Below are 57,671 nucleotides of genomic sequence, written 5' to 3'. Positions count from 1 at the left end.
AGGCAGTTGGCCGACCGCCTCGGTCTTGGTCACGACGTCGCGAGACCAAAGCTGCCCACCGAATCCCCGGCGAACCACCCAGGTCCACCGATTCCCCCGCAAGCATGAGGAACACCCGATAAACCTCCCGCCCGCCCCCAAAGCCCCAGCTCACACCCCCGGCACGCACTCCGGCACCGCGCGATCCCGCGCACCCCAAGAGGAAAAGCGTTTCGGCACATTTTCCACCCGCGCGATCCGGCCCGACCGGTCCACAGCAACCGATCCGGCCGCGCCCTCCACCGTCACCCCCACCCCTCACCACCTCTTCCTTTCTTCGAACAGTTGTACGAACATAGAGCTATGGCCATCACCGACCGGCAGACCGCCACCCTGGCCCTCGCCCACGCGCTCTCCGCCGCCGAGCACGGGCTCCCCGTCATCCCGCTGTCCGCCACCAAGCTGCCCGCCCTGCGCTCTCCCCACCACGACGAGGACCGGCCGGTCACCTGCCGAGGCGCCTGCGGTCTCCCCGGACACGGCGTCCACGACGCCACCACGAACCCTGCCGCAGTACGCGCCCTCTTCGCCGCCGCCCCCTGGGCCACCGGCTACGGAATCGCCTGCGGCCGGGCCCCGCACCGCCTCATCGGCGTCGACCTCGACATCGACACCACCGGACGGAACGACTCCGTGGTGGCCCTCCAGCAGCTGGCCCTGCACCATCTGTTCACCATCCCGCCGACGGTCACGGTGATCACTCCCAGCGGCGGCCGCCACATCTGGCTCACCGGCCCGCCCGGCGTATCCGTACCGAATTCCGCAAGCCGCCTCGCCCCCGGCATCGACATCCGCGGTACCGGCGGCTACTTGGTCGGTCCGGGCTCGGTCACCACCCGCGGCACCTACCGACTCGCCCCCGGCGCCGCCGATCTCTCCCCGGCCCCCTGCCCCCGCGCGCTCCTCCGTCTGCTCACACCCCCCGCACGTCCTCACCACCCCTCCGGCCGCCCCCACCACGGCCAGGGCTTGGTCCAGTTCGTTCTCGCGGCACACGAAGGACAGCGCAACACCCGTCTCTTCTGGGCTGCTTGCCGTGCGTACGAACACGGCTTCGGCGACGCCCTGGCGGACGCCCTCACCAACGCCGCCGTCCGCACCGGCCTCACCGAACGCGAGGCCCGGGCCACCATCGCCTCGGCCGCCCGGCTCACCTCCGGCCGCCCCATGGGCCCGGAGGACGCCGACCGCCCCAACCGATTCCCCTGAGCCCGCACCACCGAGCGGTCCCGACACCGCCGGCCGCGCACGCAGAAGGGGCGTCCTCTCGTCAGTCAGCCAGGGCGGCGAGCCCGGCGGTCCCGACGTGTCGGAAGATCTTGCGCAGGTTATGGCAGGCGACCAGTAGTCGCCACGATGCCGGGGTCGCCCCTGTCGAGGTGGCCCGACGTGCCGGCCACGGCATCGCCGTGCTGTTCCGGTTCTACGCGAAGATCCTGCGTCGCCAGCAGGATCGGGCCAACCAGCTCATCGACAAGGGGCTGACCAGCGAGGATGACGGGTGATCCTGGCCCACAGATGGCCCCCACGCACTGATCCGCGCTGGGATCGAAGCGTTCGGGGTGAGACAAGGTGGAACGCAGAAGGGGTGCTCCTCGCTGAGGAGCACCCCTTCTGACCAGCACCTACGCTGACCTGCGCGGTGGGTGTGGGATTTGAACCCACGGTGACATCGCTGCCACGACGGTTTTCAAGACCGTTCCCTTAGGCCGCTCGGGCAACCCACCCCACGTCATCGGTCATGGACCGGCCTTGACGCGAGGACAGCCTAGCCGGTCAGCTGTCGCCCTTGCGCTCCCCCAGGGTGACTTCGGCCGTCGACACCTTGCCGTCTCGCTTGTAGGTCAGCGTGACCTTGTCGCCCGGCTTGTGGGTCCAGATCTCGCCGATCAGGGTCGGGCCGCTGTCGATCACCGTCTCGTTGAACTTGGTGATGACGTCGCCCGCCTTGAGACCGGCCTTGGCGGCGGGACCGTCCGGGCTGACGGGCGGCGTACCGCCCGAGCCCTGTTCCGAGATGACGGCGCCGCCGGTCTTCTCGTCCATGGTGACCGTGGCACCGATCACCGGGTAGACCGGCTGACCGGTCTTGATCAGCTGCTGGGCGACGTTCTCCGCCTGGTTGATCGGGATCGCGAAGCCGAGGCCGATGGATCCCGCCTGGGCCTGGCCGCTGCTGCCGGTCGACTGGATGGCCGAGTTGATACCGATGACCGCGCCGCGCGCATCGAGCAGCGGGCCACCGGAGTTGCCCGGGTTGATCGAGGCGTCGGTCTGCAGTGCGCTCATGTACGAGTTGCTGCCGCCGGAGCCGTCACCGGAGGCGACCGGGCGGTTCTTCGCGCTGATGATGCCGGTCGTGACCGTGTTGGACAGGCCGAACGGCGCGCCGATCGCGATCGTCGAATCACCGACCGCGACCTGGTCCGAGTTGCCGAGGGCCAGCGGTGCGAGCCCCGACGGCGCGTTCTTGAGCTTCAGTACGGCGACGTCGTAACCCTCCGCGCGGCCGACCACCTCGGCGTCGTACTTCTTCCCGTCGGAGAACGTCGCCGTGAGCTGGCCACTGTTCGCGGCGGAAGCCACCACGTGGTTGTTGGTGAGGATGTGGCCTTCCTTGTCGTACACGAAGCCGGTGCCCGTGCCGCCCTCGCCGTCGCCGTTCTGTGCGTCGATGGTGACCACGCTGGGCAGCGCCCTGGCCGCGACGCCTGCGACCGTGCCGGGGTCGCGCTTGAGGGCCTGCGGATTGGTCGACGCCGTGACCGTGGTCGACCCGGAGGAGTTGCCGCTGTCGTTCCGGTCGGCGGCCCAGTAGCCGAGGGCGCCGCCGACGCCGCCCGCCACGAGCGCCGCGACGGCCACCGCGGCCACCAGACCGCTGCCACGCCGCTTGCGCGGGGCCTCCGGCGCCGGCAGCTGATTGGCCGCCCCCCACACGGGACCACCACCACCGCCCGCGCCCTGCGCGTACGCGGGAACGGCAGGCGGGGGAGGCGGCCAGGCGCCAGCCGACTGCGGCTGCGCGGACGGCGCGTGCTGCGGCCCGGGGGAGTGCGGCGGCGGCCAGCCCATCGCCTGCGCCTGCCCCGACTGCTGCGTCGCTGCCGCGTCCGACGAATCCGGGCCCGCGGGCGCCGGCGGGGGCGCAGGCGTGCCCTCAGGAGCAGCGGCCGGCACGGGAGGTGCGGACGGAACGGACGGAACGGCCTGAGCCGCAGTGCCCTCGTTGCCCTCGTTCTCTGTGCTCACAGCTCTTTACTCCTCGGTTCCTCATCAATTTTCGGCAAGAGATCCGCTGTGTACGTGTCCGGAGCCAGCTTTTCCCATGACCCGTCAGGCCACTGTAAGCAGGACCTGTGCGTCCGTACACCAATCTTTATATCCGGCAAAACGGTCCCCCGTCGCAAGGTACGCACCCCCGCCGCCACTCGGTGGCACCATGACGCGGTGACCCACGCACGGCAGCACACCATGCAACATCCCATCCAGGTCATCGCACACCGCGGGGCGTCCGACGACGCTCCCGAGCACACCCTGGCCGCCTACCGGAAGGCCATTGAGGACGGCGCGGACGCGCTGGAATGCGATGTACGGCTCACCTCCGACGGCCACCTCGTCTGCGTGCACGACCGACGGGTGAACCGTACGTCCAACGGCCGCGGCGCCGTCTCCGCCCTGGAACTCGCCGAACTCGCCGCCCTCGACTTCGGCTCCTGGAAGGACCGCGAGGAGTCCCCGGACTGGGATCCCGTGCCGGGCGAGCTCACCTCCGTACTCACTCTTGAGCGACTGCTCGAGCTGGTCGTCGAGACACGTGCTGCCGGGCGCCCCATCCAGCTGGCCATCGAGACCAAACACCCCACTCGCTGGGCGGGCCAGGTGGAGGAACGGCTGCTGCATCTGCTGAAGCGCTTCGAGCTCGACACTCCGCCGGACGAGGGCCCCTCGCCGGTCCGGATCATGAGCTTCTCGGCACGCTCCCTGCACCGCATTCAGGCCGCCTCGCCCACCCTGCCGACCGTCTATCTGATGCAGTTCGTCTCGCCGCGGCTGCGCGACGGGCGGCTGCCGGCCGGTGCCCGGATCGCCGGTCCGGGGCTGCGGATCGTACGTAGCCACCCGGGCTACATCGAGCGGCTGCACCGCGCCGGCCACCGTGTGCACGTCTGGACAGTCAATGAACCCGAGGACGTGGAGCTCTGCGCACACCTTGGCGTCGAGGCAATCATCACTAATCGCCCAAAACAGGTCCTATCCCAACTGGGTCGCTTTTAACATCAGTTACAGGTTGTACACCGGCGCATTCAGCCTGTATTCGATCGTTACGAGTGCGTCACTGGCAGGCCATTGGCCGGTTTCCGGTCCAGTCCAGGAGGGCATCCACTCCGTGGCGTGGGGCAAAGGAGGTCTCGGGGGTGGCGTTGGTGGTGGCACAGGAAGTGCCCACGTCGTCGAGCATGGCCGTACCCCATGGCCCTGCGGGCGTGGGGCAGGCGCGGCACCGGATGCGCGAGCAATTGCGCAGCTACGGGGTGTCGGATTCGGTCGTCGACGATGCTGTATTGATCCTTTCCGAACTTCTCAGCAATGCCTGCCGACACGGCAGGCCGCTGGGGCGACACACAGATGTGGGTGACGGCGACGTACGTGCCGCCTGGCGCGTCGACGGAACAGGCGGGCTGACCGTCGAGGTGACGGACGGAGGCGGTCCGACCCGACCGATTCCGGCCACACCGTCCGTGACGGCGCGCGGTGGCCGCGGGCTCAACATCATCAACGCGCTCGCCGAGGAGTGGGGCGTGCGCGACAGCTCGTCCGGCGAGGTCACGGTGTGGGTGCTGGTCAGCGAGGGCCCCGGGCACGACCACGGGAACGGGCACCTGCCGGGGCTCGACGGGCTGGACTTCGCCGACGCCTTCGACGACGCGGGCTGACGTGGCCTGAGGCCGATGCACCGGTTCGGCGTACGCACGGACCGGTGAACCGACGGGCTTGCGAACCATGTGTACGGATGAGCCTGTGCACCGAGCGTCCGGATGGGCCTGGGGGCCTCTGAACGGATCGCGACACACCGGCGCTCCCGCGTACGCACCCCATGCGCCCCGGACGGCTGTGCCCCGGACCCGGCACGGGCGGCTAGGCTCGCGGCCCAGACCGCACTGTCGCAATCGGGAGAAAGCCCACCATGGCCAAGAAGCGCCCTCAGACCAAGGCCGGGAAGCAGCAGCTCAAGGACAGCGAGATCCCGGTGGTCGGGGCTCGCGAGCCCTGCCCGTGCGGTTCGGGCCGCCGCTACAAGGCCTGTCACGGCCGCGCCGCCGCCCAGGCCGTGACCGAGCTGGTCCAGCGTCCGTTCGAGGGCCTGGCGGGTGAGTGCGACTGGGTCGCCCTGCGCGAGCTGGTACCCGCCGCAACGGTCGAACTGACCCTGAAGGGCGGACTGCCCGAGGGCGTGCCGTCCGTGACGCTCGCGACCGTGCTGCCGATGGCGTGGCCGGCGCTGCGCCGCGACGACGGCTCCGTCCTGCTCGCCCTGCAGAACGACACCTCCTCCGGCGACCTCAGCCGCGACCTCGCGGACACCTTGCAACGCGCGCTGGAAACCGAGCCCGGCTCACCCGTCGCCGCCAGGCGCGTACCGGCCGACGGGCCGCGCCTGCAGGACCTTCTCGACCCGGACGCCGCGTTCGAGCCGGTCGTCCACTCCGGCTTCGAGTTCTGGGTCCCTGGCGCGGAGAACGCCACGCCCGAGGTGTCCGCATCCCTGGAGCGTGCGAACGAGGCGGCGATCCCGACCACCATGCTCTCCGGCGTGGACGCTGCGTACTGGTGCGAGACCCCGGAGAAGAACCACCTGCGCTGGGTCATGCCGCACCCCGAGGAGCAGCTCCTCGACGCGCTCGCCCGGCTGCACGCCGCCGGCACCTCCTCGCTCGGTGAGGGGACGCGGCTGGTCGGCTCCTTCCGGGCGCACGGACTGATGGTCCCGGTCTGGGATCTGCCGAGCGCGATGGGGGCAGAGGAGTGCGAGAAGCCCGCGGCCGAGCTCGCGGAGCGGCTGGCGCAGGCGCTCGCCTCGGACGCTCCGCTCACCGCGGACGAGCGGCGTGCCCGCGGCGGTCTCACCAACCGCCAGGTGACGCTCAGCTGACCGTGACCGCGCGACGGCAGCGGCGGGCCGATCGGTGACTCACGTCACAACTCGCAGTACCCGCAAGTGAATAGCTGTCCGAATAAGCGAGATCGAATTTGCGAACGGCAGATCTCTTGTTACCGTTCTAGAAGCCCGGTCGCTGGTGCATCCCCCGTCGCCAGCGACCGGGCGTTCTCATGCCCGGACACGGCGCACGGAGCGACACACGGGACCGGGCAGAGCGACTGCGGAACCGGTGTCGACCCGCCGCGGAAGGCGCCGGATCGGATCCGGACCTCAGCAGCAGCGGAGCCGCCTCGGCCGCCCATCCGCCGCCCATCCGCCGCCCGCATGGTCGGCCATCGCCATGTACTCCTCGGGACCTCCGTATGACGAGCGGTGCGGCGTCTCGCAGTCGCCCGGCGCACCCTGTGACTCCACCCTGCAGTGCGTTTCGACGCTCCGGCCTCCGGGCCCCATCAGCATGAGTACGGACCGGAGTTCGTCACCCGTCGTATTGCGGTAGTAGCTGCGCGCCCATGGCACGCCCGTCGGTCATGACACAGGTCTGCCCTTCGACGCCCTCGGGGGAGGTCAGCTCGGGGCCGCACCGGGCGACGGTCCGCAGCGCGGAACCGGCCGATCCGGTGAAGGCGGAGCCGCTCCCTCCGCTGGGCCCGCCGACTTCCCCGCGCCCGCCCGGCAGGTCGATATCGGACAGAGGTCCGGGCCAGGAACTCCCCTGCGAAGATCCCTTTGAAGCCGCCCCCGAAGACTCCTTCGAAGGAGTCTTCGGGGGCGGTTCCGGAAGGCTCGTCAGAAAGCCTGCCATCGCCGGACTTTGCATCGGCAGACTTTGCATTAAGCAGTACGGGACCGAGGCCGCCCCCGCATTCCGCAGAAGCCGTGAGCGGAAGCACGACGGCGGAGACCACCACACCCGCCATTACGATCATGCAGAGATTCATGGCGGCCCCGCCTGTCGACTGCGCGGAAATTCCTGACGGCGCGCCGAAGATATCGACGAAAATGCAGGCACCGGGGTGGAGCGCACTCATCTGACGCAGAAACTCGGACGGCTCACACCCGAACGAGTGAGCCGAGCAGCCCGTACGACCGCCCGGAAGCCCCGCCGGTCGCCACCGACGCCGACCGGTCCCTCTCAGTACGCAAGCTCAGTACGCAAGCCGGCTGCCACCGTCGGGAGCGCTGTTGCTCGCTTCGACCAGCGCGTCCAGGACCGCTTCCACACCCGGCAGCCAAGGCGTCACAGGGCCGGGCAGTGGAGCCCGTTCCCAGCGCACGTGCCCCGTTCCCACCTCGGAGGGGGGAAGGACGAGATAGCCCCCCTCGCCGTGGAAACGCAGCGAACTGGGCACCCGGTCCTTGGCGTGCAACAACTCGCCGAGCTGTTCGAGGGTGTAGGGAGCGACCAGCAGCGACCACCGTGTCGGTGTCGCCACGACAGGACCGAGTCGCATCCCCATCCGGTCGAGCTCGGTCAGCGCCCGGGCGCCGGCCATGGCGGGCAGGCTGAGCGCGCATGGCGCGCGGCCGCCGGTTGCCAGCATGATCGGCGCGGTGGGCCGATTGGTCCACCACCAGCGCACCATGCGCTCGTCGGTGGTCGCCGCGAGGAGACCGGGATCGAAGGGGTGTGCGCCGGGTACGGCGCACTCGGGATCGGGGCAGGCGCAGCCACGGCCGCGGTCACCGCGACCACCGCCTGCGCTCAGCCCCACTCCGGGAAGCACGGGCCACTGCCATGCGGTGGCACAGGTCAGGGCCGCGTCGAGCTGGGCGGGCCGTGCCTTGCGCCGGAGCCGGAGCCTGCGTCGCCTTCCGAGGATCTCGCGCATGAGCGCTCGTTCCTTTCCGTTGAACGCCGAGGGCCACATCACAACACGCGTGCGTCACACCACGTGTGTATTACTTCACCGTGCGTACATGTTCTCTAAGTCTGCGGTACGGGTAACCCGTCGGTACCGAGCGTGAGCCGAGTCGAGCTGAGCCGGTCCAGCCAAAACATGGCGAGGGGCAGCGCGCGTCGCGCCTGCCGTCCCATGGTGCACAACCCCGCCACTCGGGGGTGGGGCGCGGCCGTCACATGTGAGGACGTCCGGGCTCGCCGCCAGGTTCCGGGGCGATCAGAACTGCCCCTGGTTCATCACCGATTACGTACCCAGCATGCCTGGAATGACGCTCCCCCGGGACTTCACCCCGAGGGAACCCCCTGTCGAACCAGACCCAGTCGACAGCAAATAGCACCCATAGGGTGCATTTTTTGGCCAACTTAGTAGTCACGCAGACACCACGATTCCCGCAGGGACAATGCTGGACATCGGCTTACTTGTGCGTGTACATGTGGATGCACTGATAGCGGCGCAGAATGACATGGGGGTTTGCGATGCTATTCGACGAAACGCACTGGTCGGAAAGCCGGTTGCCATGAGCGCCCCTCACCTGCCGAAAGTGGCTGGAATCGATCCCGCAGTTCCTGTTTCAGCGCACACTGCCGGGCCTCTGGATGGTGTGCCGGCCGCGCCAGGAGCCTTTCTTCAAGACCGTCTGGCCGGTTGGGTCTCCGACCTCACCACGCTGCACGAGCTCACCGAGCGCCTGGCCGGAACCAACACCCTCGACGATGCGTTGCACGAGCTGCTCGGTGCCGGTGCGGCCCTGGTCGGCGCCCGCCGCGGGCTGATCGTCTTCGAACCCTCCGACCGCCGCGGCCCGGTCTCCACCATCGGTCTCGGACTCGCCCACGCCGAGCTCGGCCACATCGAGACGGTGCCTCGCAGCGCGACCTCGTACGGCAGGATCCTGGACGGCCTTCCGGGTGCCGAAGGACCCCAGAGCAGCCCCGATCTGCTCGGCGACGCAGGACTGGACCCCCGCCACCGCGAAGTCGCCGCCCGGCTCGGATACGCCGCCAGCTTCGCCCTGCCCCTGACCACCGCCGCGACCGGTCGGCTCGGCGCGGCCGTCTGGCTCTACGACGAGCCCGCCGAACCCCTGGAACGCCAGCGCCACCTCGTCGGCCTCTACGCCCGTTACGCGGCCGCACACCTGGCTCGGCTGCTGGAGCTGTATCGGGCCAGGGCAGAAGTGGCTGCCCTCACCGAGGAGCTGCGGCCCGGCCGACTGCCCCGGGTCCCCGGCGTCCAGCTGGCCGCCCGCCATCGCGCCGCACCGCACGGCGGCGGTGACTGGTACGACGCGATGGCCCTGCCGGAGGGTGCGCTCGGTCTCGCCGTCGGTTCGGTGGGCGGCTCCGGGCCCAGCGCGCTGACCGCCATGGGACGGCTGCGGGCGGGCCTGCGGGCGTACGCGGTGATGGAGGGCGAGGATCCGGTTGCCGTGCTCTCCGATCTGGAACTGCTGCTGCGGCTGACCGAACCCGCACGGTCCGCCACTGCGCTCTTCGCCTACTGCGAGCCCCTCGCACGCAAGATCGTGCTGGCCGGTGCCGGGCACACCCCACCTCTGGTGATCGGCGACCGGCGCACGGAGTTCGTCGAGACCACCCTGTCCGCGCCGCTGGGCATGCTCGCCTGCTGGGAGGCGCCGAGCGTGGAGTTCGCTCCGGCGCCCGGCGAGATCGTGCTGCTGTACACCGATGGGCTGCTGCGCCGCACCGGCGACTCGATGGACCGGGCGTTCGCGCGGCTCCACTCGGCGGCCGCGAGCGTACCGAAGGCGTTGCGCCGGGACGCCGGATCGGTGCTCGACCATGTGCTGCGAACCGTCCTGCCGAACGGGCTCGACCAGGTCGACAGCGCCGAGGACATCGTCATTCTGGCCGCGCGCTTCGACTGAGCCGCGTCATCAGCGGAGCTTCGCGATCCGGCCGAGCGGTGTCGATCGGCCGGTCTCTCTGCTCGGTCTCTGTAATCGGTCTTTCGGATCAGTCTCTGCGACAGGTCTCGGCGGCCGGTCTCTGTAAGAGGTCTTCCGGCCCTGGGCCCCTTCCGTACGCCCGTACGATGGACGGGGTCCAGTGTCGTATCAAGGAGAGACAAATCGTGTCTGAGGAGCCCACCCCGGAGACCCCGGAGACCGAAGAGACAGAGCCGGTCAAGCAGCGGAAGAACGGCCTGTACCCGGGCGTCTCCGATGAGCTCGCCGCCAACATGAAGTCGGGCTGGGCCGACACCGAGCTGCACGGCCTCGAGCCGATCGCCCAGGCCGAGCACACTGCGGCCCGTCGCGCCGCACTGTCCGCGCGCTTCCCCGGCGAGCGTCTGGTCATTCCCGCGGGCAACCTGAAGACCCGCTCCAATGACACCGAGTACGCCTTCCGCGCCTCCACCGAGTACGCGTACCTCACCGGCGACCAGACCCAGGACGGCGTGCTCGTCCTGGAGCCGAAGGACGACGGGCACGGGGCGACCATCTACCTGCTGCCGCGCTCCGACCGCGAGAACGGCGAGTTCTGGCTCGACGGCCAGGGCGAGCTGTGGGTCGGCCGCCGCCACTCCCTGGCCGAGGCCGAGCAGTTGCTGGGCATCCCGGCGAAGGACGTTCGTCAGCTCTCGTCCGCGCTGAAGGAGGCCACCGGAGCGGTCCGTAACGTCCGGGGCCACGACGCGGGCATCGAGTCCGCGCTGACCGACAAGGTCACCGCGGAACGCGACGAGGAACTGCGGGTCTTCCTCTCCGAAGCGCGCCTGGTCAAGGATGCCTTCGAGATCGCCGAGCTGGAGAAGGCCTGCGACGCCACGGCGCGCGGCTTCGAGGACGTCGTGAAGGTCCTCGACAAGGCCGAGGCGACCAGCGAGCGCTACATCGAGGGCACGTTCTTCCTGCGCGCCCGCATCGAGGGCAACGACATCGGCTACGGCTCGATCTGCGCCGCGGGCCCGCACGCAACCACCCTGCACTGGGTGCGCAACGACGGCCCCGTACGCTCCGGCGAGCTGCTGCTGCTCGACGCCGGTGTGGAGACCAATGACCTCTACACCGCCGATGTGACGCGGACCCTTCCCATCAACGGCACGTTCACGCCGCTGCAGCGGAAGATCTACGACGCGGTGTACGAGGCCCAGGAGGCGGGAATCGCGGCCGTCAAGCCCGGCGCGGACTACCGCGACTTCCACGACGCCGCGCAGCGCGTGCTCACCGAGAAGCTCGTCGAGTGGGGTCTGCTGGGCGATCTGTCGGTGGACAAGGTCCTGGAGCTGGGTCTGCAGCGCCGCTGGACCCTGCACGGCACCGGCCACATGCTCGGCATGGACGTCCACGACTGCGCCGCCGCACGCACCGATACGTACGTCAACGGGACGCTGGAGCCCGGCGTCTGCCTCACCGTCGAGCCCGGTCTGTACTTCCAGGCCGACGACCTGACCGTGCCGGAGGAGTACCGCGGCATCGGCGTCCGGATCGAGGACGACATCCTCGTCACCGAGGCCGGCAACCGGAACCTCTCCGACAAGCTGCCGCGCCAGGCCGACGAGGTCGAGGCCTGGATGGCTCAGCTCAAGGGCTGACTCAAGAGTTGATCAAGTGCTGATCACGGACGGCCGGGACCGGTCGTGGACGGTCGGCACCGAGCGTCGGAGGGCGCCCCGCTCAGGACACCATGAGCAGGGCGCCCTCCCGCCATTTCAGGACCTTGTCGAAGCTCACCACCGCACCACGGCCCGGTCGGTTGGCGAAGTGGACGTGATCGGCGAGCTGTTCGATGAGGCAGAGCCCTCGGCCGTCCTCGGCACTGAGTGGCGGAAGCTGCTGCGGTTGGTGCACGGGCGGTTGATGCGCGTGCGGCTGTTCGGCAGTGCGAAGCACACGCCGGCTGGGGAAGCCGGGACCCGAGTCGGCGACTTCGATACGGCACTTCTCGCCGTCCAGATACGCGGTGACCCAGTACTGCCCGGAGGTCGTACCGGACTGCTCGCTCCAGGAGTCCCACGCGTCCCATGGGTCGCAGTCCCCGGGGGCGACGAGGTCGTTGGCGTTCCTCTGCTCCCCGCCGTGCTCGACGGCGTTCGCACAGGCTTCGCTGAGCGCGAGCGACAGATCGAAAGAGATGTCCGGATCCACGCCCGCGGACTCCATGGTGCCGAGCAGGAAGCGACGGGCGAGCGGAACGCTCGCAGCTTCGCGCCGCAAATGGAGTGACCACCAGATGCTCATGCTCCAGCCTCCTGGCTGCGGCTCGACATACCGATACGTATTGCCGCAGTGGGCGGTTCGTAAGCACAGTTCTGATGTGAGACCGCTCATTCGGCGGATACCAGTACTCCGTACACCCGTGTATGCCGGACCCGTCCAGCTCACGCGCCTCATGTCCAACCGGTCTGAAGACGACCTTCCGGACCTGACGCACGGAGGCCGGGGGCACAGTGCGATGATGACCCCGCCATGTCTACGCCTGTCGCACGCGCCGGAGCCGGTCTGCGGCTACTGAGGGCCGCGGTGTTCACCGCGGCCTGCGTCGCGCTGTCCGCGGCAGGGCACACACTGGCCTCCTGCGCGACCGTTCCTTGGTGGACGCTGCTCGCAGGCTTCCTCGGGGTCTTCGCGGTGGTGGCGCCGCTCGCCGGACGCGAGCGTTCCATGCCGTCCATCGCGACCGCCCTGGCCGGCGGGCAGATCGCCCTGCACACGCTCTTCGGCCTGGGCTCGCACGGCGTCCCCAGCACGTCGACGGCCGACGCGGCGGGCGACGCCTCACTGATCCGGTTCGCGGCAGGCCTCGTCTGCGGGGCGGGACCGGAGCAACTGAACGCCGCCGCCGCCCACCGCATCGTCACCGACGCAGGCATCGATCCGGCGACGGTGACGGCGATGGACCAGGGCCATCAGCACATGGCCACCGCGACGGGAGCGGCGGTCACCGCCGTGACCGACCCGGCCGCGCTCGCCGGTCTGCTGCCCAGCCTGCCCATGCTGCTCGGCCACCTGCTGGCAGCGCTGGCCACCGGCTGGCTGCTGCGGCGCGGCGAAATCGCACTGTTCCGGCTGGTCCGGCTGTCGGCGCACGGCGCCAAGCAGCTCGTGGCCAGGGCCCGGTTGCGTGCGCTGCGGGCCGCGCTCGCTCTTCTACGGGCACTGTGCGCCGGTCTCCCGGGCGAACCGGCGACCGGGCCGCACATCCCCCGTACCGCAGTCGACGCCCCGGCTCTCGCCACCGGCGATCCATTGCAGCACCTGGTGATCAGGCGCGGGCCTCCGCCCGTATTCACCCTCGCAGCCTGACGCGACACCCTCCGCTCGTTGCACGCACGACTCGACCGCAGTCACCGCTCGGCGCCCGCCATGCGGTGGCCGCCGAGCTCGGTGCGGGCACGCCGCACGTGAGGAAGAGGTGTCGCGATGCCGTCGCGCATCCGCGCGTCGGACCACCTTTCCTTCGTGCTTCAGTGGAGTGATTCCTGACATGAACGTTTCCCGCATCGCCATCGTCGGCGGCGTCGCCGCGTCCACCGTGCTGATCCTTGCCGGTACGGCCTCCGCGCACGTCAGCGTGCAGCCGCAGGGCGAGGCTGCCAAGGGCGGCTACGCCACGATCAACTTCAAGGTCCCCAACGAGCGCGACGACGCCTCGACGACCAAGCTCGAGGTCAACTTCCCCACCGACCACCCGCTCGCTTCCGTAATGCCGCAGCCGGTGCCTGGCTGGAAGATCGTCGTCACCAAGAGCAAGCTCGCCAAGCCGCTCGAGGTCCACGGCAACAAGATCAACGAGGCCGTTTCCAAGGTGACCTGGTCCGCCGAGGGCAGCAAGAACGACCTCGGTATCCGCCCGGGCCAGTTCCAGCAGTTCCCGCTCTCCGTCGGCCAGCTCCCCGAGGACGCCGACCAGCTGGTGTTCAAGGCCATCCAGACGTACGACAACAAGGATGTCGTCCGCTGGATCGAGGAGCAGAAGGACGGCGCCGAGGAGCCCGAGAGCCCGGCGCCGGTTCTCAAGCTGACCGCCGCAACCACCGACGAGCACGGCGGCGCCGCCGACAAGGCCGGTGCGGCCGGCGCCGACCAGACGAAGGACGAACACACCGAGGCGTCGTCCGCGTCGTCCTCCTCCAGTGACACCACGGCCCGAGTCCTCGGCATCGTCGGCATCCTCGTCGGCGCCGCCGGGGTGGCCTTCGGCGTCCTGGCCGGCCGTCGACGCACCGCCTGACCCTCCGGCCCCACCGAATCACCGACCCACCAGGAATCAGCAATCCATGCGTAAGAAAACGGTGCTGGCCGCGGCGTTCGTCGCCGCGGCCGCACTCACCCTCTCGGCCTGCGGCAGCAGCGACGACGCCGACAAGCCCCTCGCGGACGTCTCCGCCCAGGCGAAGACCAAGGCCGCGACGGTGCTCGACCAGCCGTTCACCAAGCCCGACCTCGTCCTGACCGACACCCACGGCAAGAAGTACGACCTGCGCGAGCGGACCAAGGGCAAGCCGACGCTCATCTACTTCGGCTACACCAACTGCCCCGACGTCTGCCCACTCATCATGAGCAACATCGCCATCGCCAAGAAGTCCCTGCCCAAGGCCGACCAGGACAAGCTCCAGGTCGTCTTCGTCACCACCGACCCCGAGCGGGACACCCCGTCCTCGCTGGGCAGCTGGCTCAGGGCCCAGGACGCCTCCTTCATCGGTCTCACCGGCGACTTCCCGACCATCCAGGCGGGCGCACGCCAGATCGGCATCGGCATCGACCCTCCGAAGAAGGAGAAGGACGGCACGGTCGTCTCGATGCACGGGTCGCAGGTCATCGCGTTCTCCCCGAAGACCGACAAGGGGTATGTGCTGTACAGCGAGGACACCACTCCCGACGACTACACCAAGGACCTCCCCAAGATCATCAAGGGGGAGAACCCGTGAACCGCCGCACCGTCCTCGCCGGCGTCGTCGCCCTCACCACCGGGCTGACGCTGGCAGGGTGCTCGTCCTCGGGCGGCAAGCCCGAACTGAAGGTGACCGGTGCGTTCATGCCGCAGCCCGTCAACGACATGGCGGCCGGCTTCCTCGTCGTACAGAACAGCGGCGACAGCTCCGACCGGCTCACTTCGGTCACCAGCCCGCTCTCCGACGACGTCACGATCCACCGGACGACGAACCAGACGATGCGCATGGTGACGTCCTTCGAGGTGCCCGCGGGCGGCGAACTGGACCTGGAGCGCGGCGGCAACCACATCATGTTCATGAAACTGAAACAGCGGCCAAGGCAGGGCGAGAGGGTGTCCGTCGAGCTGCACTTCGAGAAGGCCGACCCCATAAAGGTCGACCTTCCCGTGAAGGAGACCACCCACAACCCGAAGAAGCAGTGAGGGACTGACACTCCATGACAGCCACCGCCCCGCACTTCGGGCCGACCCCGTCCGTGTCCCCGACGCGCCGCCGACTCGCCGCTGCCGCACTCCTCGCCGTATTCGTCGGCACGGTTTTCGGCCTGCTGCTGGGCGGCGCTGGACCGGCGTCCGCGCATGCCGCGCTCACCGGGAGCGATCCGCAGGACGGGGCGGTGGTCGCCACCGCCCCCAAGGAGGTCACGCTCACCTTCTCCGAACAGGTCGCCATGGGTGACGGCTCCGTCCGGGTCCTGGACCCGAGCGGCAAACGCGCCGATACCGGTGCGGAACCACGCAATCTACCAAGCGACTCCACCGTCAAATACAGCGTCCCGCTGCACGCGGGGCTGCCCGACGGCACGTACACCGTGGCCTGGCAGGCAGTCTCCGCGGACAGCCACCCGGTCTCCGGCGCCTTCACCTTCTCCATCGGCGCCCCGTCCAACACGACCGTCGCCCTGCCGACGGACCAGGCCGGAGGCGGCCTGGTCGGCACGCTCTACGGCATCGCGCGCTACGCCGCGTACGCCGGCTTCATCCTGCTGGCCGGTGGCTCCGCCTTCGTACTGGCCTGCTGGCAACGCGGGGCGAGCGCCCGCCCCTTGCAGCGCCTGGTCGTACGCGGCTGGATGACGCTCACCACGGCCACCCTGGCCATGCTTCTGCTGCGCAACCCGTACACCGGCTCCGGAAAACTCGCGGACATCTTCGACCTGGACGGCCTGAAGGCCGTACTCGACACCAAGCCGGGGGCCGCGCTGGTCTCCCGGCTGCTGCTGCTCGGCGCCTCCGCGCTCTTCATCGCCGTGCTGTTCGGGGCGTACGCGAAGCGCGAGGACGAGCGGGAGAAGAAGGACCTCACCTTCGGGCTGGCCATCGGTGGCGCGGTCATCGCCGCCGGGATCGCCGGGACATGGGCGCTGGCCGAACACGCCTCGACCGGGATCCAGCCCGGCATCGCGATGCCGGTCGACGTTCTGCACCTGCTGGCCGTCGCCGCCTGGTTGGGCGGCCTCGCCGCGCTGCTGGTCGCGCTCTACCGGACGCCGGACATCGAAGTCACGGCGGTACGCCGCTTCTCCCGTATCGCGTTCGGCAGTGTGCTGGTGCTGACGGCGACCGGGCTCTACCAGTCCTGGCGGCAGGTCGGCTCCTGGTCCGCGCTGACCGGCACCCGGTACGGGCAGCTGCTGCTCGTGAAGGTGGGGCTCGTCGCCGTCCTGGTCGGGGTCGCCTGGATCTCGCGGCGGTGGACGGCTCGCCTGACTGCGGGCACGACAAAGGCGCAGGACACGGGCGCCGGCACCGCTGACGCCGACACCGGGACCGCTGTGGAGACCGAGCCGGCGACTGTGCCCGAGGATCCCGCACGGGCCGCCCAACTCACCCGGCAGAAGGCCGCCGTGGCGACCGCCACGAAGAAGCGGATCCGCGACGCCGACCCCGATCGGTCCGGGCTACGCCGCTCGGTACTGGCGGAAGTCGGGGTCGCGGTGGCGCTGTTGGCGGTGACCACCGTGCTGACCTCGACCGAGCCCGGACGTACCGAGGAGGAAGCGGCCCGCACCTCGACGGCCGCATCCGTGCCCACGACCGCGGGCCCCGTCGCGGTGAACATGCCGTTCGACACCGGCGGCAGGAACGGCAAGGGGGCTGTCCGGATGGACATCGACCCCGGTCGTACCGGCGCCAACGGGCTCCACATCTGGATCGACGGCCCCGACGGACAGCCCATGGACGTCCCTGAGGTGAAGCTCGCCTTCACCCTCGCGTCCAAGGACATCGGTCCGCTGCCCGTCGTCCCCGACCGGCTCGCCGAGGGGCACTGGACGGCGAGCGGCGTCCAGATCCCGATGGCGGGCAGCTGGAAGCTGGCGGTGACCGTGCGTACGTCGGACATCGATCAGACCACCATCGCCAAGAACGTGAAGATCGGCTGAGCGGGATCATGAGCGGAACCAGCATGAGCAGCGCGAACAGCAAGCGCGGCTCCGACAGCAAGAACGGCACGGGCAGCGCGAACAGCAAGCACGGCACGGACGCCGGAGCCGAGACCGCAACGGGGGACCTCTCCCGGCGGCGATTGCTCGGCGGTGTCGGCGCGGCCGGTGCGGCCGGACTGGTGCTGGGCGCAGCGGGTGGCGCGACCGGTTACGCCGCGACCCGCTCCGACGAACCGACCGCGCTGACGACGATCGGCACGACCCGGGCAATGTTTCACGGGAAACATCAACCCGGGATCACCACTCCGCTTCAGGCGCGCGGCCATCTCGTCGCGTTCGATCTGGCACCCGGCGCGGGACGGAAGGAAGCCGCCGCCCTGATGCGCCGATGGTCCGCCGTGACCCAGCGGCTGATGGCCGGCGAACCCACCGCCGGCGGCAGTGCGGACGGCACGACGCACGACACCGGGATCGCGCTGGACGCCGGACCGTCCTCGCTGACCGTCACCTTCGGCTTCGGGCACACCTTCTTCGAACGTACGGGCCTGGTGGCCCATCGGCCGCCGGGGCTGGACCCGCTGCCGCCGTTCTCCTCCGACCGGCTCGACCCCAAGCGCTCGGGGGGCGATCTCTGGGTGCAGATCGGCGCCGACGACGCTCTCGTCGCCTTCCACGCACTGCGCTCCATCCAGAAGGAGGCCGCCACGACGGCCAGGGTGCGCTGGCAGATGAACGGCTTCAACCGCACCCCCGGCACCACGGCCAAGCCGATGACCGCCCGCAATCTGATGGGCCAGATCGACGGCACCGGCAACCCGAAGCCGTCGGAGAGCGACTTCGACCAGCGCATCTTCGTCCCGTCGCACACGACGGAGGGCGACGACGCGAAATACGCCTGGCTGGCCGGCGGCTCGTACGCAGTCGTGCGACGGATCAGGATGCTGCTCGACGACTGGGAGAAGCTCCCGCTGGACCGGCAGGAGCGGGTCATAGGGCGGCGCAAGGCGGACGGTGCGCCGCTGAGCGGCGGCACCGAGACCACCGAGATGGACCTCGACAAGGCGGGGCCCGACGGCAAGCTGCTGATCCCGGACAACGCCCACGCCCGGATCTCCTCCCCCGAGAGGAACAGCGGCGCGGCGATGCTGCGGCGCCCCTTCTCGTACCACGACGGCATCGCGGCGGACGGCACTCCCGACGCCGGGCTGCTCTTCATCTGCTGGCAGGCGGATCCGCTGAAGGGGTTCGTGCCGGTGCAGCGCAAGCTCGACCGGGGAGACGCGCTGTCGCCGTTCATCCGGCACGAGGCGAGCGGCCTGTTCGCGGTGCCGGGCGGCGCGGCGGACGGGGAGTACGTGGGTCAGCGGCTGCTGGAGTCGTGAGCCACCGCGGCGCATTAGGGTGACGGTATGTCCGCCACGCGCTACGCCTATCTCGGTCCCGAAGGCACCTTCACCGAGGTCGCCCTCCGTACGCTCCCGGAAGCAGCCACTCGGGAACTTGTCCCGATGGTCTCCGTACCGGCGGCTCTGGACGCGGTACGGAGCGGGACTGCCGCGGCAGCACTCGTACCGATCGAGAACTCCGTCGAGGGCGGCATCACCGCGACCCTCGACGAACTGACGACCGGCGAACCGCTGATGATCTACCGCGAGGTGCTGCTCTCCATCACCTTTGCGCTGCTCGTGCGACCCGGCACCAAGCTGTCCGACGTCAAGACGGTCACCGCGCACCCGGCCGCGCAGCCGCAGGTACGCAACTGGATGGCGGCCCATCTGCCGGCGGCCGTGTGGGAGTCGGCCGCGTCCAACGCGGACGGTGCGCGGTTGGTGCAGGAGGGGCGGTACGACGCCGCCTTCGCCGGTGAGTTCGCGGCGGCGACGTACGGTCTCGAACCGCTGGTGACGGAGATCCACGACGCGGAGAACGCCCAGACTCGCTTCGTCCTGGTGGGCCGCCCGGCCCGGCCGGCGGCGCCGACCGGTGCGGACAAGACGTCAGTGGTCATCTGGCTGGGCGACGACCACCCCGGTGCGCTGCTCGAACTCCTCCAGGAGTTCATGGTGCGCGGGGTGAACCTGATGCTGATCCAGTCGCGGCCGACGGGTGCCGGCATCGGGAACTACTGCTTCGCAGTGGACGCCGAGGGGCACATCGCGGACCGCAGGGTCGGCGAGGCCTTGATGGGTCTGAAGCGGATCTGCCCGAAGGTGCGGTTCCTCGGTTCGTATCCGCGGGCCGGAGTGGCGCCGGAGGACGTACGGCCGCTGCGTGCGGGGACATCGGACACGGACTTCACGGACGCCTCGGACTGGCTGGCCCGGAATCAGGACGGCCGGGCCTGACGGTCGGGACCAGGGGCCGCGATTGACGGTCGGGTCCGAGAGTCGGGATCGAAGGTCGGGATCGAGGGCCGGGACTGGTCCTCGTGCCGCGGTGGCGTGCGCCCATCACAGGTACTATCACCTGATTTTCACAACCCACAGAGTTATCCACAGGGATGGTTCTCGACCTGGGGACAAGTCGACACCTCAATACGACATGGTCGACAAATCGCTCCAGTCACCCCACACCCCTCCACAGAGCCGCAGGTCGGCCCGTGTCACCTCAATTCCATTGATCAACTCTTTAGGACGAGGAATTCCCACCCGAATGAGTGTGTGAAGCGAGTTTGAACAGGGAATCCATGAGCCTTCATGTGGCTTTCGGAATGATCTCTTCCTGTGTCCACAGATCTTCTTCACAGCCTGTGGATAACTTCGGAGGGTCACCACCCCCTGTGGACAAGCGACCTCCAACTCCCGCCCCACGCAAGGTCTGTACGTCAAGAACGGAAGCCCCTTAATGCCCCATTCAGGGGAATAGGAGCTCTTTATTTGACGACCAAGATCGGCTGCGGCCATCGACCGTTCCCAGCATTGCCAATTCCGGCAATTCGGGCAAAGCGACACACTCGGCAATATCGGTTCGAGCTATGGAAGCGCACACCGGTAGCCTGGAGCCGTGATTGACCTTCGCCTGCTCCGTGAGGACCCCGACCGTGTTCGCGCCTCCCAGCGCGCCCGTGGAGAGGACGTCGCGCTCGTCGACGCTCTTCTCTCCGCCGACGAGCGGCGCAGGTCGTCCGGTGTCCGCTTCGACGAACTCCGCTCCGAGCAGAAAGCGCTCGGCAAGCTCATCCCCAAGGCTTCGCCCGAGGAGCGCACCGAGCTGCTCAAGAAGGCCGAGCAGCTGAAGGCCGACGTCAAGGCCGCCGACGCGGAACAGGACGAGGCGGACGCGGAGGCCAAGAACCTGCTGCTGCAGCTCGGCAACATCGTCCACGAGGACGTGCCGGTCGGCGGCGAGGAGGACTTCGTCGTTCTCGAGACGCACGGCACCATTCGCGACTTCGGCGCCGAGGGCTTCGAGCCCAAGGACCACCTGGAGCTCGGCGAGGCACTCGGCGCCATCGACGTGGAGCGCGGCGCCAAGGTGTCCGGCTCGCGCTTCTACTACCTGACAGGTGTCGGCGCGCTGCTGGAGCTCGCCCTCGTCAACGCTGCGATCGCGCAGGCCACCGAGGCCGGATTCATCCCGATGCTGACGCCGGCGCTGGTTCGCCCGCGCGCCATGGAGGGCACCGGCTTCCTCGGCCAGGCCGCGGAGAACGTGTACCACCTGGAGAAGGACGACTACTACCTGGTCGGAACCTCCGAGGTCCCGCTCGCCGCGTACCACATGGACGAAATCATCGACGCGGACAAGCTGCCGCTGCGCTACGCCGGCTTTTCGCCGTGCTTCCGCCGCGAGGCCGGTACGTACGGCAAGGACACCCGAGGCATCTTCCGGGTCCACCAGTTCGACAAGGTCGAGATGTTCTCGTACGTCGACCCGGCGGACGCCGAGGCCGAGCACCGGCGTCTCCTCGACTGGGAGAAGCAGTGGCTCACCGGTCTCGAGCTGCCGTTCCAGGTGATCGATGTGGCCACCGGCGACCTGGGGTCCTCGGCCTCCCGGAAGTTCGACTGCGAGGCGTGGATCCCGACCCAGGGCAAGTACCGCGAGCTGACGTCCGCGTCGAACTGCAACGGTTTCCAGGCGCGTCGCCTCTCCGTCCGGATGCGCGAGGGCAAGAAGGTTCAGCCGCTCGCCACCCTGAACGGCACGCTCTGCGCCGTACCGCGCACCATTGTGGCGATCCTGGAGAACCACCAGCTGGCCGACGGTTCGGTGCGGGTGCCCGAGGTGCTCCGTCCGTACCTGGGCGGGCGTGAGGTTCTGGAGCCGGTCGCCAAGTGACCTTCCCCTACAAGCTCGTCGCGACCGACCTCGACGGCACGCTGCTGCGTGACGACGACACGGTCTCCGAGCGCACCCGCGAGGCACTGGCCGCCGTGACGGCGGCCGGTGCCGCGCACATCATCGTCACCGGACGGGCCGTCCCGTGGACCCGCCACATCCTGGACGACCTTGGCTACAACGGCATCGCGGTCTGCGGTCAGGGCGCGCAGGTCTATCACGCGGGCGAGCACAAGCTGCTGACCTCGCTGACGCTGGACCGGCAGCTAGCCGGTCTCGCGCTGTCCAAGATCGAGGCAGAGGTCGGCCCGCTGGCGCTGGCGGCGAGCCGCGACGGACTCGACGGCGAGGTGCTGGTCGGCCCTGGCTACCAGGTGCAGGAAGGGCCGCTTCCGGCCGTCTTCGTGGAGGATGCGACCGAGATGTGGTCCGCGCCGCTGAACAAGGTCTACATCCAGCATCCGGCACTCGACGACGACGCACTGGCGAAGGCCGCGCGTGGAGCCGTCGGCAGCTTGGTGGACGTGGTCATGGCAGGGCCCGGCGTGGTGGAGATCCTGCCGCTGGGGCTGAGCAAGGCGACCGGGCTCTCGCTGGCAGCGCGCCGACTGGGCGTGAAGGCGGCGGACACGCTCGCCTTCGGTGACATGCCGAACGACATCCCGATGTTCGCCTGGGCGCAGCACGGTGTGGCGATGGCCAACGCGCACGACGACCTGAAGGCCGTGGCACACGAGATCACCGCGTCGAACGAGGACGACGGCATCGCAGTGGTGCTGGAACAGCTGCTCTAGGCATCTGCGGCGGTCGTACAGTTGCACCGACGCACCGATGCGCAGATGAGTTGGCTGTTCCGACTGGGCTGACGTAACTGTGCGGAGGATGCGCGGAACTGTGCGGAGGATGCGCGGATCGAACGCGCGCGGGGTCCAGGCCCCGACGACGGCTTAGCAAGCCGCTGCCTTACCACTCGGCCAATCCTCCGGGAGGGCGGCCGCGCGATGCGCGCAGAAGGGCCGCCCCGGGCTTCCCGCTGCGAGCGGCTCGGCGGAGTGAGGTGATGGTTACTCCGGCGCCTGCTCCGGGCCGCCCCGATGGGAACTCGACGGACTCGGACTCTCGGTCATCGTCGCGCTCCTCTCCCGGTCTGTGGAATTCGCTGTCGGCCTGTGCCGCACCGACAACTCTGCCTGGGGCGGACTTTGGGTGCCACCCATTTTCCGGGCGGTACCGAAAGTCCGCGATCAGCAGTCGGATCGACGCTGCCTGTCGCGGCGGCTCAGATCCTTCAGGTTGCGGGCGAGATCATCCATCCGGCCGTCGACGCGGACGATGTCCCCGGACATGTGGCCCAGCCGTACGCTCATGGCGCCGACGACCTGATGCGTGGCATCCAGCCGACGGTCGGGGCTGTCGAGCCGGTGCGACATCCGGTTGAGAGCCGGCCCGAGCTCCTGGAGAGCGCTGCCGACTCCGGCGAGGCGACTCTCGACCCGGGTGACGCGATGTTCCAGTGAGGCGTACCCCGCACGCAGGTCCTGCTCGGCGTCGAGAAGGTAGGTACGGACGCAGCGGGCGATGTCGCGGTCACGAAGAAGCATCGCGACGTTGAGCACGGTCCTGCGGGTGTACCGCCGGAGCCGAGTGGCTGCCTGTGGATAACTTTCCGGCTTGCCCCTCCCCTCCCTCTTCCGTAGCGACAGGATGTCGCTATGGAAAGGAGCGCAGCTCAGCGCCGCGCAGCACCCGTATGCCGTTGTCCGCGAGCTCGCCCTGATGCCGGTCGGTGAGCCTTCAGACGGCGGTTGTGGATACTTCGAAGTAACGAGCCAGCTCCTCTGTGCGAAGGTGCATTCCGTCCGGGAGCATGACAAGGCTCTTCACCCTGTCGAGGACGCCGACGCGCCCCATCTGCTCGACGCGCAGCGCGCGCGACTCGAACAGGGCGACTTCCGTGGGCATGGACATGCCTTCCGATGATGAAAACCGACGATGGACAGCCCTGTCCCCCGAGCTTCGGAGGCGGAGGACGCTCACGGTTGCCACTCACCCAATGACCGACCCGGCGGGTGTTCCCTCACCGGCATCGGCAATCCCCGATTTCACGAACGCTACGACGCCACGGATTCCAGTTGCCTCCACGCGCCCTGAACAACGAGCCGATAAACGGACAGTTACGCGTACGACTGTCCGCTCATGCGGCAACCCCCGCCCACCGGACAGGGGTTGCCGCATATGAGGTGCGAAGAGATTCCGAGGGGCTGCCGCTCACTCCTCGCCGGCGAGCTTCAGCGTGCGCAGCTTCTGGCCCGCGTACCAGGTGGCGAGCACCGTGACCGCCGCCAGCAGAACCGTCGCGAGCGGCAGTCCGACCTCGGAGGTGATCGCCCCTTCCCCGCCGACCTTCTCGGCAAGCGCGAGCGACCACTGCTGCACGCTGAGCGTGCGCGCCCCGGGCACGAAGCTGCCGAAGAGGGCCTCCCAGACCAGCGCGTAGACCAGACCGAGGACAACTGCGTGCCTGCTGACCGTGCCGAGCAGCAGGAACAGCGCGCTGTACGCGATCGAGGCGACCAGCGCCGCGATCGTGTACGCCACCGCGATCTGCTGGCCGTTGCCATTGAGGATCAGGCCCGCGACGAATGTCGGCAGGGCGGAGAAGACCATGGTCACGGCGATCGCCACGATCAGCTTGGTGAAGATGATCGTCGGCCGTTTCACCGGCTTGGCCAGCAGATAGACGATCGATCCGTCGTCGATCTCCGGGCCGATGGCCCCCGTGCCTGCGATCACACCGATCAGCGGCACCATCGTGGCGATGGCGAAACCGCCCAGCACATTGGCGGCGACCTGGTCATCGGCCCCGGCGAACATCCGTACCGCCACGGCGATGACGATCAGCAGCGCGGGCAGGACGAAGAGGATCGCGGCCCGGCGCCGGCCGAGCAGGGCCCGGTAGGTGAGCCGGGCGACTGTGGGGTTGTACATGACGCTTCACAGCTCCTTTCAGGCCGCTACTCAGGCCGCTACGAGATAGGAAAAGACCGATTCGAGGGACTCGTCGGACGGCGAGACCGTCAGCAGACGGATGCCGTGTTCACGCGCGACCTTCGGGAGCAGTGTGGTGAATCGTCCGAAGTCGACTGCCTGGATGCGCAGGGCCTGTTCGCCCAGGTCGACTTCGATCCCGGCCGTCGACGGGTCGGCGATGAGCGCGGCAGCGAGTGCGCGGTCGTCGCTGGACCGTACGAGATAGCGGTGCGGGCGGTCCGTCATCAGCCGGCGGATCTTCCGGAAGTCACCGGACGCCGCATGCCGTCCGGCCACGATCACCTCGATGTGCGACGCGAGTTGTTCGACCTCTTCGAGGATGTGGGAGGAGAACAGGACCGTGCGGCCCTCGGCGCCCATCCGCCGCAGCAGTTCCATCAGCTGCATCCGCTGCCGCGGGTCCATCCCGTTGAACGGCTCGTCGAGGAGCAGCACCGACGGCTCGTGGACCAGCGCGGACGCCATCTTCACGCGCTGGCGCATGCCCTTGCTGTACGTGGAGATCTTGCGGTCCTGCGCGTACTCCATCTCGACCGTGGCGAGCGCCTTGCGCGCCGCCGCATCACCGAGTCCGTGCAGTTCCGCATTGGCGACGACGAATTCGCGACCGGTGAGGAAGTCGTACATCCCCTCCCGCTCCGGCACGATGCCGATCTGCCGGTACACCGCCTCGTTGCGCCAGATCAGCGCGCCGTCGAGCGTGACCTTGCCCGTCGACGGCGCAAGGAACCCGGCCATCATGTTGATCAGCGTGGACTTCCCCGCGCCGTTGGGGCCGAGCAGCCCGGTCACACCGGGGCCCACGGTCATGCTGACGTCGTTGACGGCGACCACATTGCCGAACCAGCGTGAGGTGTGGTCGATCTCGATGGTGGTCACAGCCCGACCCTCCGGTAGCGGCGCATCAGTACGGCGTACGAGCCGGCGACAAGCGCGAGAACAACGATCAGATACACCACACCTGCCCCGGCGCCCGGTCCTTCCCCTCCGGGGAAGGCGGAGGTGGCGCCGAGGAACGCGGTCTGGACGCCGCCGATCAGCGTGATGGGCGAGAAGAGTCCCAGCCACTGCACCGCGCCCGCCGAGCCCGTCTCCCAAGCGATGGCCTGGACCGTGGAGACCGCTCCGTACGAGATGGTCAGCACGGCGATCACCGCCGCGACGCCGAAGCCGCGGCGCGGTGTCAGTGCGGCGACGACCAGACCGAGCCCGGCGAAGAGCACGGAGAGCAGCGCCACCGACGCCACCCCCTGCCCGAACCACTTGGTCTGGTCGGCGAAGTCGAACTTCGCCAGCAGGGCGCCCACATACATCACCAGCAGCGGCGTCACGGTGAGGATGAACAGGGCGGATGCCATGGCGGCGTACTTGGCGACGACGTAGTCGGCCCGCTCGATGGGACGCGAGAAGTAGAGGGGGACACTCTTGAAACGGAGATCCCGGGAGACGGACTGCGGTGCCTGAGAAGCGATGAACAGGCCGATGACGGCCTGCAGGTAGATCGCAAAGTCCGTGTACTTCATCATGAGCTTCGTCGCGTCGGGCGCGGCCATCGCGACGGCCACGGTGATCAGCGCGACCAGGCACATCACACCGAAGAGCAGCATTGGCAGCACCTTGGACTTGACCGAACGCCCCAGTCCGAAGGAGCCCCGCAGGGACTGCGAGTAGAGCGAGCGGCGGGCATAGCCACGGCCCAGCCGAGGGCCGTCGTAGGAGCGGTACCCGATGTTGTGGATCCGGGTGTTGTCACTCCCGGTCACGGCCCCGGTCTCAGTGCTCATCGTGACCGCTCCCCTTCTGCTGTACGGCGCCGGCCAGGGCTGTCTCCGCGGCCTCTGTGGTGTCTTCGGTACGGAAGACCTCGGCGATGTGGTGGCGTCGCTGTTCCATACGTACGAGTCCGAGCCCGAGCCCGGCGACGCTGTCGCGGACGACGTCGTACGTCTCCTCGCCGGTGGCCTCGATCAGCAGGATGTGACCGGCGCCGGGCAGGCTGTCGGCCTCGATCCCGTCGCGGCCCACGAGCCTGACCCCCGCCGCGGTCAGCGCCCGGCGCAGCGCGTCCGTGCCGTCCGGGTGGGTGTCGCTGTCGGTGACCTCGACCGCGAGGGTCGTGGTGGTCTGGGTGAAATCGCTGGTGGAGCTGGAGCGCAGCAGCGCGCCGCCGTCGATGACGACGACATGGTCGCAGGTGCGCTCCAGCTCGCCCAGGAGGTGCGAGGTCACCAGGACCGAGATGCCGAAGTCGGTGTGGATGCGGCGGATCAGGCCGAGCATCTCGTCCCGACCGACCGGGTCCAGCCCGTTGGTCGGCTCGTCGAGGAGGACCAGCTGCGGGTCGTGGACCAGCGCCTGAGCCAGCTTCACACGCTGCTTCATACCGGTCGAGTAGCCACCGATGGGGCGGTAGCGCTCCTCGTACAGCCCCACATGACGCAGGGTGTCGGCGGTGCGCTCGCGTGCCGCCGTCGGCGGCAGCCCGGACATCCGCGCCATGTGGACGACGAACTCGGTGGCCGAGACGTCCGGCGGCAGGCAGTCGTGCTCGGGCATGTAGCCGACCCGCTCCCGGATGGCGGCGCCACTGGTGGCGACGTCCAGCCCGAGCACCGCGGCCCGGCCTTCGGTGGCGGGGGACAGACCCAGCAGGATCTTGATCAGTGTGGACTTGCCGGCTCCATTGGCACCCACCAGGCCGGTTACACCGGGCCCGATGTCCAGGGTGAGCCGGTCAAGAGCGGTCACCCGGGGGAACCGCTTGCTCAGGCTTTCGGTTGCGATCACAGTCACGTACTCGAAGGTAGTGGCGCGGGCCACACCGGTCGTCAGACCAGGCGGTTGGATCCGCATCAGACTCCAGTCGTACGGACCCGTAGGGGGACCCCACGAAGGAGGACGGCTGAGCGCTACGAAAACAGGGGGACGAGGGAGAACAGAGGGACGAAAGCCGGGGGCTGGAGCCGGAGGCGGGCTGGTACGGGGTGCTCATGGAGTTGTCCACAGGTCTGCGCACGCCCCTTGACGTAGCCGCCGAGCATTGTCACATTCATCAATGTCACGTTACGAGCACGTACCGCACACGGCATGGGACGGACGGTGGCATGGCCTCACCGGTGAAGGATGCAACGACCCCGGAACTCCAGAGGTTCAGAGAGGTGCAGCGCCTCGCGTACGCATGCGCGGAGGCGGTCGCCGCCCGGCTCGAACCGGGCGTGACGGAGCGCGAGGCGGCCCGGATGCAGCGGGAGTGGCTGCGTGAGCGCGGGGTGCGGGACTGGTTCCATCTCCCGTTCGCCTGGTTCGGGGACCGTACGGCGTTCGCCGGTTTCAAGGTGCCGCTGCAGTTCTTCCCGACCAACCGGAAGCTGGAGCCAGGGATGCCGTTCATCCTCGACATGGCTCCGGTGTACAAGGGGTTCACGGCGGACATCGGATACTCCGGCTGCCTCGGGCTCAACCCGCTGCACGACAAGCTCCTCGCCGATCTTGAGGCCCACCGCGCGCTGATTCTGGGCGAGGTGCGCGAGCGGCGTTCGCTGCGCGAGATCTATGAGGACGTCGAGCGCCTGATGATCAGGCAGGGGTATGCCAACAGGCATCGCGCGTACCCCTTCGGAGTCATCGCTCACAAGATCGACCGGGTCGCCGAACGCCGTTGGTCCCCGCGTGTGTTCGGGTTCGGTACGCAGTCGCTCAAAGGGCTGGTCAGCGATGCACTGCACGGGCACCGGGAGGGCTGGTCGCCGCTGTGGAGCCCGTACAGCTTCTCCGACCATCCGCCGCAGCCGGGGCTGTGGGCGGTCGAGCCCCATCTCGGATTCCGGGGCACAGGCGCCAAGTTCGAGGAGATCCTGGTCATCACCGACTCCAAGGACCCCGAGCAGAGCGCCTTCTGGCTGGACGACGATCTGCCGCATGTGCGGCGCTGGGCCGAGGAGAGGGTGGCGGCGTGAGTCTTCAGGATGTGCCGGGGATCCGCGAACGCCGGGTGAGTACCGGCGGGATCGACTTGTGCGTTGCCGAGCTGGGCGACGAGACGCGTCCCACGGTCGTGCTCGTCCACGGCTACCCGGACAGCAAGGAAGTCTGGACGGAGGTCGCGGAGCAGCTGGCCGAGCAGTGGCATGTCGTGCTGTACGACGTGCGCGGACACGGCCGGTCGACGGCTCCGACGCCGCTGCGCGGCGGGTTCACGCTGGAGAAACTGACCGACGACTTCCTGGCCGTGGCCGACGCGGTGAGCCCGGACCGGGCGGTGCATCTGGTCGGGCACGACTGGGGTTCGGTCCAGTCGTGGGAGTTCGCGACGGTCAAGCGCACCGAGGGCCGGATCGCCTCCTTCACTTCGATGTCGGGTCCGTCTCTGGACCACTTCGGGCACTGGATCAAGCAGCGGATGTCCCGGCCCACTCCGCGCCGGGTCGGCCAGCTGCTCGGCCAGGGCGCCAAGTCCTGGTACGTGTACATGCTGCACGCTCCGGTGCTGCCGGAGCTTGCCTGGCGCGGCCCCCTCGGCAGACGGTGGCCCCGGATACTGCAGCGGCTGGAGAGCGTGCCCGCGGGCGACTACCCGACGCCGTCCCTGCCGAACGACGCGGCGCACGGCGCCTGGCTCTACCGCGACAACGTCCGGGTCCGGCTGCGAAGGCCGCGTGAGGACGCTTTCGCACATGTGCCGGTCCAGCTGGTCACACCGACCGGTGACATTTTCCTTTCGGAGCGGCTCTACGACGAACTGGAGCTGTGGGCCCCGCAATTGGTGCGGCGCACCCTGCCGGCCAAGCACTGGGTGCCACGCACCAGGCCGGACCAGCTGGCTTCCTGGATCAGCGAGTTCGTGGCCGGCATCGAGTCGGCCCAGGAGGACGGGCGGCCGCTCCAGGACCCTGCACCGACCGGGGCGCACGCGGACCGGTTCGGCGGGCAGTTGGTGCTGGTGACGGGTGCGGCCGGCGGTATCGGGCGGGCCACCGCGTTCGCCTTCGCCGAGGCCGGCGCCCGGGTGGTGGCCGTGGACCGGGACGCGGAAGGGGCGGCCAGAACGGCCGAGATGGCCCGTCTGATCGGGTCCCCCGCGGCCTGGGGCGAGGTGGTCGACGTCAGCGACGAGCAGGCGATGGAGAAGCTTGCCGAGAAGGTCGCCGCCGAGTACGGCATCGTCGACGTCCTGGTCAACAACGCCGGGATCGGCCTGTCGGGCTCCTTCCTGGAGACCACGAGCGAGGACTGGAAGAACGTCCTCGACGTCAATCTGTGGGGAGTCATCCACGGCTGCCGGATCTTCGGTAAGCAGATGGCCGAGCGTGGCCAGGGCGGCCATATCGTCAACACCGCGTCCGCCGCCGCGTATCAGCCGTCCCGGGCGCTGCCCGCGTACAGCACCTCCAAGGCGGCCGTGCTGATGCTCAGCGAGTGCCTGCGGGCCGAACTGGCCGAGCGCTCGATCGGGGTCAGCGCGATCTGCCCCGGTGTCGTGAACACCAACATCACTGCGACGACGCGCTTCGCCGGGGCCGACGCCGCCGAGGAGAAACGGCTGCAGAAGCGGACCGGCCGGCTGTACGGGCTGCGCAACTACCCTCCGGAGAAGGTCGCCGACGCGATCATCGAGGCCGTGGTGCACAACCGGGCCGTGGTGCCGGTGACACCGGAGGCCCGCACCGCCCGGTTCCTGTCCAGGTTCAGCCCCGGCGCGCTGCGCGCGATCGCCCGGCTGAAGCCGCCGCTGTGAGCGGGCAGGGAACGTCGGCGGTGACGAGCCGGTCCGCCGCCGAGTACCGGATCGAGGACCTGGCGCATGCGAGCGGCGCCACGGTCCGCACGATCCGGGCCTACCAGGACCGGGGACTGCTGCCGACACCGGAGCGGCGCGGCCGGGCCAATGTGTACGGGGACACGCATCTCGCCCGGCTCCGGCAGATCGCCGACCTGCTGGACCGCGGTTACACGCTGGCCAGCATCAAGGAACTGCTGGAGGCGTGGGACGCGGGCCGCGGACTCGGCGGAGTGCTCGGGCTCGTCGCCGAGGTGCATGGGCCCTGGACGGACGAGCAGGCCGACCGGATCACCCGGGACGAGCTGCACAGGAGGTTCGGCGGTGCGCAGGACGACCAGGCGGTCGCCGAGGCGGTCGAGCTCGGTGTGCTCGAGCCGATTCCGGGTCGACCCGACGAATTTCTGGTGCCGAGTCCACAAGAGCTGGCGGTAGCTGTCGAGTTGCACGGAGCCGGTGTACCGCTGACCGCAATCTCCGGTCACCTGAGGGAACTTCGCGGTCAGGTCGAACACATCGCGTCCCGATTCCTGGAGTTCACCACGGAGCATGTGTTCGCGCGTTACCTCGGTCATCGTCCACCGACGGACGCGGATGCGGCCGAAGCCGCAGAGCTCGTGCGGCGACTCCGCCCGCTCGCCCAGCAGACGGTCGATGCGGAACTGGCGCGCGCCATGCGGATGTTCGCCACCCGTCATCTACAGCATCACCTCGGCGCGGACGCGCCGATCGGCTCGTCTCCCGCTGTGGGGGAGCCCCGTCCTGTACTGCTGCCGCCGGACACAATTGGAGCTGTCCAACAGCTTGTTGGGCCGCAGAATGTCGCGGCTTTCGTCGCGGCTGCCACCGAACGGGAGGTCCAGGCGCGGACATTGGACGCACTTGCCACATCACATCTAAAATCAAGGTAAGTTGACCAAATGGGCTGATCGCACCGCCACTTGTCCACAGAATCGCCAAATCGCCTGTGGATAACTCAAGTTGACTGTGGATCAAACCTGTGGACGAAAATCACTGGTGTGGATCCTGAGCAAATCCGGATGCGCCGACGAGATCGTCACGGGCACTCTTGCGGGATGAATGAAAGACGCACCGTCAAGGTGTCCAAATACCTTTCGAAACACCTGCGGCATCAACCGGAGCGGATCGGCATCACTCTCGATGCGAACGGCTGGGTGTCGATCGACGAGCTGCTCCGCGCCACTGCCCGGCACAACTTCCCCATCACCCGGGCCGAGCTCGACCATGTCGTCGCGGTCAACGACAAACGGCGTTACGCCATCGACGGCGACCGCATCCGGGCGAGCCAGGGCCATACCGTCCCGGTGGACCTCGATCTGCCGCCGGTCGAGCCGCCCGCGTATCTCTACCACGGCACGGTGGGCCGCACCCTGGACGCGATCCGTGCCGAGGGGCTGCGCCCCATGAACCGACGCCACGTCCACCTCTCGTCCGACCGCGAGACGGCGACCCGTGTCGGCGCCCGGCGCGGCCGGCCTGTCGTCCTCTCCTTGGACGCGGCCGCGATGCACCGAGCGGGTCACGTCTTCTACGTCAGCGCGAACGGGGTCTGGCTCACGGAGGCGGTACCGCCCGAGTTCCTGCGCTTCCCCGGCTGAACCCGAACGGACCCGACCGGGTCCGATCGCCCCCGCCACCCACCATGCCGACCCACCGCAACGAGCCGACGCACCGCCATGATCGTGAGCATGGACCGTCCCCACTTCGCCGGCATGGAAGCCGTAGTCGTTGCGATCCGCGAGGTCGCCCGCGAATTCGGCCTGAAGGTGCGGACCACCGATGACATCGGCGCCGACCAGGTCTCCCGGCGTACTTCCGCCGGCGCCTTCTCGGTCATCGATCCGGACGGCTCGCTGCCGCACGAGGCCTTCGTCGAGCTGAGCGGCTTCCCGGCCGTCACCATCCAGGCCTTCCCTGACGATGACGCGAAGATCACTGGCGACGGCATCGAGTTCCCCGACGTCCCGCGCGACTCCGTGCCTGCCTTCCTGTGGTCGGTCCACACCGGGATGACCCATGTGAAAGGCACAGTCTTTCCGCCCGGATGGTGGCTGATCGTGCCGCTGCCCGGCGACGAGACCTACAAGGAGCTCGTGCCGCGCGGAGCTCTGTCGCCCTGGCTCAGCCGCAGCGTCCGTCGTTAGGGGCTGTCATGTGTTTTTTGTCCGCAGCACGTCCACCGTATGGTCGTGGGTATGCGTCTGAGCACTGTAATTCTGCCGATCCACCGCTGGAGCGACGGCCGGAAGATCTGGCGGCGCGCCGAGGAGCTGGGGTTCCACGCCGCGTACACGTATGACCATCTGGCCTGGCGGACCTTCCGCGACGGACCGTGGTTCGGTGCGGTGCCGACCCTGACCGCCGCGGCCGCCGTCACCGAGCGGCTGCGTCTGGGCACCCTTGTCACGTCCCCCAACTTCCGGCACCCGGTGACCTTGGCCAAGGACCTCATCACGCTGGACGACGTCTCCGACGGACGCATCACCCTCGGTATCGGCGCAGGCGGCAACGGTTTCGACGCCACGACGCTGCGCAGGAGCGACGAAGAGCCGTGGACCCCGCGCGAACGGGCGGACCACTTCGCCGAGTTCGTGCCGCTGCTCGACCGGCTGCTGCGGGAGCCGTCGGTCACGCACGAGGGCGAGCTCTACGTGGCGAACGAGGCGCGGAACATCCCCGGTTGTGTGCAGCGGCCGCGGCTGCCCTTCGCAGTGGCCGCCACCGGGCCGCGCGGGCTGAAGCTCGCCGCGCAGTACGGCGATGCATGGGTCACCACCGGAGACCCCAAGCTGTTCGAGACGGGCACCCCGGAGCAGTCCGTGGAGGCCATCCGCGGGCAGATCACCAAGCTCGGCACGGCCTGCGAGGCCGTCGGCCGGGATGTGGCCGAGCTGGACAAGATCCTGCTCACCGGTTTCACCCCGGACCGCCCGCTGGAGTCCTTCGACGCGTTCGTGGACTTCGCGGGCACCCACTTCGAGCTGGGCTTCACGGAGATCGTCATCCACACGCCGATCGCGGACTCCGACTTCGCGGCGGACGAGAAGGTCTTCGAGCGGATCGCCACGGAGGGGCTGTCCCAGCTCGGCTGACCCACGCCTGCCGCCCGCCGACCGCGATACCGACGCCCGCTGACCGGCGCACCGCTACCGACAGCGCGGCAGCGGCTCGTCGATCCTCTGGCATATGCCTCAGACATGTTTGCCAGCTCAGGGGCGCGCATCCTCAAATGCGCGCCCCTCCGCACACCCGTGCGCTCCCGTACGCGAGAATAGCTGGGTGACCTCAGCTATCGATTCGCCTCTGCCTGCCGCTCCCCGGCTGATTGCAACCGATCTGGACGGCACTCTGCTGCGCGACGACAAGACCGTCTCGGACCGCACAATCGCAGCACTCGCCGCGGCCGAGGAGGCCGGGATCGAGGTCTTCTTCGTCACCGGCCGACCGGCCCGCTGGATGGATGTCGTCAGCGCCCATGTCCACGGCCACGGTCTGGCGATCTGCGCGAACGGCGCCGCGGTCGCCGATCTGCACGCGGGCGGCAAGCTGGTCGAGGTCCGGCCGCTGGAACGCGATATCGCCCTGGATGTCGTCCACTCCCTGCGTGTGGCCGCCCCCGGCACCTCGTTCGCCGTCGAGCTGACCACCGGCATCCACTACGAACCGTCCTACCCGCCGTTCCACTTCGACCCGGGCGCCACCGTCGCCATCGCCGAGAAGCTGCTCCACGAAGAGGTGCGTGGCACAGGCGCCCCCGTACTGAAGCTCCTGGCACACCATGCGGAACTGGCACCGGACGAATTCCTCGAAGTGGCTCGCACCGCAGCCGGTGACCGGGCGTCCTTCACCCGGTCCAGCCCCACGGCCCTGCTGGAAGTCAGCGGTCCCGGCGTCTCCAAGGCCAGCACGCTGGCACTCTGCTGCGCCGAGCGCGGCATCTCGCCCGCCGAGGTCGTCGCCTTCGGGGACATGCCGAATGACGTGGAAATGCTGAGCTGGGCGGGTACCTCGTACGCGATGGAAAATGCCCACCCCGCAGCGCTGGCCGCCGCCTCCGGCCGGACCGTCACCAACAACGAGGACGGTGTCGCGGTCGTCATCGAGCGGCTCGTCGCCGAGCGCCGGAAGCACCGCAGCGAAGGCTGAACGCCCCCGATCACCCCGAGGCCCGCCCCCCGAGCGCCGAAAGGCGGCCGTCACAGCGGTGCCTGCCACACCACCGTCGTGCCGCCCCCGTCCTCAGCGATTCCCGGCCCGAACCAGCTCGCCCCACCCAGCGATTCCGCCCGGCGCGCCAGGTTCCGCAACCCGCTGCGCCGACCGCCCTCCGGGATGCCCACCCCGTCGTCGGCGACCGACAGACGTACCGCGTCGCGTCCGTCGGGCAGCGTGACGGTCGCATCGACGACCACGTCGATGCGGGACGCCCCGGCATGCCGGAAGGCGTTCGACAGCGCCTCCCGCAACGCCGCGATCAGGTTCTTGCCGGTCAGCTCGCCGACCAGTGAGTCGATCGGGCCGAGGAAGCGGTGCGCCGGCTTGAAGCCAAGGGGGACGGCCGCCATGTTGATCTCGCGCAGGACGCGGGTGCGCAGCCCGGACGGCGCCTCGGCCGGTTCCTGCTGCAGCGCGAAGATCGCGGTACGGATCTCCTGAATGGTCACGTCCAGTTCGTCGACCGCCCGGCCGACACCGGTCCGCACCTCGGGCACCACCGACCGGCGCTGGGCACTCTCCAGCATCATCCCGGTGGCGAACAGCCGCTGGATGACGAGATCGTGCAGGTCACGGGCGATCCGGTCACGGTCCTCATACACTGCGAGCCGCTCCCGGTCCCGCTGCGCCTCGGCCATCATCAGCGCGAGTGCGGCCTGCGAGGCGAACTGTGTGGCCAGGGTCCGTTCGGTTTCGGTGAACGGCCGGTCGCCCCGGGCTCGCGGGGTGGCGAGTGCGCCGAGCACCCGTCCGCCGCTGTGCAGCGGGAGCAGCATGCTCGGGCCGAACCGGTGGGCAAGACGGGTGACCATGCGGAAGTCGGTGGCCGAGTCGTCTGTGAAGACCGCCTCGCCGGCCAGCAGCTTCGCCACCACCGGACTCTCCGGGCCGATGATCACCCCAAGGGGGGCGGACGGCTCGTCGGCGGAGACGGCGACGACCTCCAGCCCGCCCCCCTCGGCCGGAAGGAGCACGATCCCCGCGGCGGAGGCAGCGAGGTGGCGGGCCTGTTCGGCGACGACGGCGAGGGCGTCGTCGGCGTCCCCGCCGGAGAGCAGCGCGGTGGTCACGGCCACCGATCCGTCGATCCACCGCTCGCGCTGGCGTGCCGCCTCGTACAGCCGGGCGTTGCCGATGGCGATCCCGGCCTCCGTGGCGAGCACCCGGACCATGTGCAGGTCGTAGTCGGTGAACTCGCCCCCGCCGTCCTTCTCGGCCAGATAGAGATTGCCGAAGATCTTGCCCTGCACCCGGATCGGGACACCGAGGAAGGTCCGCATCGGGGGATGGCCTGGCGGAAATCCGGCGAACCGCGGATCGGCCGTCAGATCGGCGAGCTTCACGGGGGCCGGGTCGTGGAGCAGTGCACCGAGGAGCCCCCGGTGTCCATCGGGCCGGTGCCCGATCGCGGCCTCCACCTCTGTCGATACCCCGTGTGTGAGGAAGTCGGAGAGCCCCTTGCCCCCCTCGTCGGCGACGCCGATGGCGGCGTAGGCGGCGTCGGCGAGCTCGGCGGCGGTCTCGCAGATCCGATCGAGGGTGGAGTGCAGTTCGAGCCCGGTGCCGACGGAGCGCATCGCTTCCAGCAGTTGCGGGACGCGGGCGGTGAGCTCGGTGGACAGGCCCTGCAGACCGCGGGTCGCCTGCGTTGCGGCTTCGAGTGAGTCCTTCGGGTCCTGCTCTGCCATACCCAGAGCCTAGTTAGTCCTATTTGGGGAGGAAAGTGGACCGGTGGCTCCTGCGGATCGTTCCGGCGGCCGCCGGACGCCTTCTACGCCCGCGCCGCGCCGTCCGGCACTCGATCCGCCTCTCGCACGGTTTCCCGTTCGCGTTCCAGCATCCGGCGCAGCGGGCCGTCCGCCGCCGCGAGAGCGGCATACGGACCACGCTGCACGATCCTGCCTGCCTCCATCACCACCACCTCGTCGACCGCTTCGAGCCCCGCCAGTCGATGGGTGATCAGGACTGTCGTACGGCCCCGGGTCGCGGCCAGCAGATCCGCGGTCAGGGCGTCCGCCGTCGCCAGGTCGAGATGCTCGGCGGGCTCGTCCAGAACGAGCACGGGGAAGTCGGCGAGGAGCGCCCGGGCCAGCGCGAGCCGCTGGCGCTGGCCGCCGGAGAGGCGTGCGCCGTGCTCGCCGACGAGGGTGTCGAGCCCGTCGGGCAGTGCTTCTGCCCAGTCGAGCAGCCGCGCCCGGGCCAGCGCGGCCCGCAGCTCGTCGTCCGTTGCGACGGTGCGGGCCAGGCGCAGGTTCTCCCGGATGGAGCTGTCGAAGACATGCGCGTCCTGGGCACAGAGCCCGACGAATCGCCGGACGGTGTCCCCGTCCAGCACCGAGGCGTCCACACCACCGATCCGGTACGTCCCCGCCCGCGCGTCCAGGAAGCGGAGCAGGACCTGCGCGAGGGTGGTCTTCCCGGAGCCCGAAGGGCCGACGACCGCGATGCGCCGGCCTGCGGTCAGCGTCAGGTCGACGGAGTCCAGGGCGTCCCGCGACGCTCCCGCATAGCGGGCCGCCACCCCCCGTACCTCCAGTGGGAACGGTGTCGCGGGGGTCTCGGCCGGGGTCGCGGGCTCGTGCACCGGCACCGGGGCGTCCAGCACCTCGTACACCCGCTCCGCGCTCCGCTTGACCCGCTGCCGGAACTGCACGGCGAGTGACAGACCGGTGACGGCCTCGAAGGCGGCAAGCGGGGTGAGCACCACCACCGCGAGCTCCACACCCTTCAGCCGTCCGTCGTGAACCGCCGGGACGGCGACGAGGGCGGCGGCGACGACGGTGAGGCCGCAGATCAGGGCGGAGAGGCCACCGCCGAGTGCCGTGGCCGTCGCCGCGCGTGACGCGATCCGGGTCAGGACGGTGTCGGCCGCCCGCGTCCTCTCCTTGCGCGCGGGCAAGGCGCCCGCGACGGTCAGTTCGGCGGTCCCGCCGAGCAGATCGGTGATCCGGGTGGCCAGATCGGCCCGCGCGGGCGCCAGTTGGCGTTCCGCACGACCGGCAAAGGCGCCACTCACGAGCGGCACCCCGACCCCGGCCAGCAACAGTCCGAAGGCGAGCACGACACCAGCCTGGGGCAGCAGCCAGCCGGTGAACCCGGCTGCCGCCGCTCCCACCACGACCGCCGTCCAGGCGGGCAGCAGCCACCGCAGCCAGTAGTCCTGCAGCGCGTCCACGTCGGCGACGAGCCGGGACAGCAGATCCCCGCGCCGCATCCGGCCCAGTCCGGCCGGCGTGATGCGCTCCAGCCCGCGGTACACGGCGACGCGCAGCTCGGCGAGCATCTTCAACACAGCGTCGTGCGAGACGAGACGCTCGGCGTAGCGGAAGACGGCGCGCCCGAGCCCGAACGCGCGGGTCGCTGTCACGGCGACCATCAGATAGAGCACCGGGGGCTGTTCGGAGGCGCGGGAGATCAGCCAGCCGGAGACGGCCATGAGTCCGACGGCCGACCCCAGAGCGAGGCTGCTCAGCAGCAGTGCGAGCGCCAGCTGTCCGCGCTGTGCCCCTGCGGCCTCCCGGACCCGGGCGAGCACCTGCCCGGACCGGGCCGCGGTCTGCCGCAGCACCTCAGGCTCCTGCCCGGCTTCGTACGTGTCCCGGTTCCCGGAGCCGTCCGCGCGCGCCTGCCGAGGCACGGCCGCCCCATCGCCCGGCACCGTTGCCCACTGCCGTTCCGGTGCCGCACCGGGTTCCAGCACCACCACCCGGTCGGCGACCGAGAGCAGCGCCGGACGGTGCACGACCAGCAGCACGGTCCGCCCCGCCGCCAGCCTCCGTACCGCCTCGACGATCCCCGCCTCCGTCTCGCCGTCCAGGCTCGCGGTCGGCTCGTCGAGCAACAGGAGCGGCCGGTCGGCGAGGAACGCCCGCGCTAGCGCGAGTCGCTGCCGCTGACCGGCGGAGAGTCCCGCGCCGTCCTCGCCGAGGAGCGTCTGCGCGCCGTCGGGCAGTTCCGCCACGAAGTCGTGGGCCCCCGCGTCCCGCAGCGCCGCCGTCACCGCGCTGTCGTCCGCGTCCGGCCGGGCCAGCCGTACGTTCTCCGCGATCGTGCCCGCGAAGAGCTGTGGGCGCTGCGGCACCCAGGCGATCCGTTCCCGCCAGCGCTCGGGCGCGAGCGTCGCCAGATCGACGCCGCCGACCCGTATCCGCCCCTCGTCGGGCACCGCGAACCCAAGCACCACATCGAGCAGCGTGGATTTCCCGACACCGCTCGGGCCGACCAGGGCGACGGTCTCCCCCTCGTCCACCACCAGCGAGGCCCCGTCGAGCGAAGGTTCGGCACGGCCCTCATGCCGTACGGTCACCCCCTCCAACTCCAGCCGCAGCGACGGCGGGACGTCCGCCGTACCGCCCGCCCGCGGCTCGGTCTCCAGAATCGCGAAGATCTCCTCCGCGGCCGAGAGCCCCTCGGCTGCCGCGTGGTACTGCGCCCCGACCTGCCGGATCGGCAGATAGGCCTCGGGCGCGAGGATCAGCACCACCAGGCCGGTGTAGAGGTCGAGTTCACCGTGCACGAGCCGCATGCCGATGGTGACGGCGACCAGTGCCACCGACAGGGTGGCGAGGAGCTCCAGGGCGAAGGACGACAGAAAGGCGATCCGCAGGGTCCGCAGGGTGGCCCTGCGGTACTGCGAGGTAATGGTGCGGATGGACTCGGCCTGGGCCTTGGCGCGGCCGAAGACCTTCAGCGTCGGCAGGCCGGCGACCACGTCGAGAAAGTGTCCGGACAGCCGCGAGAGCAGCTGCCACTGGCGGTCCATCCGGGACTGGGTGGCCCAGCCGATCAGGATCATGAAGAGCGGGATGAGCGGCAGCGTGACCACGATGATCGCCGCTGAGACCCAGTCGTCGGTGACGATCCTGGCGAGGACTGCCACCGGAACGACCACAGCGAGTCCGAGCTGCGGCAGATAGCGCGCGAAGTAGTCGTCGAGCGCGTCGACACCGCGGGTGGCTAGCGCCACCAGTGAGCCGGTGCGCCGGCCGCTCAGCCACTCCGGCCCGAGCGCCGCCGCCCGGTCGAGCAGCCGGCCGCGGAGCTCGGACTTGACCGCCGCACTGGCCCGGTGGGCGGCCAGCTCGGTCAGCCAGGAGACCAATCCGCGGCCGAGCGCGACCGCCACAAGCAGGATCAGCGGGGTGCGCAGCCCCGGAACGGTGAGCCCGTCCTCGAACCCGCCCACCACTACTTCGGCGATGAGTATGGCCTGGGTGATGACCAGCACAGCCCCGGCCACTCCGAGTGCCACCACGGCCGCCAGGAAGAGCCGGGTGGCGCGGGCGTAACGGAGCAGACGCGGGTCGATCGGTTTCACGTGAAACAGCCCCCAGAGAGCTCGTTCGGTGGACCGGGGCGAGAGAAGGACCGGGACCCTTCTCTCGCCCGAAAGAGAGCGGGGCGCGTCAGTGCGCCTCGGCGATGTGCTGCGTGCCGATCCGCTTGCGGAACACCCAGTACGTCCATCCCTGGTACAGCAGCACCACAGGGGTGGCGATCCCTGCGCACCAGGTCATGATCTTCAGCGTGTACGGACTGGACGAGGCGTTGGTGACCGTGAGGTTCCAGGCGTCGTTCAGCGAGGACGGCATGACGTTCGGGAAGAGCGTCAGGAAGAGCATCGCGACCGCGGCCGTGATGGTCACTCCGGAGAGCGCGAACGACCAGCCCTCGCGTCCGGCCGCTATGGCACCGATCGCTCCGACCAGCGCCAGTACAGCGATGATCATCGCGACAAGGCTCTTGCCGTCACCGTTGTCGATCTGGGTCCAGGTCAGGAACCCGAGCGCGAGCACCGCAGTGGTCAGACCCAGCTTGAGCGCCATGCCGCGCGCCCGCTCCCTGATGTCCCCGACCGTCTTGAGTGAGGCGAACACCGCACCGTGGAAGGTGAAGAGGAAGAGCGTGACCAGCCCGCCGAGGATCGCGTACGGGTTGAGCAGGTCCCCGAAGTTGCCCACATACTCCATGTCGGCATCGATCTTCACGCCGCGCACGATGTTCCCGAAGGCCACGCCCCAGAGCAGGGCCGGGATCAGCGAAGTCCAGAAGATCGCGTGTTCCCAGTTGGTCTGCCACTTCTCCTCGGGCCGCTTCGCCCGGTACTCGAAGGCGACACCGCGCACGATCAGGCAGAGCAGGATGATCAGCAGCGGCAGGTAGAAGCCGGAGAACAGCGTGGCGTACCACTCGGGAAAGGCGGCGAAGGTAGCGCCGCCCGCGGTGAGTAGCCATACCTCGTTGCCGTCCCAGACGGGCCCGATCGTATTGATCAGGACTCGCCGTTCCTGGCGGTCCCGGGCCAGCAGCTTGGTGAGGACACCGATGCCGAAGTCGAATCCCTCCAGGAAGAAGTAGCCGATCCAGAGAACGGCAATGAGGACGAACCAGACGTCGTGGAGTTCCATCTCTCCGCTCCTCTGCTCTCAGTAGGAGAAGGCCATCGGCCGGTCGGCGTCGTCATGGTCGTCGCCGCCGATCTTGGTGGGCGGGTTGAGGTCGGACTCCGTGAGTTCTGGCGGCCCGGCCTTGATGTACTTCGTGAGCAGCTTGACCTCGATCACAGCGAGCGCCGCGTAGAGCAGGGTGAAGAGGATCAGCGAGGCGAGCACCTCGCCCTGAGAGACGCCGGGGGAGACGGCGTCGCGGGTCTGCAGAACCCCGAAGACGACCCAGGGCTGGCGGCCCGTCTCGGTGAAGATCCAGCCCCAGGAGTTGGCGATCAGCGGGAAGAGCAGCGTCCAGAGGGCGACGATCCAGTAGAGCTTGGTCAGCTTCGGGCTGAGTGCCTTGCTCTTGAAGAGGACCAGATGCGGCACCTCGTCCTCACCGGTCCGCAGCCCCGGTGGCAGCATGAACTTCTTCCGCGTCAGCCACAGCCCGAGCAGGCCGAGGCCGAAGGACGCCATGCCGAAGCCGATCATCCAGCGGAAGCTCCAGAACGCGACCGGGATGTTGGGCCGGTAGTCGCCGGGTCCGAACCTCTCCTGCTCGGCCTTGTTGATGTCGTTGATGCCGGGGATGTACGAGTGGAAGTTGTCGTCCGCGAGGAACGACAGTATCCCCGGGACGGAGATCTCCACGGTGTTGTGCCCCTTGGCCACATCGCCGACCGCGAAGATCGAGAAGGGTGCCGAGTTCTGCCCCTCCCAGAGCGCCTCGGCGGCGGCCATCTTCATCGGCTGCTGCTTGAACATGACCTTGCCGAGCAGGTCGCCGCTGACGGCGGTGAGCAGTCCGGCGATCACGACGGTGACCAGTCCGAGCCGCAGCGAGGTACGCATCACCGGGATGTGCTGCTTGCGCGCCAGGTGGAAGGCGGCGATGCCGACCATGAACGCGCCGCCGACCAGGAAGGCCGCTGTGAGGGTGTGGAAGAACTGGGTGAGCGCGGTGTTCTGGGTGAGCACATGCCAGAAGTCGGTGAGCTCGGCCCGGCCGCGTTCCTTGTTGATCCGGTAGCCGACCGGGTGCTGCATCCAGGAGTTGGCCGCGAGGATGAAGTACGCGGAGAGGATCGTCCCGATGGAGACCATCCAGATGCAGGCGAGGTGGATCTTCTTCGGCAGCTTGTCCCAGCCGAAGATCCACAGCCCGATGAAGGTGGACTCGAAGAAGAAGGCGATCAGCGCCTCGAAGGCCAGTGGGGCGCCGAAGACATCTCCGACGAAGCGTGAGTAGTCGGACCAGTTCATGCCGAACTGGAACTCCTGGACGATGCCGGTGACGACACCCATGGCGATGTTGATCAGGAAGAGCTTGCCCCAGAACTTGGTGGCCCTGAGGTACTTCTGATTGTCGGTCCGCACCCAGGCGGTCTGCAGGCCGGCGGTGAGCGCGGCGAGAGAGATCGTCAGGGGAACGAAAAGGAAGTGGTAGACGGTAGTGATCCCGAACTGCCATCGAGCCAAGGTCTCAGGCGCCAGAGCCAGCTCCACGTCATCTTCTCCTTACGTCGCCGTAGTGAGCGGAAGTTTGAACTGCTAACCGACCGATCACGGGAGGAACAGGACGCGCTTGTGAACGCGTTCACATTCACAAGCATTATGGCGCACAGAGTTTCGGGGTGTTCGAGGGGGGTCCCCCTATCGGGACGCTCCCACGCGAAGGCCCCGCACCTCGACGAACGAGAGGTACGGGGCCTTCCGGTGCACGCGCACACGCCGCGACCGGTCGCGGCACGCGCGACTTCGGTTACAGCTCCTTGCGGTACGCCTCCGCCACCCTCAGGAAGACGTCGTTCGCCTCGTCCTCGCCGATCGAGACCCGCACACCCTCGCCCGCGAACGGCCTGACCACGACTCCGGCCCGCTCGCACGCCCCGGCGAAGTCCAGCGTACGGTCGCCGAGCCGCAGCCAGACGAAGTTGGCCTGGGACTCCGGAACGGTCCAGCCCTGACTCACCAGAGCCTTGTGCACCCGGATGCGTTCGCAGACCAGGGAGCCGACCCGGCCGAGCAGCTCGTCCTCGGCGCGCAGCGATGCGACCGCCGCGTCCTGCGCCACCTGACTGACCCCGAACGGCACCGCCGTCTTGCGCAGTGCTGCCGCCACCGGTTCGTGGGCCACTGCGAATCCGACCCGCAGGCCGGCCAGACCGTAGGCCTTGGAGAATGTCCGCAGCACCGCCACATTGGGCCGGTCCCGGTAGATCTCTATGCCGTCCGGCACCTCGACATCGCGGATGAACTCCTTGTACGCCTCGTCGAGCACCACGAGCACATCGCCCGGCACCCGGTCCAGGAACCGCTCCAGCTCGGCCCGGCGCACCACCGTCCCGGTCGGGTTGTTCGGGTTGCAGACGAAGATCATCCGGGTACGGTCCGTGATCGCGTCCGCCATCGCGTCGAGGTCGTGCACCTCGCCGTCGGTCAGCGGCACCTTCACCGAGGTCGCGCCGCTGACCTGGGTGATGATCGGGTACGCCTCGAAGGAACGCCAGGCGTAGATGACCTCGTCACCCGGGCCCGACGTGGCCTGGAGCAGCTGCTGCGCCACCCCGACGGAGCCGGTTCCGGTGGCGAGATGCGAGACGGGCACGCCGAACCGGTCGGCCAGCTCGTTCATCAGACCGGTGCAGGCCATGTCCGGGTAGCGGTTGAAGTTCGCGGCCGCGGCCAGGGCGGACTCCATCACGCCGGGCAGCGGCGGATACGGGTTCTCGTTGGAGGACAGCTTGAACGCGCACGGCCCGTCGGCCGCCGCCGGCCTCCCTGGCACATAGGCGGGGACGCCGTCCAGTTCGGCACGCAGCTTGGGGCTCGTCTCGCTCACCGCAGGTCCTCCTCGACCGTCGTACACATCAATACTGCTCACCTTATGAGGATTGGGCGCCGGTGCGAATGGGCGAGCGGAGGAATCGTCCGGTGGGGCCGGGAATGGGGGGAGCGTCCCTCATCCCGGCGTGCGCCGGTGGCTCACTCCGTGGCGCGCATCCCCCGAAGAGGTGAGTTGAGACCTCTTCGAAACATCGACCATTTAGTAGGCCCATCCTCATCGACGCATCACACCCTATGGTCAACCCCATCAACCCCCTTGCTTTGCAAGGTATTTGATATCAAACGATCATGCAGAAACGTGCCTGTCAATGCGTGAATATGCGACCGGCCCAACCGCCTGCCCGAGCCCTACTATCGGCTCGCCATGACAGCAGCAGGGAAGCACCAGGTGAGCCGGACGGAGACACCCCGGCGCGGCGGCCGGCAGGGACGAGCGGGAATCCGGGATGTGGCCGCCGCCGCCGGGGTCTCCATCACGACCGTCTCCGACGCGCTCAACGGCAAGGGACGGCTCCCGGACGCCACCCGCCGCCATGTCCGCGAGGTCGCCGAGCGCCTGGGCTACCGCCCGTCCGCCGCGGCCCGAACCCTCCGTACCGGCAAGTCCGGCCTCATCGGCCTGACCGTGACGACGTACGGGGATGAACCGTTCACCTTCACCGAATTCGCCTACTTCGCCGAGATGGCCAGAGCGGCCACCTCCGCCGCGCTCGCCCGCGGCTACGCCCTCGTCATCCTCCCCGCCACCTCACGCCACGACGTCTGGTCGAACGTCGCCCTCGACGGCACCGTCGTCATCGACCCCTCCGACCAGGACCCGGTCGTCACCGAACTCGTCCGCCAAGGGCTGCCCGTCGTCTCGGACGGCCGCCCCGCCGGGACCCTGCCGGTCACCGCGTGGGTGGACAACGACCACCGGGCCGCCGTGCTCGACCTCCTCGACCATCTCGCCGCCGCCGGGGCCCGCCGGATCGGCCTGCTCACCGGCACCACCACCGACACGTACACCCGGCTCTCCACCACCGCATACCTCCACTGGTGCGAGCGCGTGGGCCAGGATCCGGTGTACGAGTCCTATCCCGCCCACGACCCGTGCGCGGGGGCGGTAGCCGCCGACCGGCTCCTCGCCCGCCCGGACCGGCCCGACGCCGTATACGGGCTCTTCGACCCCAACGGCACCGACCTGCTGGCGGCCGCCCGCCGGTACGGGTTGCGCGTCCCCGAGGATCTGCTGCTGGTCTGCTGCAGCGAGTCCACCGTGTACGCGACGACCGAGCCCCCCATCACCACGCTCTCACTCAAACCGCGCCAGATCGGCACAGCGGTCGTCCAGCTCCTCATCGACGCGATCGAAGGCGTCGACCAGGACGGTCCGGTGGAGCGGGTCATACCGACCGAACTCATCGTCCGGACGTCCTCGCAACGCCGTCCGCCCCGTACCACGGTCAGCGCGCCTCGGTCCCCGTCCAGGGATTGATCAGGCCAATTGGGACCAATCGGCCGGTGAACCTGTCGTGCGTCCGGATTCACCACCCCTGGTGCATCACACTGCACGATCCGCATTCCTATGATGGGCGCACGACACCGCGGACCACCCCGACCAGCAGGGCCCGTCAGGTGTACGGCGGCGCGACGGTGGTGGAGGGGTCGATGACACAGGGGGCCGGTCAGGAATCCGTGGAGTGGACAGCGACGTTGCGTGACTTCCGTGTGCCGCCCTATGCGCAGACTCCGGCGCCGCCCGTGGCGCCGCACCCCGGCAATGTCGCACCGGGCGACGAGCCGGAGGGATACACGCCCACCGCGCGCGATCTTCCCGTGATCAACCGCGGTGACACCGTCCAGGTGCAGGCCGTCCCGGATCAGCGGCCCGCCACGGACCAGGGTCTCGGACCGCTGTACGTGGTCGGCGACGTCCACGGCTATCTGGACGAGCTTCACGACGCCCTCAGGGAACAGGGCCTCATCGACGCCGAGGGTGCCTGGGCCGCGGGCAACGCCCGGCTCTGGTTCCTCGGCGACTTCACCGACCGCGGCCCGGACGGCATCGGCGTCATCGACCTGGTCATGCGTCTGTCCGCCGAGGCCGCGGCCGCGGGCGGCTACTGCAAGGCCCTGATGGGCAACCACGAACTACTTCTCATCGGCGCCAAGCGGTTCGCCGACACACCGGTCAACTCCGGTGCGGGCACCGCCACCTTCCAGGCCGCCTGGCTGCTCAACGGCGGCCAGAAGACCGACATGGAGCGGCTCCAGGACGTCCACCTCCAGTGGATGTCCCGTCTCGACGCGGTCGTCGAGGAGGACGGGCACCTTCTGATGCACTCCGACACGACGGCGTACCTCGAGTACGGCTCCACCATCGAAGACGTCAACGAGACCGTGCATGCCATTCTCACGCGTAACGACGCCGACGAGTGCTGGGACCTGTTCCGCAAGCTCACCAGGCGGTTCGCCTTCCGCGACGAGGGGGGCTCGCAGGCAGTCCAGGAGCTGATGGCGGCGTACGGCGGACAGCGCATCGTCCATGGTCACAGCCCCATTCCGTATCTGCTCGGCGAGGTCGGCTCGGAGGACGGCGAGGACAGCGCCGGCCCCGTGGTGGACGGCCCGCACGTGTACGCGGACGGGTTCGCCATCGCCATGGACGGCGGCGTGACCATGGCCGGAAAGCTGCTGGTCGTCCGGCTGCCCTTGCATGACTGACGGTCTTCGGGGAAGACGCATCCACGACCTGACCACGCCGACCACTGGGCCTATTTACGGAAACCCCCTGTCACCCCGTGCCGTGGGCGCTCTACCATCGGCCTATCAGTAGCAGGCTCTCCTCCGTTTCCGCCCAACTGCCCGGTCCAAGCGGGTACTCAGGCCCAACGGAGCATCGGGGGATGCACATGAACAGCGCTCCGCACCTGCTGGCCGAGGACCGACCCGAGTACGAGCGGATCCTCGGCGATGCGCTACGCCACGCTCACGAACGACCGGATCTGGCCGGAGTCGGTGAACGGCTCAACACGGAACAGCTGCGCACCATGGCGCTGAACGCCACGGCTCTGATCACCGCGGCGGCAGCCACCGAGTACGACCACTACGTGAAGGTCCGCGAAGAGCTGCGCGGACCGGCCGCCGACTCGGCCCAGGGCTCGGGCCTCGGGTCCGAAGCTGACGATCCGGACCGGCCTGGCGCCGGCATAGGGGCGGTCGTCACCGTCCTGGCGCCGATGCTCGCGGGCACCGCCGCCCTGATCTTCCTGCTGGTCGGCTACATCCTGAAGATGCTCAGCAGGCCCCCGTCGTTCGCCGACACCATGGTCACCGCCGGCTGGTTCTTCGCCGCGGTCATGGCGGCAGCGATACTGGCCGCCGCCATCGGACTGCTCACCACGGCGCTGCGCAACGGCTCGACGTCGCTGCCGGCCGAGGAAACCGAGGACGAGCTGCCGGAGGATGTGGCGCGCGCCAGGGAGGCCTGGCGCCATGCGCTGCTGGAGCGGGGCATCCTGCCGTTCCTGCGGGATGCGCTCGCCGATCCCACGGCCGGCCCCGCATCACGTACACCGCACCGTTCGGCCAACCGCATCCCGAAGATCGGCTACTCCAGGCCGGACTTCTCGGGCCCGGAAGAGGGCCCGGCGGCGGGTCCCCGCCCGTCGTTCACCAGCCCCGACTTCACCAGCCCGGACTTCGGCGGCCCGGAACACGAGCTGGACTGACCGGGTCGAATCCCTTGTTCGTCGTCCTCGTGCCGGCGATCGGAGCCGGTCTCTCCTCGTACCCGTGGCCCGGCTCCTCCTTCAGGCTTTCGGCCTGGAGACGTGCACTGCGCCGCGACGGTTCTCGCAGCGCCCCGGCGCAGTACACCACCCGATGACTCAGTCCGCGATCGGCAGATAGACGCGGTTGCCGGCCGCCGCGAACTCCTTGGACTTCTCCGCCATGCCCGCCTCGATCTCCGACTGCGAACCGCCGTGCTCACGACGGATGTCCTGAGAGATCTTCATCGAGCAGAACTTCGGGCCGCACATCGAGCAGAAGTGCGCCGTCTTCGCCGGTTCCGCCGGCAGCGTCTCGTCATGGAACTCCCGCGCCGTGTCCGGGTCGAGAGCCAGATTGAACTGGTCCTCCCACCGGAACTCGAAGCGTGCGTCCGACAGCGCGTCGTCCCAGTCCTGCGCACCCGGGTGCCCCTTGGCGAGGTCCGCCGCATGGGCCGCGATCTTGTAGGTGATGACGCCCGTCTTCACGTCGTCCCGGTTGGGCAGGCCCAGGTGCTCCTTGGGCGTGACGTAGCAGAGCATCGCCGTCCCCCACCAGGCGATCATCGCGGCGCCGATGCCCGAAGTGATGTGGTCGTACGCCGGGGCTACATCGGTGGTCAGCGGGCCGAGCGTGTAGAACGGCGCCTCCTCGCAGATCTCCTGCTGGAGGTCGATGTTCTCCTTGATCTTGTGCATCGGGACATGGCCCGGGCCCTCGATCATCGTCTGGACGCCGAACCGCTTGGCGATCGAGTTGAGTTCGCCGAGCGTGCGCAGTTCGGCGAACTGCGCCTCGTCGTTGGCGTCGGCGATCGAGCCGGGACGCAGCCCGTCGCCCAGCGAGTACGTCACGTCGTACGTCGCGAGGATCTCGCAGAGCTCCTCGAAGTTCTCATACAGGAACGACTCCTTGTGGTGCGCCAGGCACCAGGCCGCCATGATCGAGCCGCCGCGGGAGACGATGCCGGTCTTGCGGCGGGCGGTGAGCGGGACGTACGGGAGGCGCACGCCGGCATGGACCGTCATGTAGTCGACGCCCTGCTCGGCCTGCTCGATGACGGTGTCCTTGTAGATCTCCCAGGTCAGTTCCTCCGCCCTGCCGTCGACCTTTTCGAGGGCCTGGTAGAGCGGAACGGTGCCGATCGGCACCGGGGAGTTACGCAGAACCCACTCACGGGTGGTGTGAATGTTGCGGCCGGTGGAGAGATCCATGACCGTGTCGGCGCCCCACCGCGTCGCCCACGTCATCTTCTCGACCTCCTCCTCGATGGAGGAGGTGACCGCGGAGTTGCCGATGTTGGCGTTGACCTTCACCAGGAACCGCCTACCGATGATCATCGGCTCGATCTCCGGGTGGTTGACATTGGCCGGCAGGACCGCCCGGCCCGCGGCGATCTCCTCGCGTACGACCTCGGGTTCGACGTTCTCCCGGATCGCCACGTACTCCATCTCCGGGGTGATCTCGCCCCGCCGGGCGTACGCGAGCTGGGTCACCGGCTGCCCCTCGCGGCTGCGGCGCGGCTGCCGCGGGCGACCGGGGAAGACCGCGTCGAGGTTGCGCAGTCCGCCGCGCGGCGAGGTGTGCTTGAGCCCGTCGTCCTCGGGGCGGACCGGGCGGCCCGCGTACTCCTCGGTGTCGCCGCGGGCGACGATCCAGTTCTCCCGCAGCGGCGCGAGGCCGCGGCGGACGTCGGTGTCCGTGGTGGGATCGGTGTACGGCCCCGACGTGTCGTACAGCGTCACGGCGTTGCCGTTGGTCAGGTGCACCTGCCGGACCGGCACCCGGAGGTCCGGGCGCGAGCCCTGGACGTATCCCTTGTGCCAGCCGATGGACTTTCCGGCCTCGTCACTCTGGTTCGAGGCAGGCGTGCGTGCGTCCGATGTGGTCATGAGACCTACTCCCTACGCCGGCATTACCCGGTAACAGGTTCGGCGGTCGGCGCAGCCTGTCCCGTACGGATGTACGGATATCAGCGCCCTCTCAGCCCGGTGCTCCGAGCTCCCGCGTGTACAAAGGTGTCATCAAGCTAGCGCCCTTCGAGGCGTACTGAACAGTGGACCCCTTCACTTCTTGCGATGATCCCCCGGTGACGTCCCCTCAAAATGACTCCGGACCGCAGGACCATCAGCACGGTCACTCGCACAGTCACGGGCCTGCGGCGCCGGTCTCGAAGCATCTGCGCAAGGTCATCGCGGCCGTCCTGATCCCGTTCACCACCGCTGTCGTCGTCGGCCTGGTGGTGCTCTGGCCGGGCGGTGCACCCGCGCACGAGCGCACCGGCGTCGGCTTCGACCGGCAGACCCAGCAGGCCACGGTGGTGAACGTCGACAAGGTCGACTGCAAGGACGTGAACGCCGCGCAGACCGCTGCCACCGGCAACACCACGACGCCGTCGGGGAACGCCACTCCCGGCCAGGAGCCGGGGCTGTGCGAGAAGGCCACGATCGAGGTGACGACCGGCCACGACAAGGGAAGGACCTTCGTCGAGATCGTCCAGCCCGACGCGCCACGGCAGTTGCACGAGGGACAGGGCGTGATCGTCGCGTACGCCCCCGACGCGCCCCATGACCTTCAGTACTCCGTGACGGATGTGGACCGGAAAGTCCCGATGGCTCTGCTGGCCGGGATCTTCGCTCTCGCAGTGGTCGTGGTGGGCAGGCTGCGCGGGGTGATGGCGCTGATCGCGCTCGCCGTGTCGTTCGCCGTGCTGACCCTGTTCATCCTCCCCGCGATCCTGCAGGGTTCGAACCCGCTGCTGGTCGCGGTCATCGGGGCCAGCGCGATCATGCTGATCGCGCTCTACATGTGCCATGGGCTGACCGCCCGCACCTCGGTCGCGGTCATCGGCACGCTGATCTCACTGCTGCTGATCGGGCTGCTCGGTTCGCTCTTCATCGACTGGGCGAGCCTGACCGGCAACACCGACGACAGCACCGGCCTCATCCACGGCCTGTACCCCCACATCGACATGAGCGGCCTGCTGCTGGCCGGTGTCATCATCGGCTCGCTCGGCGTGCTGGACGATGTGACGGTCACCCAGACATCGGCGGTCTGGGAACTGCACCAGGCCGACCCGACGATGGGCGCGCGGAAGCTGTACCGGGCAGGCATCAGGATCGGTCGCGACCACATCGCCTCAGTGGTCAACACGCTGGTGCTCGCCTACGCCGGCGCCGCGCTTCCCTTGCTGCTGCTGTTCTCGATCGCGCAGAGCAGTGTGGGCACGGTGGCCAACAGCGAACTCGTGGCGGAGGAGATCGTACGAACGCTGGTCGGGTCGATCGGACTGGTCGCCTCGGTGCCGGTGACGACGGTGCTGGCGGCGCTGGTCGTCTCCGCGGACCGCACAGGGCTCGGCGCGGGAACCGAAGCTTCGGCACCCGCACGGAACGGAAGGGGCCGGCGTCGCAGGGCGAGGCATTGACGCTCAAGGCTGTGGCCGTCCCGGCGCGGAGTGCATATCACCCGTTCGGCAGATACCGCGTTCGACCGGCGCGCCATCCGTCGGCGCAAACCTTTTCAACCGGCGTTCTGTTCCTTGGCCAGGATCCGGCCCAGCGCCTCCTCGAGGTTGCCCTCGAAGTCACTCAGCGTGCACTCCTGGCCGAGGGGGACGAGCTTGTCCGTCCGGTCGAGAAACGCGACGAGTGGCGCCGTGCCGGCCCTGAAGAGAGCGCGGTCCGCGCCGACCTGAAGCCGGATGTGTACGTCGGACAGCCCCTCGGGCTCAGTGGGACTGATGTGCACATCACCGTCACCGCTGGGGCTGTTGAGGCCGTCCAACAGAAGCTCACGACCGAAAGCCCAGGTGACGGGGGCGTCGCCGGGCAGATGGAAGGTCATCCGGATCGCGTACGGATCGCATACCTCGTACCGGAGCTCCACCGGGATACGGAATGAGAGCTCCTCGGAGACGAGAAAACTCATCATGACCTCAGCTTGAACCGACTCGCGCATCGTTCAACCCCGCAGTAGATGAATCTGGCCAGGAATGATCCCCCATGGCCCTATTGACGCCATCGTGGTGTACGCGATAGCAGATCACAAGGAGTGATTTTTCAGATACTGATAGAGAACACCAACGAACGCAAGAGGCTCGCCACTTCACCGCGTAGTCGTTCGACTGCGGGGAGCAAGCGTTCTTCTTCCTCGAGAGGTACCGAAATGGCCATGGCGGCAGCCGTGTAGCCGACTGCGATCGGGATGGCGGCGCAGACCGTTCCGAGGGCGTACTCCTGTCGTTCGACAACAGGTTCGGTTCGCTCCAACGACCTCAAACGCTCAAGAAAAGCCGGTCGGTCCCGCACCGAGTAGCGGGTCAGCGGCTGCACAGGGTGACGATCCAGATGGTCCTCACGGGCCTTCTCGTCGAGCCGGCTCAAGAGACACTGGCCGATCGCATGGGCATGTCCGGTCTCCCGGAACGAGGCCCACTCCTCGACCGCCGGTGCTGCGGGGGTGTCGGCGACCGCGATGAGTTCGATCTCACCCTCGCGGTAGACGGCGCAGTACACCGGTGCACCGATGATGTCGCGCCAGCGGGCCAGCGACTGGGCCATGGTGCTGCGACGATTCTGCAGCGCACCGTCGTCGACCAGCCTCTCGGCGGCGGAGCCGAAGAGGAATACGCCGTTCTCCCGGCGCAGATAGCCTTCGTGGGTCAGGGTGCGCAACAGGTGATAGGCAGTGGGAAGGGGAAGCCCCGCTTCCCGTGCGAGCTGCTTCGCAGGCGCCCCGTCCCGATGGGCGCCCACAGCCTCCAACAGCCTCAACGCCCGCTGAACCGAACCGATCAACGTCGGGACAGCGGTACTCGATGCCGTGGTCAAAGGTCACCCCCAGGCGTGGTGACGGGCAGTCAGCCCGTTCGTGGGGGCCGCCCCCACGGACCTGCCGCAGACCTGGGGTCCGGAGACCGGGTGTGTACACAAACCACTGGTCAGGGTGGTGGCGGACAGTTGTTTCCCAGGCAACGGCAGCGGACCGCCACTGTATCGGCAGCATCCGCGAGGGGCGTCGTTTCGTCTTGTACTTAGCTCAGCTGGGCTAATTGCCCGACTGGTGACCGGCCGCCGCCTACCAGTCGCCGCGCGACGACGAGGACGACATGAACTTCCGTACGACGAACACGAGCCCGCCGACCAGGATCACGAAGACCAGGACCTTGAAGAGCAGACCGATCACGAACCCGATCACGCTGGCGATCAGGCCGCCGAACACGACGATCGCGATGACGGGCACCGCGACCCACTTCACCCACCAGGGCATCCCCGCGAATATCTCCCGAACGGCCATCGTCCCAACCTCGTCTCTGTGCGTAACGGCTTCGATGAGCACCTGCTTCGATGCTAGAGGCGCGGGGGTGGCCTGCGGGGGCACCGGAGCCCCCGAACTCCCCTGATCGAACCCTTAGGGATCCCTGAGGGCCCGGCTCAGCTCTCCGGCGGAGAGAAGACCACCATGACCCGCAGATCCTCGGTGATGTGGTGGAACTTGTGGGCCACACCGGCCGGTACGTACACCACGCTCCCTCTGCCCACCTGTGTGGTCTCCATGCCTACGGTGATCGAGGCGCGGCCGCTGACGACGAAGTAGACCTCGTCCTGGTTGTGCGGCTGCTGCGGATCGAGGTCGCCGGCGTCCAGCGCGTACAGGCCGACGGACATGTTCCGTTCCCGCAGGAACTGCAGATACGCGCCGTCGTTGGCGGCCCGTTCCGCCTCCAGTTCGTCCAGCCTGAATGCCTTCATGGCCCGTCCGCCCCTTGCTTTGGTTCTGCCGGTGTTCGCCACCGATCATGTCTGCCACGATCAGACACATGAAGAATTTTGTAGTCAAGACGATCGCCAACGCAGGTGCACTGGCCGTGGCCATCTGGCTGCTCGACAACATCACGCTGTCCGGCGGCAGTACCGGTCGCAAGGTGCTCACCCTGATCCTCGTGGCCCTGCTCTTCGGGCTGGTGAACTTCGTGGTGAAGCCCATAGTCAAGGTGCTCACCCTGCCGCTGTTCATACTCACACTGGGTCTGATCACCCTTGTGGTGAACGCGCTGATGCTGCTGCTCACCTCCTGGCTGGCCGACCAGTTCGACCTCAGTTTCCATGTCGATGGCTTCTGGACCGCCGTGCTCGGCGGCCTGATCATCTCGGTCGTGTCCTGGGCACTTAATGTCGTCCTGCCGGACGAGGACTGATCCGACCGAATCAGAGCGATCACGGAACCAGCAGGATCAGCTGGCTCAGAAGCACCGGTACCACCAGAGAACAGAAGGAACAGCATGAGCACCATGGGTGACGGAACCCGGGCGGTACGGGCGGGTCTTCCCGAACCGGAGCAGTACGAACCCACGCTGCCCGGTCCGGTATTCGCCGCGCACTTCCACCTCTCCGGCGAGCCGACCGGCCCGTACACGTACGGCCGGGACACCAATCCGACCTGGACCCATCTGGAGCGGGCCATCGGCGAGCTCGAAGCGCCGGGGGAGACCGTCGAGACCACGGTGTTCGCCTCCGGCATGGCGGCGATCTCGGCCGTGCTGCTGTCCCAGGTGCGGTCCGGGGACAAGGTCGTCCTGCCCGACGACGGCTATCAGGCGCTGCCGCTCGTACGCCGGCAGCTGGAGGCATACGGCGTCGAGGTGCGGACCGCGCCCACCGGGGGCGATGCACAGCTGGCCGTCCTGGAAGGGGCCCGACTGCTGTGGATCGAGACACCGTCCAACCCTGGGCTCGACGTCTGCGACCTGAGGCGGCTCATCGAGGCCGCGCACGGGGCCGGCGTCCTGGTGGCCGTCGACAACACGCTCGCCACCCCGCTCGGTCAGCGTCCGCTGGAGCTGGGCGCCGACTTCTCGGTGGCCAGTGACACCAAAGGCATGACCGGGCACGGTGACATCCTGCTCGGCCACGTGACCTGCCGCGATCCGGAGCTGGCGGCGGGCGTGCGGCGCTGGCGCAAGGTCGTCGGGGCGATCCCCGGACCGATGGAAGCCTGGCTCGCGCACCGTTCGCTGGCCACGCTGGAGCTGCGGATCGACCGGCAGTGCGCAAACGCGCTCGTTCTCGCCGAGGCCCTGGGCAAGCGGCAGGAGGTCACCGGGCTGCGGTATCCGGGGCTGCCCACCGACCCTTCGTACCCGATCGCCGTGCGGCAGATGCGGCGCTTCGGCTCCGTGGTGTCGTTCGTGCTGCCCGACCGCGAGATCGCTGAGCGCTTCCTGGCCGGGCTGAGGCTGGTCGACGACGCCACGAGCTTCGGCGGCGTGCGTTCCACCGCCGAGCGCCGGGCGCGCTGGGGCGGCGACGCCGTACCGGAAGGCTTCATCCGGTTCTCGGTCGGGGCCGAGGACGCGGACGACCTGGTGGCCGACGTGGAGCGGGCGCTGGACGAGGCGATGGGCGGACGCTGAGCAGGGCGATGAGCCGGCGCTGAGCCGGCAGGGCACAGGAAGACATGGCCGGTACGGACGGTCCGAGCCTCCCCCCTCGTGGCTCGGACCGTCCCGGTTCCACGCGCGAAGAACCGCCTGGACAAGGCTAATTGACTCTGCGTCAGTGTCCAATCACGGTAGCGACAGCGACCTATCGACATATTTATAGTTGTTCGGGTCGGACGCTTCGCAAGGGTGGGAGGGGACAGGACGTGGACCTGGCCCTGCTGCGTACTTTCGTGACGGTGCACCGGGCCGGGTCCTTCACCCGGGCCGCCGCGCTGCTCGGCCTCTCCCAGCCCGCGGTCACCTCGCAGATACGCACACTGGAACGGCAGCTGGGCCGCCCGCTCTTCCTGCGCAGGGCCCGCGGTGTGACCCCGACGACCATGGGCGACGAGCTCGCGCACCGGGCGGCTCCCCATCTGGACGCGCTGGTCGAGATCGCCGAGAGCGGGATCGACGAGGAGTCGGCCGTACGGACGCTGCACCTGGCCGGGCCACCGGAATTCATCTCGCTGCGCGCGCTGCCCGCACTCGCCCCCCTCGTCTCCCACGGTCTCGCCCTGCGCAGTTCCTTCCTCGCGAACGCCGAGGAGACGCTGGAGGGGCTCGCCGCCGGACATCATGATCTGGCCATCGCGACGGCCAGGCCGCGCGGTGGGCTGCTCACCGCGACTCCGCTCTGCGACGAGGAGCATGTACTGGTCGCTGCCCCACGCTGGGCCGCACGCCTCGGCCCCGGAACGCTGCGGCACAAAGGTCCCGTGGTGCTGGAGCAGCTGCCGGTGGTGGAAGTGCACGAGAGCTTGCCGCTCGTCTCCCGCTACTGGGCGGCTGTCTTCGACTGCCGCCCCGCGGCCGCGGGCACCGTCATAGCACCGGATCTGCGGGCTGTCCTGGAGTGCACCGCCGCGGGCGCCGGGCTTGCCGTACTGCCGCGCTATCTCTGCGAGGGGGCGCTGGAGCGCGGCGAGGTGGTGGCGCTCCTGGACCCGCCGGTCCCACCGCTGCGCACCTATTTCCTGGCCGCGCGGACCGGCACACTCGCCCTGCCTCACATCGCGCGGGCGCACGAGTGGCTGGTGCGCGCTGCAGCCGACTGGTGACCCCCGGGCGTGCGGGTGTTTCAGAACGGGTTCTGTGGGCCACTCTCTTGCCATGACCGAACGTCCTGTGGTCAAGCGCACCGCACGCGCCATCCTGCTCGACGGCAACGACCTCATCCTCATCAAGCGCACCAAGCCTGGGGTGGATCCGTACTGGCTCACGCCGGGCGGCGGGGTCGAGCCCGAGGACGCAACCGTTGTCGACGCTCTGCACCGCGAGGTGGACGAGGAGCTCGGCGCCAAGATCACCGATGTGGTCCCCTGCTTCGTCGACACCGTGGAGCACATCGAGGGCGGTGGGGTGAAGGGCGTGAAGGTGCAGCACTTCTTCGTCTGCCGGCTGGACTCGATGGACCTGTCCCGCCGGCACGGCCCCGAGATCGAGGATCCGTGCGGCGAGTACGACGTCGTACGGGTGCCGTTCAGCCGGATCGGGATCGCCGCCGTTCATCTCGTACCGCTGTCGCTGCGGCACTACCTGGACGGCAATATCGAGGGCGTGCGGGCGATGCACGCGCCGGACCTGGGCTGATCCGGGGCCCGGGGGCCTGTTTCTGCCTGCTCCTGCCGGGACGGGCTCGTGTTCAGGCCGGGCCCGTCGTGGGTGCCAGTTCCTCGACGGCGTCGTAGCGGATGCGCTCGGGCGGCATGCCGATGCCTGTGAGTACGTCCACGCCGCTGCGTATCATCCCCGGTGGGCCTGAGAGATAGGCGTCGTACTCGTGCCACGGGCCGAACTCACGCACCGCGTCGGGCAAGAGGCCCTTCAGTCCCCTGCCCGGCCCGCCGGAGACCACCGGTCGGACGGCGAGCCAGGGAAAGGTCTGCTGGAGCCGCAGCATCGTGTCGATGTCGTACAGGTCGCGGTCGCTGCGTGCGCCGTAGAAGACCTGCATCGGGCGCCGGTCGCCGTGTTCGGCGACGTCCTCGACGAGCGCCTTGATGGGTGCGATGCCCGTGCCGCCCCCCAGGCAGAGCAGACCGTTGTGGGTGGTGTGGTCGACCGTCATCGAGCCGGCGGGCGGGCCGAGCCGCAGGACGTCGCCGGGGCAGGCCCGGTGGACCAGTGCGTTGGAGACCCAACCCGCCGGAACCGCCTTGATGTGGAACGTGAGCAGACCGTCGGGCCGTGGCGCCGAGGCGAACGAGTAATGCCGCCAGATCCGCGGCCACCACGGGGTCTCCAGGGCGGTGTACTGGCCGGCCAGGAAGGGGTAGACCTGGCCGGGGCGGAGCGTGAGGATTGCTATGTCGGGCGTTCTGAGGTCATGGGAGACGACCTCCGCGACCCACCAGGCGGGCGCTCGTTCCTCGTCCTCGACGGCCGCGTCGATCATGA

Annotated in this window: 49 protein-coding genes, 2 tRNA genes, 1 pseudogene and 1 riboswitch (1 of these 53 running past the window's edge); of the genes and pseudogenes, 31 read left to right on the top strand and 21 right to left on the bottom strand. The window is 68.8% G+C overall.

All coding sequences use genetic code 11. The annotated features are described in order from the left end of the window. Positions 1–342: 342 nt before the first annotated feature. Positions 343–1,248, top strand: a complete 906-nt coding sequence (locus ACIA8E_RS14530) for a bifunctional DNA primase/polymerase (protein WP_399297927.1) — start codon at positions 343–345, stop codon at positions 1,246–1,248. Positions 1,249–1,418: 170 nt separating this feature from the next. Then, a complete protein-coding gene (locus ACIA8E_RS14525; protein WP_399297925.1) occupies positions 1,419–1,544 on the top strand; it encodes a hypothetical protein in 126 nt (41 codons plus the stop codon). A 135-nt stretch (positions 1,545–1,679) separates the two neighbouring features. On the opposite strand, the gene ACIA8E_RS14520 is transcribed toward ACIA8E_RS14525, so the two are convergent. Both ACIA8E_RS14520 and ACIA8E_RS14515 read right to left on the bottom strand, forming a co-directional pair. Next, positions 1,680–1,766 (bottom strand) — tRNA-Ser (locus ACIA8E_RS14520). A 49-nt stretch (positions 1,767–1,815) separates the two neighbouring features. Beyond that, positions 1,816–3,291, bottom strand: a complete 1,476-nt coding sequence (locus ACIA8E_RS14515) for a S1C family serine protease (RefSeq protein WP_399297923.1) — start codon at positions 3,289–3,291, stop codon at positions 1,816–1,818. Positions 3,292–3,513: 222 nt separating this feature from the next. Here ACIA8E_RS14515 and ACIA8E_RS14510 point away from each other — a divergent pair, with 222 nt between their 5' ends. From ACIA8E_RS14510 to ACIA8E_RS14500, 3 genes are all read left to right on the top strand, one after another. After that, a complete protein-coding gene (locus ACIA8E_RS14510) occupies positions 3,514–4,317 on the top strand; it encodes a glycerophosphodiester phosphodiesterase (RefSeq protein ID WP_399298149.1) in 804 nt (267 codons plus the stop codon). 53 nt (positions 4,318–4,370) lie between these two features. Continuing rightward, positions 4,371–4,976 (top strand): ATP-binding protein, encoded by a 606-nt coding sequence (locus ACIA8E_RS14505; RefSeq protein ID WP_399297921.1) that lies wholly within the window; start codon positions 4,371–4,373, stop codon positions 4,974–4,976. A 251-nt stretch (positions 4,977–5,227) separates the two neighbouring features. After that, the gene (locus tag ACIA8E_RS14500) at positions 5,228–6,193 is read left to right on the top strand and encodes a DUF5926 family protein (protein WP_399297919.1); all 966 of its coding nucleotides are present in this window, start codon (positions 5,228–5,230) and stop codon (positions 6,191–6,193) included. A 1,157-nt stretch (positions 6,194–7,350) separates the two neighbouring features. Here ACIA8E_RS14500 and ACIA8E_RS14495 read toward each other — a convergent pair. Further along, complete coding sequence (locus ACIA8E_RS14495; protein ID WP_399297917.1) at positions 7,351–8,034, bottom strand: bifunctional DNA primase/polymerase; 684 nt, start codon at positions 8,032–8,034, stop codon at positions 7,351–7,353. Positions 8,035–8,506: 472 nt separating this feature from the next. Between ACIA8E_RS14495 and ACIA8E_RS14490 the strand changes: the two genes are divergently transcribed. Together ACIA8E_RS14490 and ACIA8E_RS14485 are read left to right on the top strand one after the other, a co-directional pair. Next, on the top strand, positions 8,507–9,994 hold the full coding sequence (locus ACIA8E_RS14490) for a PP2C family protein-serine/threonine phosphatase (RefSeq protein ID WP_399297916.1): 1,488 nt from the start codon (positions 8,507–8,509) through the stop codon (positions 9,992–9,994). Between the two features lie 206 nt (positions 9,995–10,200). Continuing rightward, complete coding sequence (locus ACIA8E_RS14485; RefSeq protein WP_399297914.1) at positions 10,201–11,664, top strand: aminopeptidase P family protein; 1,464 nt, start codon at positions 10,201–10,203, stop codon at positions 11,662–11,664. Positions 11,665–11,746: 82 nt separating this feature from the next. On the opposite strand, the gene ACIA8E_RS14480 is transcribed toward ACIA8E_RS14485, so the two are convergent. After that, positions 11,747–12,310 carry an ATP-binding protein gene (locus ACIA8E_RS14480; protein ID WP_399297912.1) on the bottom strand — a complete coding sequence of 188 codons (564 nt, stop codon included), beginning with the start codon at positions 12,308–12,310 and terminating at the stop codon, positions 11,747–11,749. 228 nt (positions 12,311–12,538) lie between these two features. Here ACIA8E_RS14480 and ACIA8E_RS14475 point away from each other — a divergent pair, with 228 nt between their 5' ends. The 9 genes from ACIA8E_RS14475 (at position 12,539) to ACIA8E_RS14435 (ending at position 22,485) form a co-directional block, all read left to right on the top strand. Further along, positions 12,539–13,375, top strand: a complete 837-nt coding sequence (locus ACIA8E_RS14475) for a hypothetical protein (RefSeq protein WP_399297910.1) — start codon at positions 12,539–12,541, stop codon at positions 13,373–13,375. A gap of 181 nt (positions 13,376–13,556) precedes the next feature. Continuing rightward, positions 13,557–14,303, top strand: a complete 747-nt coding sequence (locus tag ACIA8E_RS14470) for a YcnI family protein (protein WP_399297908.1) — start codon at positions 13,557–13,559, stop codon at positions 14,301–14,303. A 46-nt stretch (positions 14,304–14,349) separates the two neighbouring features. Beyond that, complete coding sequence (locus ACIA8E_RS14465; RefSeq protein ID WP_399297906.1) at positions 14,350–15,000, top strand: SCO family protein; 651 nt, start codon at positions 14,350–14,352, stop codon at positions 14,998–15,000. Beyond that, positions 14,997–15,446, top strand: a complete 450-nt coding sequence (locus tag ACIA8E_RS14460; protein WP_399297904.1) for a copper chaperone PCu(A)C — start codon at positions 14,997–14,999, stop codon at positions 15,444–15,446. The genes ACIA8E_RS14465 and ACIA8E_RS14460 overlap by 4 nt, the downstream gene beginning before the upstream one ends. Before the next feature lie 14 nt (positions 15,447–15,460). Continuing rightward, positions 15,461–17,407 (top strand): copper resistance CopC/CopD family protein, encoded by a 1,947-nt coding sequence (locus ACIA8E_RS14455; RefSeq protein WP_399297902.1) that lies wholly within the window; start codon positions 15,461–15,463, stop codon positions 17,405–17,407. A gap of 23 nt (positions 17,408–17,430) precedes the next feature. Next, on the top strand, positions 17,431–18,792 hold the full coding sequence (gene efeB, locus ACIA8E_RS14450; RefSeq protein WP_399297900.1) for an iron uptake transporter deferrochelatase/peroxidase subunit: 1,362 nt from the start codon (positions 17,431–17,433) through the stop codon (positions 18,790–18,792). A gap of 27 nt (positions 18,793–18,819) precedes the next feature. Continuing rightward, positions 18,820–19,755 carry a prephenate dehydratase gene (gene pheA / locus ACIA8E_RS14445; RefSeq protein ID WP_399297898.1) on the top strand — a complete coding sequence of 312 codons (936 nt, stop codon included), beginning with the start codon at positions 18,820–18,822 and terminating at the stop codon, positions 19,753–19,755. Between the two features lie 658 nt (positions 19,756–20,413). Continuing rightward, positions 20,414–21,691, top strand: coding sequence for a serine--tRNA ligase (serS, locus tag ACIA8E_RS14440; protein WP_399297896.1), 1,278 nt, complete (start codon positions 20,414–20,416; stop codon positions 21,689–21,691). Beyond that, entirely contained in the window at positions 21,688–22,485 is a 798-nt protein-coding gene (locus ACIA8E_RS14435; RefSeq protein WP_399297894.1) for an HAD family hydrolase, read from the top strand. The genes serS and ACIA8E_RS14435 overlap by 4 nt, the downstream gene beginning before the upstream one ends. A 103-nt stretch (positions 22,486–22,588) precedes the next feature. Here ACIA8E_RS14435 and ACIA8E_RS14430 read toward each other — a convergent pair. The 6 genes and pseudogenes from ACIA8E_RS14430 to ACIA8E_RS14405 all read right to left on the bottom strand — a co-directional run bounded on the left by ACIA8E_RS14430 (position 22,589) and on the right by ACIA8E_RS14405 (position 27,490). After that, positions 22,589–22,675: transfer RNA gene (locus ACIA8E_RS14430), tRNA-Ser, on the bottom strand. Between the two features lie 260 nt (positions 22,676–22,935). Continuing rightward, positions 22,936–23,653: pseudogene (locus tag ACIA8E_RS14425) on the bottom strand (hypothetical protein). A 306-nt stretch (positions 23,654–23,959) separates the two neighbouring features. Then, positions 23,960–24,679 carry an ABC transporter permease gene (locus tag ACIA8E_RS14420; protein WP_267004208.1) on the bottom strand — a complete coding sequence of 240 codons (720 nt, stop codon included), beginning with the start codon at positions 24,677–24,679 and terminating at the stop codon, positions 23,960–23,962. A gap of 30 nt (positions 24,680–24,709) precedes the next feature. Next, positions 24,710–25,621, bottom strand: a complete 912-nt coding sequence (locus ACIA8E_RS14415; protein ID WP_030929934.1) for an ABC transporter ATP-binding protein — start codon at positions 25,619–25,621, stop codon at positions 24,710–24,712. Further along, positions 25,618–26,526: an ABC transporter permease gene (locus ACIA8E_RS14410; RefSeq protein ID WP_399297891.1), complete on the bottom strand. Its 909-nt coding sequence runs from the start codon at positions 26,524–26,526 to the stop codon at positions 25,618–25,620. Before ACIA8E_RS14410 ends, ACIA8E_RS14415 begins: the two co-directional genes overlap by 4 nt. Beyond that, positions 26,516–27,490, bottom strand: a complete 975-nt coding sequence (locus tag ACIA8E_RS14405) for an ABC transporter ATP-binding protein (protein ID WP_399298147.1) — start codon at positions 27,488–27,490, stop codon at positions 26,516–26,518. The genes ACIA8E_RS14410 and ACIA8E_RS14405 overlap by 11 nt, the downstream gene beginning before the upstream one ends. 356 nt (positions 27,491–27,846) lie before the next feature. Between ACIA8E_RS14405 and ACIA8E_RS14400 the strand changes: the two genes are divergently transcribed. The 7 genes from ACIA8E_RS14400 to ACIA8E_RS14370 all read left to right on the top strand — a co-directional run bounded on the left by ACIA8E_RS14400 (position 27,847) and on the right by ACIA8E_RS14370 (position 34,685). Further along, positions 27,847–28,698: a M24 family metallopeptidase gene (locus tag ACIA8E_RS14400; RefSeq protein WP_399297890.1), complete on the top strand. Its 852-nt coding sequence runs from the start codon at positions 27,847–27,849 to the stop codon at positions 28,696–28,698. Continuing rightward, entirely contained in the window at positions 28,695–30,476 is a 1,782-nt protein-coding gene (locus tag ACIA8E_RS14395) for an SDR family oxidoreductase (protein ID WP_399297888.1), read from the top strand. Before ACIA8E_RS14400 ends, ACIA8E_RS14395 begins: the two co-directional genes overlap by 4 nt. Positions 30,477–30,496: 20 nt before the next feature. Beyond that, positions 30,497–31,429, top strand: coding sequence for a MerR family transcriptional regulator (locus ACIA8E_RS14390; protein WP_399297886.1), 933 nt, complete (start codon positions 30,497–30,499; stop codon positions 31,427–31,429). A 165-nt stretch (positions 31,430–31,594) separates the two neighbouring features. Then, complete coding sequence (locus tag ACIA8E_RS14385; RefSeq protein WP_399297884.1) at positions 31,595–32,137, top strand: RNA 2'-phosphotransferase; 543 nt, start codon at positions 31,595–31,597, stop codon at positions 32,135–32,137. A 90-nt stretch (positions 32,138–32,227) separates the two neighbouring features. Next, positions 32,228–32,683, top strand: coding sequence for a hypothetical protein (locus tag ACIA8E_RS14380; protein ID WP_399297883.1), 456 nt, complete (start codon positions 32,228–32,230; stop codon positions 32,681–32,683). 3 nt (positions 32,684–32,686) lie between these two features. Next, positions 32,687–33,631: an LLM class flavin-dependent oxidoreductase gene (locus ACIA8E_RS14375; RefSeq protein ID WP_399298145.1), complete on the top strand. Its 945-nt coding sequence runs from the start codon at positions 32,687–32,689 to the stop codon at positions 33,629–33,631. A 187-nt stretch (positions 33,632–33,818) separates the two neighbouring features. Beyond that, a complete protein-coding gene (locus ACIA8E_RS14370) occupies positions 33,819–34,685 on the top strand; it encodes a Cof-type HAD-IIB family hydrolase (RefSeq protein WP_399297881.1) in 867 nt (288 codons plus the stop codon). A gap of 50 nt (positions 34,686–34,735) precedes the next feature. Here the strand turns inward: ACIA8E_RS14370 and ACIA8E_RS14365 are convergent, their stop codons facing one another. The 5 genes from ACIA8E_RS14365 to hisC all read right to left on the bottom strand — a co-directional run bounded on the left by ACIA8E_RS14365 (position 34,736) and on the right by hisC (position 44,027). Continuing rightward, positions 34,736–36,442 carry a GAF domain-containing sensor histidine kinase gene (locus ACIA8E_RS14365; protein WP_399297879.1) on the bottom strand — a complete coding sequence of 569 codons (1,707 nt, stop codon included), beginning with the start codon at positions 36,440–36,442 and terminating at the stop codon, positions 34,736–34,738. Between the two features lie 83 nt (positions 36,443–36,525). Beyond that, positions 36,526–40,071: a thiol reductant ABC exporter subunit CydD gene (gene cydD / locus ACIA8E_RS14360; protein WP_399297877.1), complete on the bottom strand. Its 3,546-nt coding sequence runs from the start codon at positions 40,069–40,071 to the stop codon at positions 36,526–36,528. Positions 40,072–40,159: 88 nt separating this feature from the next. Beyond that, positions 40,160–41,161, bottom strand: coding sequence for a cytochrome d ubiquinol oxidase subunit II (cydB, locus tag ACIA8E_RS14355; protein WP_399297875.1), 1,002 nt, complete (start codon positions 41,159–41,161; stop codon positions 40,160–40,162). Between the two features lie 18 nt (positions 41,162–41,179). Beyond that, a complete protein-coding gene (locus tag ACIA8E_RS14350) occupies positions 41,180–42,691 on the bottom strand; it encodes a cytochrome ubiquinol oxidase subunit I (RefSeq protein ID WP_399297873.1) in 1,512 nt (503 codons plus the stop codon). A 256-nt stretch (positions 42,692–42,947) separates the two neighbouring features. Then, positions 42,948–44,027 (bottom strand): histidinol-phosphate transaminase, encoded by a 1,080-nt coding sequence (gene hisC / locus ACIA8E_RS14345; protein WP_399297871.1) that lies wholly within the window; start codon positions 44,025–44,027, stop codon positions 42,948–42,950. Positions 44,028–44,396: 369 nt separating this feature from the next. On the opposite strand from hisC, the gene ACIA8E_RS14340 reads away from it, so the two are divergent. The 3 genes from ACIA8E_RS14340 (at position 44,397) to ACIA8E_RS14330 (ending at position 47,745) form a co-directional block, all read left to right on the top strand. After that, positions 44,397–45,509 (top strand): LacI family DNA-binding transcriptional regulator, encoded by a 1,113-nt coding sequence (locus ACIA8E_RS14340; RefSeq protein ID WP_078852792.1) that lies wholly within the window; start codon positions 44,397–44,399, stop codon positions 45,507–45,509. Positions 45,510–45,682: 173 nt separating this feature from the next. After that, positions 45,683–46,738, top strand: coding sequence for a metallophosphoesterase (locus tag ACIA8E_RS14335; protein ID WP_399297868.1), 1,056 nt, complete (start codon positions 45,683–45,685; stop codon positions 46,736–46,738). A gap of 182 nt (positions 46,739–46,920) precedes the next feature. Continuing rightward, positions 46,921–47,745, top strand: coding sequence for a hypothetical protein (locus ACIA8E_RS14330; protein WP_399297866.1), 825 nt, complete (start codon positions 46,921–46,923; stop codon positions 47,743–47,745). Positions 47,746–47,904: 159 nt separating this feature from the next. Here ACIA8E_RS14330 and thiC read toward each other — a convergent pair whose 3' ends face one another. After that, positions 47,905–49,680, bottom strand: a complete 1,776-nt coding sequence (gene thiC / locus ACIA8E_RS14325) for a phosphomethylpyrimidine synthase ThiC (RefSeq protein WP_399297864.1) — start codon at positions 49,678–49,680, stop codon at positions 47,905–47,907. Beyond that, positions 49,673–49,806: riboswitch (TPP riboswitch) on the bottom strand. (Overlaps the previous gene by 8 nt.) A gap of 71 nt (positions 49,807–49,877) precedes the next feature. Between thiC and ACIA8E_RS14320 the strand changes: the two genes are divergently transcribed. After that, a complete protein-coding gene (locus ACIA8E_RS14320; protein ID WP_399297862.1) occupies positions 49,878–51,215 on the top strand; it encodes a YibE/F family protein in 1,338 nt (445 codons plus the stop codon). A gap of 95 nt (positions 51,216–51,310) precedes the next feature. On the opposite strand, the gene ACIA8E_RS14315 is transcribed toward ACIA8E_RS14320, so the two are convergent. From ACIA8E_RS14315 to ACIA8E_RS14300, 4 genes are all read right to left on the bottom strand, one after another. Continuing rightward, complete coding sequence (locus ACIA8E_RS14315; protein ID WP_030930605.1) at positions 51,311–51,748, bottom strand: SsgA family sporulation/cell division regulator; 438 nt, start codon at positions 51,746–51,748, stop codon at positions 51,311–51,313. Positions 51,749–51,849: 101 nt separating this feature from the next. Beyond that, positions 51,850–52,620 (bottom strand): IclR family transcriptional regulator, encoded by a 771-nt coding sequence (locus ACIA8E_RS14310; protein ID WP_399297860.1) that lies wholly within the window; start codon positions 52,618–52,620, stop codon positions 51,850–51,852. Positions 52,621–52,867: 247 nt separating this feature from the next. Then, entirely contained in the window at positions 52,868–53,086 is a 219-nt protein-coding gene (locus tag ACIA8E_RS14305; RefSeq protein ID WP_030930600.1) for a DUF5326 family protein, read from the bottom strand. Positions 53,087–53,223: 137 nt separating this feature from the next. After that, a complete protein-coding gene (locus ACIA8E_RS14300; protein ID WP_030973811.1) occupies positions 53,224–53,541 on the bottom strand; it encodes a cupin domain-containing protein in 318 nt (105 codons plus the stop codon). A 68-nt stretch (positions 53,542–53,609) separates the two neighbouring features. Between ACIA8E_RS14300 and ACIA8E_RS14295 the strand changes: the two genes are divergently transcribed. The 4 genes from ACIA8E_RS14295 to ACIA8E_RS14280 all read left to right on the top strand — a co-directional run bounded on the left by ACIA8E_RS14295 (position 53,610) and on the right by ACIA8E_RS14280 (position 56,864). Beyond that, positions 53,610–53,987, top strand: a complete 378-nt coding sequence (locus ACIA8E_RS14295; RefSeq protein ID WP_399297857.1) for a phage holin family protein — start codon at positions 53,610–53,612, stop codon at positions 53,985–53,987. Positions 53,988–54,071: 84 nt separating this feature from the next. Beyond that, positions 54,072–55,202, top strand: coding sequence for a cystathionine gamma-lyase (locus ACIA8E_RS14290; protein WP_399297855.1), 1,131 nt, complete (start codon positions 54,072–54,074; stop codon positions 55,200–55,202). A gap of 233 nt (positions 55,203–55,435) precedes the next feature. Beyond that, the gene (locus tag ACIA8E_RS14285; protein WP_399297853.1) at positions 55,436–56,332 is read left to right on the top strand and encodes a LysR family transcriptional regulator; all 897 of its coding nucleotides are present in this window, start codon (positions 55,436–55,438) and stop codon (positions 56,330–56,332) included. 52 nt (positions 56,333–56,384) lie between these two features. Beyond that, the gene (locus ACIA8E_RS14280) at positions 56,385–56,864 is read left to right on the top strand and encodes an NUDIX domain-containing protein (protein ID WP_267004160.1); all 480 of its coding nucleotides are present in this window, start codon (positions 56,385–56,387) and stop codon (positions 56,862–56,864) included. Positions 56,865–56,916: 52 nt separating this feature from the next. Here ACIA8E_RS14280 and ACIA8E_RS14275 read toward each other — a convergent pair whose 3' ends face one another. Further along, positions 56,917–57,671, bottom strand: partial view of a globin domain-containing protein gene (locus ACIA8E_RS14275; protein WP_399297851.1) — the 3' portion only. 502 nt of this gene lie beyond the right edge of the window; the window shows 755 of its 1,257 coding nt (coding positions 503–1,257); the start codon falls outside the window, past its right edge; its stop codon occupies positions 56,917–56,919.

The organism is Streptomyces sp. NPDC051664, from assembly GCF_044453545.1.
Classification (GTDB): domain Bacteria; phylum Actinomycetota; class Actinomycetes; order Streptomycetales; family Streptomycetaceae; genus Streptomyces.
The sequence above is the reverse complement of the archived record's forward strand: the minus strand, read 5'-3'. Positions and strand labels throughout refer to the sequence as shown.

Excerpts from the sequence above, each read along its gene's own strand:
- ACIA8E_RS14530 (WP_399297927.1), top strand. The coding sequence starts at position 343 with ATGGCCATCACCGACCGGCAGACCGCCACCCTGGCCCTCGCCCACGCG.
- ACIA8E_RS14510 (WP_399298149.1), top strand. The coding sequence starts at position 3,514 with ATGCAACATCCCATCCAGGTCATCGCACACCGCGGGGCGTCCGACGAC.
- ACIA8E_RS14500 (WP_399297919.1), top strand. The coding sequence starts at position 5,228 with ATGGCCAAGAAGCGCCCTCAGACCAAGGCCGGGAAGCAGCAGCTCAAG.
- ACIA8E_RS14495 (WP_399297917.1), bottom strand. The coding sequence starts at position 8,034 with ATGCGCGAGATCCTCGGAAGGCGACGCAGGCTCCGGCTCCGGCGCAAG.
- ACIA8E_RS14490 (WP_399297916.1), top strand. The coding sequence starts at position 8,507 with ATGCTGGACATCGGCTTACTTGTGCGTGTACATGTGGATGCACTGATA.
- ACIA8E_RS14480 (WP_399297912.1), bottom strand. The coding sequence starts at position 12,310 with ATGAGCATCTGGTGGTCACTCCATTTGCGGCGCGAAGCTGCGAGCGTT.
- ACIA8E_RS14475 (WP_399297910.1), top strand. The coding sequence starts at position 12,539 with ATGTCTACGCCTGTCGCACGCGCCGGAGCCGGTCTGCGGCTACTGAGG.
- ACIA8E_RS14470 (WP_399297908.1), top strand. The coding sequence starts at position 13,557 with ATGAACGTTTCCCGCATCGCCATCGTCGGCGGCGTCGCCGCGTCCACC.
- ACIA8E_RS14465 (WP_399297906.1), top strand. The coding sequence starts at position 14,350 with ATGCGTAAGAAAACGGTGCTGGCCGCGGCGTTCGTCGCCGCGGCCGCA.
- ACIA8E_RS14455 (WP_399297902.1), top strand. The coding sequence starts at position 15,461 with ATGACAGCCACCGCCCCGCACTTCGGGCCGACCCCGTCCGTGTCCCCG.
- efeB (WP_399297900.1), top strand. The coding sequence starts at position 17,431 with ATGAGCAGCGCGAACAGCAAGCGCGGCTCCGACAGCAAGAACGGCACG.
- pheA (WP_399297898.1), top strand. The coding sequence starts at position 18,820 with ATGTCCGCCACGCGCTACGCCTATCTCGGTCCCGAAGGCACCTTCACC.
- ACIA8E_RS14420 (WP_267004208.1), bottom strand. The coding sequence starts at position 24,679 with ATGTACAACCCCACAGTCGCCCGGCTCACCTACCGGGCCCTGCTCGGC.
- ACIA8E_RS14410 (WP_399297891.1), bottom strand. The coding sequence starts at position 26,526 with ATGAGCACTGAGACCGGGGCCGTGACCGGGAGTGACAACACCCGGATC.
- ACIA8E_RS14400 (WP_399297890.1), top strand. The coding sequence starts at position 27,847 with ATGGCCTCACCGGTGAAGGATGCAACGACCCCGGAACTCCAGAGGTTC.
- ACIA8E_RS14385 (WP_399297884.1), top strand. The coding sequence starts at position 31,595 with ATGAATGAAAGACGCACCGTCAAGGTGTCCAAATACCTTTCGAAACAC.
- ACIA8E_RS14380 (WP_399297883.1), top strand. The coding sequence starts at position 32,228 with ATGGACCGTCCCCACTTCGCCGGCATGGAAGCCGTAGTCGTTGCGATC.
- ACIA8E_RS14365 (WP_399297879.1), bottom strand. The coding sequence starts at position 36,442 with ATGGCAGAGCAGGACCCGAAGGACTCACTCGAAGCCGCAACGCAGGCG.
- cydB (WP_399297875.1), bottom strand. The coding sequence starts at position 41,161 with ATGGAACTCCACGACGTCTGGTTCGTCCTCATTGCCGTTCTCTGGATC.
- ACIA8E_RS14340 (WP_078852792.1), top strand. The coding sequence starts at position 44,397 with ATGACAGCAGCAGGGAAGCACCAGGTGAGCCGGACGGAGACACCCCGG.
- ACIA8E_RS14335 (WP_399297868.1), top strand. The coding sequence starts at position 45,683 with ATGACACAGGGGGCCGGTCAGGAATCCGTGGAGTGGACAGCGACGTTG.
- ACIA8E_RS14330 (WP_399297866.1), top strand. The coding sequence starts at position 46,921 with ATGCACATGAACAGCGCTCCGCACCTGCTGGCCGAGGACCGACCCGAG.
- thiC (WP_399297864.1), bottom strand. The coding sequence starts at position 49,680 with ATGACCACATCGGACGCACGCACGCCTGCCTCGAACCAGAGTGACGAG.
- ACIA8E_RS14315 (WP_030930605.1), bottom strand. The coding sequence starts at position 51,748 with ATGCGCGAGTCGGTTCAAGCTGAGGTCATGATGAGTTTTCTCGTCTCC.
- ACIA8E_RS14305 (WP_030930600.1), bottom strand. The coding sequence starts at position 53,086 with ATGGCCGTTCGGGAGATATTCGCGGGGATGCCCTGGTGGGTGAAGTGG.
- ACIA8E_RS14300 (WP_030973811.1), bottom strand. The coding sequence starts at position 53,541 with ATGAAGGCATTCAGGCTGGACGAACTGGAGGCGGAACGGGCCGCCAAC.
- ACIA8E_RS14295 (WP_399297857.1), top strand. The coding sequence starts at position 53,610 with ATGAAGAATTTTGTAGTCAAGACGATCGCCAACGCAGGTGCACTGGCC.
- ACIA8E_RS14290 (WP_399297855.1), top strand. The coding sequence starts at position 54,072 with ATGAGCACCATGGGTGACGGAACCCGGGCGGTACGGGCGGGTCTTCCC.
- ACIA8E_RS14280 (WP_267004160.1), top strand. The coding sequence starts at position 56,385 with ATGACCGAACGTCCTGTGGTCAAGCGCACCGCACGCGCCATCCTGCTC.